Origin of the sequence: Amycolatopsis sp. DSM 110486, from assembly GCF_019468465.1 — a bacterium.
In the GTDB taxonomy this organism is placed as follows: Bacteria; Actinomycetota; Actinomycetes; order Mycobacteriales; family Pseudonocardiaceae; genus Amycolatopsis.
Window position 1 is genome coordinate 10412894 of record NZ_CP080519.1, and the last position, 57671, is coordinate 10470564.

The 57671-nt window shown below is 71.6% G+C and carries 42 protein-coding genes and 1 pseudogene (2 of these 43 running past the window's edge); 13 read left to right on the top strand and 30 right to left on the bottom strand.

All coding sequences use genetic code 11. The features are described from left to right. Positions 1-232: the 5' end (the start) of a class I SAM-dependent methyltransferase gene (locus K1T34_RS50265; protein ID WP_220241815.1), read on the bottom strand. Its footprint begins 584 nt before the window's first position; only the first 232 of its 816 coding nucleotides appear in the window; its start codon is at positions 230-232; its stop codon lies off the left edge, out of view. A gap of 134 nt (positions 233-366) precedes the next feature. Between K1T34_RS50265 and K1T34_RS50270 the strand changes: the two genes are divergently transcribed. After that, positions 367-1026, top strand: a complete 660-nt coding sequence (locus K1T34_RS50270; RefSeq protein WP_220241816.1) for a helix-turn-helix domain-containing protein — start codon at positions 367-369, stop codon at positions 1024-1026. A 1-nt stretch (position 1027) separates the two neighbouring features. Here the strand turns inward: K1T34_RS50270 and K1T34_RS50275 are convergent, their stop codons facing one another. Beyond that, complete coding sequence (locus K1T34_RS50275) at positions 1028-1777, bottom strand: short-chain dehydrogenase/reductase (RefSeq protein ID WP_220241817.1); 750 nt, start codon at positions 1775-1777, stop codon at positions 1028-1030. Between the two features lie 90 nt (positions 1778-1867). Next, on the bottom strand, positions 1868-3640 hold the full coding sequence (locus K1T34_RS50280) for a chitinase (RefSeq protein ID WP_220241818.1): 1773 nt from the start codon (positions 3638-3640) through the stop codon (positions 1868-1870). 141 nt (positions 3641-3781) lie between these two features. Here K1T34_RS50280 and K1T34_RS50285 point away from each other — a divergent pair, with 141 nt between their 5' ends. The 5 genes from K1T34_RS50285 to K1T34_RS50305 all read left to right on the top strand — a co-directional run bounded on the left by K1T34_RS50285 (position 3782) and on the right by K1T34_RS50305 (position 7719). Further along, positions 3782-4114, top strand: coding sequence for a PadR family transcriptional regulator (locus tag K1T34_RS50285; RefSeq protein WP_255638164.1), 333 nt, complete (start codon positions 3782-3784; stop codon positions 4112-4114). Further along, entirely contained in the window at positions 4111-4728 is a 618-nt protein-coding gene (locus K1T34_RS50290; RefSeq protein ID WP_220241819.1) for a hypothetical protein, read from the top strand. The genes K1T34_RS50285 and K1T34_RS50290 overlap by 4 nt, the downstream gene beginning before the upstream one ends. Before the next feature lie 86 nt (positions 4729-4814). Then, a complete protein-coding gene (locus K1T34_RS50295) occupies positions 4815-5129 on the top strand; it encodes a hypothetical protein (RefSeq protein ID WP_220241820.1) in 315 nt (104 codons plus the stop codon). A 257-nt stretch (positions 5130-5386) separates the two neighbouring features. Next, entirely contained in the window at positions 5387-6583 is a 1197-nt protein-coding gene (locus K1T34_RS50300; protein WP_370643862.1) for a glycoside hydrolase family 18 protein, read from the top strand. Positions 6584-6669: 86 nt separating this feature from the next. Next, the gene (locus K1T34_RS50305; RefSeq protein ID WP_220241821.1) at positions 6670-7719 is read left to right on the top strand and encodes a methyltransferase domain-containing protein; all 1050 of its coding nucleotides are present in this window, start codon (positions 6670-6672) and stop codon (positions 7717-7719) included. 5 nt (positions 7720-7724) lie between these two features. On the opposite strand, the gene K1T34_RS50310 is transcribed toward K1T34_RS50305, so the two are convergent. The 3 genes from K1T34_RS50310 to K1T34_RS50320 all read right to left on the bottom strand — a co-directional run bounded on the left by K1T34_RS50310 (position 7725) and on the right by K1T34_RS50320 (position 11902). Further along, positions 7725-9281 carry an AMP-binding protein gene (locus K1T34_RS50310; RefSeq protein ID WP_220247843.1) on the bottom strand — a complete coding sequence of 519 codons (1557 nt, stop codon included), beginning with the start codon at positions 9279-9281 and terminating at the stop codon, positions 7725-7727. A gap of 61 nt (positions 9282-9342) precedes the next feature. Beyond that, complete coding sequence (locus K1T34_RS50315) at positions 9343-9834, bottom strand: hypothetical protein (RefSeq protein ID WP_220241822.1); 492 nt, start codon at positions 9832-9834, stop codon at positions 9343-9345. A gap of 418 nt (positions 9835-10252) precedes the next feature. Then, positions 10253-11902, bottom strand: a complete 1650-nt coding sequence (locus K1T34_RS50320) for a trypsin-like peptidase domain-containing protein (protein ID WP_220241823.1) — start codon at positions 11900-11902, stop codon at positions 10253-10255. A gap of 199 nt (positions 11903-12101) precedes the next feature. Between K1T34_RS50320 and K1T34_RS50325 the strand changes: the two genes are divergently transcribed. Further along, positions 12102-12830 (top strand): M24 family metallopeptidase, encoded by a 729-nt coding sequence (locus tag K1T34_RS50325; protein ID WP_220241824.1) that lies wholly within the window; start codon positions 12102-12104, stop codon positions 12828-12830. Here K1T34_RS50325 and K1T34_RS50330 read toward each other — a convergent pair. The 3 genes from K1T34_RS50330 to K1T34_RS50340 all read right to left on the bottom strand — a co-directional run bounded on the left by K1T34_RS50330 (position 12827) and on the right by K1T34_RS50340 (position 19075). Then, positions 12827-13387, bottom strand: coding sequence for a hypothetical protein (locus K1T34_RS50330; protein ID WP_220241825.1), 561 nt, complete (start codon positions 13385-13387; stop codon positions 12827-12829). The genes K1T34_RS50325 and K1T34_RS50330 overlap by 4 nt on opposite strands. A 508-nt stretch (positions 13388-13895) precedes the next feature. Further along, positions 13896-14750: an SDR family NAD(P)-dependent oxidoreductase gene (locus K1T34_RS50335; RefSeq protein WP_220241826.1), complete on the bottom strand. Its 855-nt coding sequence runs from the start codon at positions 14748-14750 to the stop codon at positions 13896-13898. 239 nt (positions 14751-14989) lie between these two features. Beyond that, complete coding sequence (locus K1T34_RS50340) at positions 14990-19075, bottom strand: S8 family serine peptidase (RefSeq protein ID WP_220241827.1); 4086 nt, start codon at positions 19073-19075, stop codon at positions 14990-14992. A gap of 181 nt (positions 19076-19256) precedes the next feature. Between K1T34_RS50340 and K1T34_RS50345 the strand changes: the two genes are divergently transcribed. Continuing rightward, positions 19257-20267, top strand: a complete 1011-nt coding sequence (locus K1T34_RS50345) for a helix-turn-helix domain-containing protein (RefSeq protein WP_220241828.1) — start codon at positions 19257-19259, stop codon at positions 20265-20267. Positions 20268-20523: 256 nt separating this feature from the next. On the opposite strand, the pseudogene K1T34_RS50350 reads toward K1T34_RS50345, so the two are convergent. The 15 genes and pseudogenes from K1T34_RS50350 to K1T34_RS50420 form a co-directional block, all read right to left on the bottom strand. Further along, positions 20524-21348: pseudogene (locus K1T34_RS50350) on the bottom strand (family 16 glycosylhydrolase); the annotation flags it as partial. A gap of 131 nt (positions 21349-21479) precedes the next feature. Beyond that, a complete protein-coding gene (gene glgB / locus K1T34_RS50355; protein ID WP_220241830.1) occupies positions 21480-23705 on the bottom strand; it encodes a 1,4-alpha-glucan branching protein GlgB in 2226 nt (741 codons plus the stop codon). 4 nt (positions 23706-23709) lie between these two features. Continuing rightward, positions 23710-25098, bottom strand: coding sequence for an aminoglycoside phosphotransferase (locus K1T34_RS50360; RefSeq protein WP_220241831.1), 1389 nt, complete (start codon positions 25096-25098; stop codon positions 23710-23712). Positions 25099-25103: 5 nt separating this feature from the next. After that, a complete protein-coding gene (treS, locus tag K1T34_RS50365) occupies positions 25104-26912 on the bottom strand; it encodes a maltose alpha-D-glucosyltransferase (protein WP_220241832.1) in 1809 nt (602 codons plus the stop codon). A 199-nt stretch (positions 26913-27111) separates the two neighbouring features. Then, positions 27112-29091 carry a maltotransferase domain-containing protein gene (locus K1T34_RS50370; protein WP_220241833.1) on the bottom strand — a complete coding sequence of 660 codons (1980 nt, stop codon included), beginning with the start codon at positions 29089-29091 and terminating at the stop codon, positions 27112-27114. Positions 29092-29467: 376 nt separating this feature from the next. Beyond that, entirely contained in the window at positions 29468-30886 is a 1419-nt protein-coding gene (gene pntB, locus K1T34_RS50375; RefSeq protein WP_220241834.1) for a Re/Si-specific NAD(P)(+) transhydrogenase subunit beta, read from the bottom strand. A 7-nt stretch (positions 30887-30893) separates the two neighbouring features. After that, the gene (locus K1T34_RS50380; RefSeq protein WP_220241835.1) at positions 30894-32450 is read right to left on the bottom strand and encodes a Re/Si-specific NAD(P)(+) transhydrogenase subunit alpha; all 1557 of its coding nucleotides are present in this window, start codon (positions 32448-32450) and stop codon (positions 30894-30896) included. Between the two features lie 153 nt (positions 32451-32603). Beyond that, positions 32604-34751 (bottom strand): glycogen debranching protein GlgX, encoded by a 2148-nt coding sequence (gene glgX / locus K1T34_RS50385; RefSeq protein ID WP_220241836.1) that lies wholly within the window; start codon positions 34749-34751, stop codon positions 32604-32606. A 92-nt stretch (positions 34752-34843) separates the two neighbouring features. Next, entirely contained in the window at positions 34844-36565 is a 1722-nt protein-coding gene (gene treZ, locus K1T34_RS50390) for a malto-oligosyltrehalose trehalohydrolase (protein WP_220241837.1), read from the bottom strand. Further along, positions 36566-38860, bottom strand: coding sequence for a malto-oligosyltrehalose synthase (treY, locus tag K1T34_RS50395; protein ID WP_220241838.1), 2295 nt, complete (start codon positions 38858-38860; stop codon positions 36566-36568). After that, on the bottom strand, positions 38857-40986 hold the full coding sequence (gene glgX, locus K1T34_RS50400) for a glycogen debranching protein GlgX (RefSeq protein WP_220241839.1): 2130 nt from the start codon (positions 40984-40986) through the stop codon (positions 38857-38859). The genes treY and glgX (K1T34_RS50400) overlap by 4 nt, the downstream gene beginning before the upstream one ends. A gap of 98 nt (positions 40987-41084) precedes the next feature. Then, positions 41085-43064, bottom strand: coding sequence for a 4-alpha-glucanotransferase (gene malQ / locus K1T34_RS50405; RefSeq protein ID WP_220241840.1), 1980 nt, complete (start codon positions 43062-43064; stop codon positions 41085-41087). A gap of 197 nt (positions 43065-43261) precedes the next feature. Continuing rightward, the gene (locus K1T34_RS50410; protein ID WP_220241841.1) at positions 43262-44650 is read right to left on the bottom strand and encodes a M1 family metallopeptidase; all 1389 of its coding nucleotides are present in this window, start codon (positions 44648-44650) and stop codon (positions 43262-43264) included. Further along, positions 44647-46050, bottom strand: a complete 1404-nt coding sequence (locus K1T34_RS50415) for a M1 family metallopeptidase (RefSeq protein WP_220241842.1) — start codon at positions 46048-46050, stop codon at positions 44647-44649. Before K1T34_RS50415 ends, K1T34_RS50410 begins: the two co-directional genes overlap by 4 nt. A 45-nt stretch (positions 46051-46095) precedes the next feature. Continuing rightward, entirely contained in the window at positions 46096-46956 is an 861-nt protein-coding gene (locus K1T34_RS50420) for an LLM class F420-dependent oxidoreductase (protein WP_220241843.1), read from the bottom strand. Between the two features lie 220 nt (positions 46957-47176). Between K1T34_RS50420 and K1T34_RS50425 the strand changes: the two genes are divergently transcribed. Continuing rightward, positions 47177-47473, top strand: coding sequence for a DUF3040 domain-containing protein (locus K1T34_RS50425; protein ID WP_220241844.1), 297 nt, complete (start codon positions 47177-47179; stop codon positions 47471-47473). A gap of 7 nt (positions 47474-47480) precedes the next feature. Here the strand turns inward: K1T34_RS50425 and K1T34_RS50430 are convergent, their stop codons facing one another. After that, positions 47481-48596: an acyl-CoA dehydrogenase family protein gene (locus tag K1T34_RS50430; protein WP_220241845.1), complete on the bottom strand. Its 1116-nt coding sequence runs from the start codon at positions 48594-48596 to the stop codon at positions 47481-47483. 22 nt (positions 48597-48618) lie between these two features. After that, on the bottom strand, positions 48619-49101 hold the full coding sequence (locus K1T34_RS50435; RefSeq protein WP_220241846.1) for an Lrp/AsnC family transcriptional regulator: 483 nt from the start codon (positions 49099-49101) through the stop codon (positions 48619-48621). Positions 49102-49244: 143 nt separating this feature from the next. Between K1T34_RS50435 and K1T34_RS50440 the strand changes: the two genes are divergently transcribed. Continuing rightward, positions 49245-51563 carry a transketolase C-terminal domain-containing protein gene (locus tag K1T34_RS50440; RefSeq protein WP_220241847.1) on the top strand — a complete coding sequence of 773 codons (2319 nt, stop codon included), beginning with the start codon at positions 49245-49247 and terminating at the stop codon, positions 51561-51563. A 22-nt stretch (positions 51564-51585) separates the two neighbouring features. Here K1T34_RS50440 and K1T34_RS50445 read toward each other — a convergent pair whose 3' ends face one another. The 4 genes from K1T34_RS50445 to K1T34_RS50460 form a co-directional block, all read right to left on the bottom strand. Next, positions 51586-52737 (bottom strand): acyl-CoA dehydrogenase family protein, encoded by a 1152-nt coding sequence (locus K1T34_RS50445; protein WP_220241848.1) that lies wholly within the window; start codon positions 52735-52737, stop codon positions 51586-51588. After that, positions 52737-53825: a Zn-dependent alcohol dehydrogenase gene (locus tag K1T34_RS50450; protein ID WP_220241849.1), complete on the bottom strand. Its 1089-nt coding sequence runs from the start codon at positions 53823-53825 to the stop codon at positions 52737-52739. The genes K1T34_RS50445 and K1T34_RS50450 overlap by 1 nt, the downstream gene beginning before the upstream one ends. A gap of 34 nt (positions 53826-53859) precedes the next feature. Next, positions 53860-55278: an aldehyde dehydrogenase family protein gene (locus tag K1T34_RS50455; RefSeq protein WP_220241850.1), complete on the bottom strand. Its 1419-nt coding sequence runs from the start codon at positions 55276-55278 to the stop codon at positions 53860-53862. Positions 55279-55355: 77 nt separating this feature from the next. Continuing rightward, a complete protein-coding gene (locus K1T34_RS50460; RefSeq protein WP_220241851.1) occupies positions 55356-56036 on the bottom strand; it encodes a GntR family transcriptional regulator in 681 nt (226 codons plus the stop codon). A gap of 109 nt (positions 56037-56145) precedes the next feature. Here K1T34_RS50460 and K1T34_RS50465 point away from each other — a divergent pair, with 109 nt between their 5' ends. From K1T34_RS50465 to K1T34_RS50475, 3 genes are all read left to right on the top strand, one after another. After that, on the top strand, positions 56146-56955 hold the full coding sequence (locus K1T34_RS50465; protein ID WP_220241852.1) for an alpha/beta fold hydrolase: 810 nt from the start codon (positions 56146-56148) through the stop codon (positions 56953-56955). Positions 56956-57069: 114 nt separating this feature from the next. Next, entirely contained in the window at positions 57070-57456 is a 387-nt protein-coding gene (locus K1T34_RS50470) for a hypothetical protein (protein ID WP_220241853.1), read from the top strand. A gap of 127 nt (positions 57457-57583) precedes the next feature. After that, positions 57584-57671: the beginning of a serine protease gene (locus K1T34_RS50475; protein WP_220241854.1), read on the top strand. It continues 701 nt past the right edge of the window; 88 of the gene's 789 nt are visible here — the first part of the coding sequence; it begins with the start codon at positions 57584-57586; its stop codon lies beyond the right edge, outside the window.

The following is a 57671-nucleotide window of genomic DNA, read 5'->3' on the forward strand; positions in this document are numbered from 1 at the left end:
GGCGGCCGACGAACGAGCGCACCACGTCGTCGAGCATGCGCGAGCGCACGGCGATGTCGAACACCTGGCTCTTCACCAGCGGCCCCGCCGCGGGGTCGTGCCCGAGTGCCGCCACGACGCCCGCGGCCGTGGGGTCGCCGAGCACCGGGCGGGGTGCGCGGGCGTCGAGCGCGCGGCCGTCGAGCGTGAGGTACAGGCTGTTCTCCACCGCGGTGAACGCCGTCGTGTCCATGGTGACCCCCTTTTCCCGATCCGGAAACTACGACTGATCACCGGGTCCGTCAACTCGGGTTTTCCTTGTATTGCAATGGCTGTCACGAGTGCAACGGGGCGCCCTTGTTGCAATGACGGGGTACGCTCGGGCGCATGCCGGGAAGCCGTCTGACCCACGAGGACCGTCAAGGCGTCGCCGAGGGGCTGAAAGCCGGGCTCGCCTACGCCGAGATCGCGCGGCTGCTCGGGCGGCCGACGTCGACTGTGAGCCGGGAAGTCCAGCGCAACGGCGGCCCGCGCGGCTACCGGGCCGACCACGCCCAGGAGGCCACGCACGAGCGGGGCCGGCGCGTGCCCGCGGGCGCCCCGGCGGTGAGCGGGTTCGAGGAGCGGTTCACGGAGATGATGGTCCACACCGGACTCCCGCGCATGCCGGCCCGCGTGCTCGCCACGCTCCTCACCAGCGACCGGCGCACGCTCTCCGCGACGGACCTCGTGGCGCGCGTGCGCGTGAGCCCGGCGTCGGTGTCCAAGGCGATCGCGTACCTGGAGCAGCTGGAGCTCGTCCGCCGCGTCAGCGAGCCCGGCAGCCGCGAGCACTACCGGGTCGACGACGACGCGTGGTACCGCTCGTGCCGCCGCGAAGCCGACGTCTGCACCGCGTGGGCCACCTCTGCCCGCGAGGGCGCCGGCCTGCTGGCCGGCTCCCCCGCCGCCGCGCGGCTGGCCGCGATGGGCGACTACTTCGACCACGTCGGCCGCGACCTCGCCGACTCGGCCGAACGGTGGCGGCACGTCTTCGCCGCCGGGTGAATCAGGACGCGGCGGACATCCCGCCATCGATGGTCACGATGGTGCCGCTGATGTAGTCGGCGCGGGCCGAAGCAAGGAACGCCACCAGGTCAGCGACCTCGCCCGGCTCGGCGACGCGGCGCGAGGGCAGCGCGGCGAAGCTCGCGTCGACGTCGTCGTTGGCCGCGCGCATGGTGGTGATCCGCTCGGTCGCGACCGGGCCGGGGTTCACGCCGACCACGCGCACGCCGTCGCGCGGACCTTCGGCGCCGAGCGCCCGGGTGAAGGCCATCAGCGCCGCGTTGCCCGTGCCGCCGGCGATGTACTCCGGCTTCGGCCGCTCACCGCCGGCACCGATCACGTTGACGATCACACCGCGGCCCTGCTCGCGAAGCCGCGAGTAGACGAGCCGGGTGAGGTCGACGTAGCCGAAGACCTTGAGGTCCCACGCGTGCCGCCACCGGTCGGGGCCGACCTGGTCGAGCGTGCCGGCCGGGATGTCGCCGGCGTTGTTCACGAGGATGTCGGCGTCGGCCGTGGCCTCGGCGAGCCGTTCGAGATCGGCCGTTTCGCGCAGGTCGACGACGTGCACGGTCACCTCGACCCCGTGCGCTTCCCGCAGCTTCCGGGCGAGGGCTTCGAGCGCCTCGCCGCTGCGTGCGGCCAGGTGCAGGTGGCTGCCCTCGGCGGCGAGCACCTCGGCCACGGCCGCGCCGATGCCCTTCGACGCGCCGGTCACCAGGGCGCGCCTGCCGCGGAGTTTCAGGTCCATCGGTTGTCCTCACGATCTTCGCCGGTGGTTCCCAGTCTGCCGAAGATCGCCCACGTCCCGCCATGTCTCGTGGGTCTCAGGCAGGCTGTCTCAGGGCAGCGTGTCCAGGAACGGCGCGTGCGCGTTCTGGAACGCCCAGCCCGAGAAGTGGTCCCAGTTGATCGACCACGTCATGAGCCCCCGCAGGCCCGGCACGGTGCCGCCGCGCAGGGTGTAGCCGCCGCAGCCGGTGCCCTTCGCCAGGCAGGTCAGGGCGGTCTGCACGTCGGCGGGGGCGGTGTAGCCGTTGCCCGCGTTGACGGTCGCCGGGACGCCGAGCGCGATCTGGTCGTCGCGCAGGCCGGGGAAGAACGCACCGCCGGCGACGGGGAAGCCGGCCTTGAGCATGTCGGTCATCGCGATGTGGAAGTCGGCGCCGCCCATGGTGTGGTACTGGTTGTCCAGCCCCATGACCGGCCCGGAGTTGTAGTCCTGGACGTGCAGCACGGTCAGCGAGTCGCGCAGGGCGTTGATCACCGGCAGGTACGCGCCGGTGCGCTGGTCGCCGGCCGACGAGCCGCCGTAGAACTGGTAGCCGACCTGCACGAAGAACGTCTCGGGCGCCATCGTGAGCACGAACCCGCTGCCGTAGCGGGCTTTCAGCGTTTTGAGGGCGGAGATCAGGTTGACCACGACGGGGGTGGTCGGGTTGCGGAAGTCGGTGTCGCCCGCGTTCAGTGACAGCGAGTGGCCCTCGAAGTCGACGTCGAGCCCGTCGAGGCCGTACTTGTCGATGATCGCGGAGACGGAGCTGACGAACGCGTCCCGCGCGGCCGCGGTGGTGAGCTGCACCTGGCCCTTCTCGCCGCCGATGGAGATGAGCACCTTCTTGCCCTGCGCCTGCTTCGCGCGGATCGCCGCGATGAAGTCCGCGTCGCTCTCCACGCCGGCGCATTCAGTCGCCGGGCAGCGGTTGAAGCGGATGTCGCCGGACGTCGGCGTGGTCGGCTCGCCGAACGCGAGGTCGATGATGTCCCACGCGTCGGGCACGTCGGCCATGCGGACGTAGCCGGAGCCGTTGGCGAAGCTGGCGTGCAGGTAGCCGATGAGGGCGTGCTTCGGCAGGCCGGCGTTGGTGCAGCCGCCGGTGCTGCCCGAAACGGTGGCGCTGCGCGGCGACTCCCCCGCCGTGTTGTACGCGGCGACGGTGTAGCTGTGCGAGGTGCACGGCGACAGCCCGGTCAACGTCGCCGAAGTGCCGGTGACGGCCGTGCGCAGCGTGCCGTCCTCGTAGACGCGGTAGCCGGTCACGGTGCCCGCCGGCGCGGTCCACGTCAGGCCGATCGACGTGCTGGTGACCGCGCCGAGCTTGGGCGCTGCCGGCGCGGCGGGTGCGCCGGGGGTCCCGCCGCCCGGGCCGTCGAGGCTGACGTCGTCGGCGTAGTAGGTGCCGCCGCCGTACCAGCCGTGCAGGTAGAGCTGCGCGGACGTCTGGCTCGCGCCCGTGGTGAACGACAGCGCCAGGCGCGTGTAGTCACCTGAGCCCGTCCACGTCGAAGGCCCTCCGGCGACCCCCAGGTACACCGGATTGCCCCGCACCCACGCCTCGACGGCGTAGGTCGTGTTCGGCCGCACAGACACTGTCTGGCTGCACTGCCCGGTGTCCGCCGCGGACGCCGTCACGGCCAGCGCCCCCGCCCCCGAACGCACCGGCGAGGCCACGGTGGCCGCCCCGCCCGCACACTCCCACCCGGCCGTCGACCCGCCGTCGAACCCGGGGTTGACCAGCAGGTTCGCGGCCCCGGCACTGCCGGGCACGGCCACGAGCCCACCCAGGGCCACGGCGAACGCGGCCAGGAACACGGACAGTCGGGAACGCCTCATCGCGTACCTCCGGCTTCGGCGGGGAGGTGCCTATTGTCTGGACCAATGCGTGAAATGTCCAGACCACTTCCCGAAGCCCACCCGGACGCCGAGCCGCGGCCGGGGCTTCCCCCGGGTACGGGGGCTAGGTAGAGTTCTTGCATGGCCGGTCCCCGGATGACCCTCCCGACCCAGCTGGTGCTCCACGCGCTGCTGCGGGAACCCGCCCAGGAGCTGTACGGGCTCGAGATCTGCGCTGTCGCCGGGCTGCCCAGCGGCACGATCCACCCGATCCTCGCGCGCCTCGAGAAGGCGGGCTGGCTGCGGTCGCGGTGGGAGGAAGCGGATCCGTCGGAGGCGGGCCGGCCGCGGCGGCGCTACTACCGGCTCGACCCCGACGGCCTCGAGGCAGCTCGGGAAGCGTTGCACAGCGCGGAAACCTCGGCGCGCGCGTTGACGCGGCTGCGCCCGGGCCTGGCGGGGGACGCGCGGTGAACCCGCCGCTCGACTTGCTGCTCGGGCTGGACCGGCTGCTCGGCCGGACCCATGATCGCGTCGCAGCGAAGCTGCTTCCCTACCTGAGCAGCTCGCACCGCGTGATCGACCTGCCGCTCGTCGGCGGGCGGCTCGACGACCTGTGCCGCGAGCTCGACGTGACGGGCGACCTCGCGGGCGCCGCCGAGCTGGGACCCGCGCTCGGCAACGCCCGCGCCTACGCGTGGCGCGCGCTGGCGCTGGTCGGCGAGGGCACCGGGCGCGACGACCACGACCTCGCGCGCCGCTGCGTGATCGAGGTGGTGGACCAGCTCTGCGCGGCGCGCACGGACGTGGCCGCCGTGCTCTCCGACCACGGGTTCGGCTCGCGGCGTCCCCGCTGGCGCGGGTGGGCGGGACCGGCGGCGAGCCCGGCGCAGGTGATCGCGTTCTCCCGCGTGACGGCCACGTGCGCGGCGGCGCTGCTGCCGGCCGGGAGCCGGGCCGAGTACGCCGAGCTGTTCCTCTCGGAGCTGCACGACCTCGCCCGGACCAGGAGCGGCCACTGGGCGCAGATCCGGTACGCGTGCCGGGTCCTGGTGCGCGCACCCCGGCTGCGGCGCGCGCTGGGCTGAGCCCCGGCGGGTCGCCGGTGACACCGGTGAGCGGGCGAAATAGGCTGAGCCCCGTCCGAAGGTCCACGAACGGAGAGTGCCGGCTGATGTCCGACAGCTACATCGCAGCGATCGTCCCCTCGCCCGAGGCCGGGGTGCGGCTGCGCCCCGAGGGAGGCGAGCTGCCGACCGACGCGAACGACGTCAACCTGCTCGGGATGGCCATCGCGCTGGCGCTCGGGCGGGCCGGGTACGAGCACCACCCCGAGCCGCGCGACCCGCAGCTGCAGACGCTCGACGCGCTCATCGCCGGCGACACCGTGATGCCGTGGCTCCGGCCCGGTGGCGCGACCGACGAGCAGCAGCTCACGTGCACCCGCGGCGCCGGCGGCGCGTGGCGCTGCGAGGTCAAGCCCGCCTGATCCAAGCCGGGGACTCGTCCGCGGCACGTTCGAGCGGCGGCCTGTTCCCGAGCGGGGCCAGAACCACCCGAGCGGGGCCAGAACCAGGAGCCCCGCCCGTGCCCGCGCGTCGACCTGGTCAAAACGGGCCGCGTTGCTGCCCGCTCTCACGGCGAACCCTGTCCCCATTGGTCTGGACCTGTTAGCGTCCGGCGGTCTTCTTCCCCCGTCGAAGGGAAACGATCGTGCTGAGACGTCTGGTCACGGCCGGGGCCGGGGTGGCCCTGGTGCTCGCCTCGCTCGCGGCGCCGAGCTCGGCGACCACACTGGCACCTACCCCAGCGGCAGCGAACCACCAGCAGGACCACAAGGTCATGGCCTACTTCGCCGACTGGGACGTGTACGCCCGCAATTACCACGTCAAGGACATCGAGACCTCCGGCTCCGCCGCGAAGCTCACCCACATCAACTACGCGTTCGGCACCGTCTCCGCGGGCCAGTGCGCGTTCGGCGACGAGTGGGCCGACGCCGACCAGCCCTACGACGCCGCGACGAGCGTCGACGGGCAGGCCGACAGCGCGGAACCCGGCGCGTTGCACGGCAGCTTCAACCAGCTCCTGCAGCTCAAGAAGCTGCACCCGAACTTGAAGATCCTGTGGTCGTTCGGCGGCTGGACGTTCTCCCCCGGCTTCACCGAGGCGGCGAAAGACCCCGCGAAGTTCGCGGACTCCTGCTACGCCCTCGTGAACGACCCGCGCTGGGCCGGGCTCTTCGACGGCATCGACGTCGACTGGGAGTACCCCAACGCGTGCGGCCTCGAGTGCGACGCCAGCGGCCCGGACGCCTTCACCAAGGTCGTCCAGGCGCTGCGCGCCAAGTTCGGGAAGCAGCTCGTGACCGCGGCGATCACCGCGGACGGCACGCCCGGCGGCAAGATCGACGCCACCGACTACGCGGGCGCGAGCCGCTACCTCGACTGGTACAACGTGATGACCTACGACTACTTCGTCGCCGGCGCCACCCCGACCGGTCCCACCGCGCCGCATTCGCCGCTGCGCTCGTACTACGGCATTCCCACCGCGGGGTTCTACGCCGACGCCGCCGTCCAGAAGCTGCGCCGTGACGGCGTGCCGTCGGCGAAGCTGTTGCTGGGCCTCGGGTTCTACGGCCGCGGCTGGGACGGCGTCACGCAGAAGCAGCCCGGCGGCACCGCGACCGGCCCGGTGAAGGGCACCACCACGGGTGAGGACGGCGTGGAGGACTACAAGGTCCTCAAGACCACGTGCCCGTCCAACGGCCTCATCGCCGGCACCGCTTACGCGAAGTGCGGCTCGCAGTGGTGGAGCTACGACACCCCCGCGACGGCGTCGGCCAAGGCCGGCTACGCGAAGTCGCAGGGGCTCGGTGGCGTCTTCGCGTGGGAGCTCTCCGGCGACACCACGAACGCCGAACTGCTCAGCGCGATCGCCCGCTGATCACCGCCGGGGCCCGGGCCACGAGCCCGGGCCCCGGTGAAAAGCCCGTCGTTGTCCGGTTCGGACCGCTCTGCGAATACTGGGTGATGCCCGAAGACCCCGCTGAAGCCATGGCCGCGCGCGTGTTCGACGCCGCCGTCGCGACTTCCGACGTCATCGCCATCGCGCTCGGCGACCGCCTCGGCTACTACCGCTCCCTCGCCGGCGGCGACCGCACGCCCGCCCAGCTCGCGGAGACGACCGGCACCGACGAGCGATGCGCCCGCGAATGGCTCGAACAGCAGGCAGTGTCGGGGTTCCTGGAGGTCACGGGCACCGACACCGAACGGCACTACCGCTTCGCCCCCGGCGCCGAGACGGTGCTCGCCGACCAGGACTCACTCGCCTACCTCAGCCCGCTCGCGCGCCAGCTCGTGAGCGCCGCCGGGCACGTGCCCGAGGTCGCGGAGGCGTTCCGCACCGGCCACGGCTTCCCGTGGGCAGGCTACGGCGCCGACATGCGCGAATCTCAGGCGGCGCTCAACCGTCCGGGTTTCCTGCACCTGCTGGCGCCCCAGTGGTTGCCCGCGATGCCCGACGTGCTCGCGCGCCTGGCCGACGGACCGTCGCGCGTCGCCGACATCGGCTGCGGTGGCGGCTGGGCGGCGATCGCCCTGGCGCGCGCGTTCCCCCAGACCCACGTCGACGCGTACGACCTCGACCAAGCCTCAGTGGATCTCGCCCGGACCAACGTCGCCGAAGCCGGCCTCGCCGACCGGATCACCGTGCACCGCCAGGACATCGGCACGGTCGAGGCCGAGCCGTACGACCTCGTGATGGCCTTCGAATGCCTCCACGACCTGCCCTACCCCGTCCGCGCGCTCGCGGCGATGCGCGGCCTCGGCGGGACGGTGCTCGTGGCCGACATGAAGGTCGCCGACGAGTTCACCGCACCCGGCGACGCCGTCGAGCGGCTGATGTACGGCTTCAGCGTGTCGATCTGCCTGCCCGACAGCATGAGCAGCCCGAGCTCGGCCGCCACCGGCACCGCGATCCGCCGCTCGACCGTCGAGGCGTATGCGCGCGAAGCCGGGTTCGACCGCGTCGAGACCCTGCCGATCGACCACGACATGTGGCGCTTCTACCGGCTGGGCTGAGGTGTTCACTGGATGCGTCGCTCCACGCCGGCCCAGGCCTTTTCGCGCAGCACGTACTTCTGGATCTTCCCGGTCGACGTCTTCGGCAGGTCCCCGAACGTCACCGACTTCGGCGCCTTGAACCGCGCCAGCCGCTCGCGCACGAACTCGACGATTTCCGCCTCCGTGGCGCTCTCGCCGTCGCGCAAGGTCACGTACGCGGCGGGCACCTCGCCCCAGCGCTCGTCCGGCACGGCGACCACGGCCACCTCCAGCACGGCCGGATGCTCGGCGATCGCCTGTTCCACCTCCACCGACGCGATGTTCTCACCGCCGGAGATGATCACGTCCTTGCTGCGGTCGCGCAGTTCGACGTAGCCGTCCGGGTGCACGACGCCGAGGTCGCCGGTGCGGAACCAGCCGTCGGGAACGGCGGCGCGCGTCGCTTCGGGATCGTCGAGGTAGCCGAGCATGACGTTGTTGCCGCGCAAGGCGATCTGGCCGACGGTGGCGCCGTCGGCGGGCACGTCGGTGCCGTCGTCGGCGATCACGCGGGCGGTGCAGGAGATCATGTTGCCCACGCCCTGGCGTGCCTTGAGCCGCGCCTGTTCCTGCTCGTCGAGCGCGTTCCACTCCGGGCGCCAGTCGCAGATCATCGCCGGGCCGTAGGTTTCGGTCAGGCCGTAGAGGTGCGTCACGTCGAAGCCGAGCTCGCTCATGCGCCGCAGGATCGCGGGCGACGGCGGCGCTCCCCCGGTGGCGACGCGCACCGTCGTCTCGACCGGTGCCGCTTCCGGGGCGTAGGCGAGCATCGACAGCACCGTCGGCGCGCCGTTGAGGTGCGTCACGCCCTGTTCGCGGATGAGCTGCCACACCCGGGCGGGCTCGACCTTCGGCAGGCACACGTGCGTGGCCGCGGCCGCCGTGACCGCCCACGGGAAGCACCAGCCGTTGCAGTGGAACATCGGCAGCGTCCACAGGTGCACGGCCGAGGGCGACAGGCCGGTGTGCCCGACCATCGCCAGCGCCTGCAGGTACGCGCCGCGATGGCTGTAGAGCACGCCTTTCGGCCGGCCGGTGGTGCCGGAGGTGTAGTTGATCGACAGCACGGACCGCTCGTCCTCGGGCGTGATCGCCAGCGGCTCGGCGGCCGCGAGCAGCCGTTCGTACTCCTCACCCGTGCGGATCCGGCGCGGCGCGGTTTCGGACAGCAGCCCGACGGCGTCCTCGACGAGCTCGTCGAACACCGGGTCGTGCACCAGCACCGCCGCCCCCGAGTGCTCCAGGATGTAGGCGATCTCCCGCGCCGCGAGCCGCGTGTTCACCGCGACGAGCGGCACGCCCGCCCACGGCACCCCGAAGTTGGCCTCGAGGAGAACGTGGGTGTTGGGCGCCAGCACGGCCACCGGCCGCCCGTCCGCGAGCGGCGCCAATGCCCCGGCCAGCCGGCGGCATCGCTCGTGCAGCTCCGTGTAGGTCCAGCGGTCTTCACCGTCGACCACGGCGATCCGCTCCCCGTGCGCGGCCGCTGCGCGGTCGAGGTAGGCGGTCGGGGTGAGCGGCTCGTACGACAGGGTGCTGATGGAGTCCACGGATTCCTCTCCCGGCTTCGGCGACGGTGCCGCAGAAGAGAATAGGCCGCGCTCAGCCTCCGAAACCGGGAATGTGAGGCACGAGTGACTCCGGCGGCGGCCCGGGCGGCCCCGAAACCAGCTGCACCACGGCCCCGACCGCCGACGCCCCCGTCAGCCGCACCGCGAGCACCCCGGTCTGCGCATCCGGCTGCGGCACGTCACCGGAGTAGCACGCCGACCCGCCCCCACCCTCGTAGAACGTCGAGACACAGCCGGTGGTCAGGTTCCCGGAGCCGCTGCCGTGCGCGCCCTTGAGCTCGTAGTCCACACCGCCGGGCCCGATGCGGGTGATCGCCAGCGTGTCGACGTTGCCGCGCCCACCGGCCGGAAGGTCGACCGGCTTCGTCACGAGCACTTCGCAGTTGCCGTCGGCGCAGGCGGCGTAGTTCCGCCCGTCGGCCGCGTTCGGCAGTGCCCCACCGGCGGGGTGTGCCTGGCCGGTTGTGCTGGTACTGCAGCCGGCGACCGCCAGCAGCAACGGGGTGAGCCATTTGCGGTTCATGGGGGCTTCTTCCCTCCCTCGCGCGCTCGCTCGCGTCGGGAGGAAGGTAATGCCGCGACGGCGGGAGGGGTCCCGGTTCGCGATGGCCGGAGCCCCTCCTGGTGTGCTTACGCTCAGCCGCCCGGACCGACCGGCGTCACCAACATGCCGTCCTGCACCTGGCGACTGCCACGGGGTGGATCATTCCGCGGTCCATGACACCCCTCCCTCGTTCCGAGAGGAATTAGTTGCTGCACGGCGGAGGGATCCCGGTCCGCGGTCGTGAGCCCCGCCTGGCGTGCTTGCGCCCAGCCGACCCGACCTGCCGGTGTCACCGACATGCCGTGCGCGCCGGGCGACCGCCAGCGAAGTTGCCGCCGAAACGACGAGAGGGGTCCCGGTCCGTGATGGACCGGAACCCCTCCTGATGTGCTCGAGGTCAGCCGACCGGGCCGTTGACCGGGGTCACGGAGACGTCGTGCTGCTGGCCGGTCTGATCCACCACGGTGATGGTGAGCTTGTCGCCCGGGTGGTGAGTGTCCATGAGGGTGGTGAGTGCGGTCGCCGAGTCGACGGCCTTGCCGTCGACCGCGGTGATCACGTCGCCGCCCGCGAGGCCGGCCGAGGCGGCGGGGCCGCCCGCGACGACGTCCTGGATCTGAGCGCCGGTCGAGCCGCCCTGGGCCTGGCCGCCCTGCGCCTGTCCCTGACCTTGGCCGAGCCCGCCCGGGGACTGCTGCGCCTGGCCGGCGTCGCTCACCGACACGCCGAGGAAGGCGCTCTGTCCGATGTGGACGGAGTCGGACGACTTGCCGCCGATGATCTGGTGGGCGAGGTCGATCGCCTGGTTGATCGGGACCGCGAAGCCCTGGTGCCCGCCCGAGGTGCCCTGCTGGCCGTCGCCTTCGCCGAGACCGCCGTCGCCCTGGCCCTGCCCCTGGCCCAGACCGCCGTCGCCCTGGCCGAGGCCGCCGAGACCGCCTTGGCCCTGCCCGAGACCGCCTTGCCCGAGACCTCCCTGCCCGAGTCCGCCCTGCCCCTGGCCAAGCCCGCCGCGGCCGCGGCCGAGCCCGCCCTGGCCCTGGCCGCCGTTGAACTGGAATCCCTGCGACGCGGCGGTGTCGACGCCGATCACCTGCCCGTTGGCGTTGACCAGCGGGCCGCCGGAGTCGCCGGACTGGATGTCGGCGTCGACCTGGATCAGGTCGGTGAGCTGCTCCGACGAGCTGGCGGACTCGTCCGACGCGGTGATCGACTGGTTCAGCGCGGTGACCTTGCCGGCCGCCACGGCCGGGGTGCCGCCGGCGCCGCCCGCGTTGCCGATCCCGACCACGGCGTCGCCGACCGCGACCGCGGACGAGTTGCCGAGCGTCGCGGTCTTCAGGCCGGAGGCGCCGTTGAGCTTGATCACCGCGATGTCGTGGCTGCGGTCGTAGCCGAGCACGGAGGCGGTGTAGGTCTTGCCGTCGCCGATGTCGGTCACCTTGATGCTGGTGGCGCCTTCGACGACGTGGTTGTTGGTGAGGATCTCGCCGTCGGAGGTCAGCACGATGCCGGTGCCCGCCGCGGCGGCGCTCTGGTAGCCGAGCTCGGTGTTCACGTCGACCAGGCCCGGGTCGACCTTCGTCGCGATCCCGTTGGGGTCGATCGACGTGCTCGACGTGCCCCCGGGAGGAGCCACGGACCCGAAGCTCTGGTTGCCCCCGGCGGATTCCGAGCCGGGCGTCCACACGAAGTGCCCGATGCCCAGGCCGAGCACCACCGAAAGCCCGATGGCGCCGACAGCGATCGCCGCGCTGCGCATCGGCCGCGGCGGCCGGTGGTACGGGGTCTGCGGGAACTGCTGGGTGCCCGGGTGCTGGCCCCACGCACCCTGCGGTGCCCAGCCTTGGTTGTAGCCGGCGTAGGGGCCGTAGTGACCCTGCTGACCCGGCGTGCCCGGTTGACCCGCCGCGCCCGGCGTGCCCGGCTGACCCGCTGCACCCGGCTGTCCGTACTGCCCGTACGCGCCCGGCTGGGTCTGGTCACCGTGTCCGTACGGCCAACCGCCGGTCTGCTCACCGGTCGACCCCGGCTCCTGTTCGCTCATGTTCCCGCTCCAGCCTCGTCCCGCTCCTGGCTACCGCCTCGACCAGAACACACCCCGTACCTGAGATTTTCCTTGCCGGGCTCCGTGGGAAACCTGTGGAGTTCTCCCAGGTTCGGCCACGGATCGGGTGATTCCTCCCGCAGGCGCCCAAATCGGACTCGCCTGGTGGCCGCGCGCGGCGGTGGTTACCGTCAGGGGCATGGGTGAGCTGATCGAGGACGAGGCACGACGCGCGGCGCGTTTGCTGGACGCGCAGGCCAAGGCCGTCGAGCTGTTCGAAGAGGTCGAGCGGCGCGGGCTGCTCGCGCCCGGCGTGCGCGAGACCGAGGCGAGCAACGCGGTGCGCGACCTCGCGGCCGAACTGTTCGGCGTGGACCGCTACTGGCACAAGCGAATCGTGCGAGCGGGCGAGAACACGCTGCGGCCGTACCGGGAGAACCCGCCCGACCGCGCGATCGCCGAGGACGACATCGTGTTCGTCGACTTCGGGCCGATCTTCGAGGAGTTCGAGGCGGACTTCGGGCGGACGTTCGTGCTCGGCGACGACCCTGTGAAGCTGCGGCTGCGCGACAGCCTGCCCGTGGTGTGGCAGGCCGGGCGCGAGTACTTCGAGGCCCACCCGGACGTGACCGGCGCCGAGCTGTACGACCACGTCACCAAGCTCGCCGCCGAGGCCGGCTGGGAGTTCGGCGGCGCGCACTCCGGGCATCTCGTCGGCCAGTTTCCCCACGAGACGATCGACGGCGAGCGGATCGAGTCCTACATCGCGCCGGGCAGCGACCGGCCGATGCGCCGGCCGGACCGCAACGGGCAGACGTCGCACTGGATCCTCGAGGTCCACCTCGTCGACCGCGAACGGCGGATCGGGGGGTTCTTCGAGGAGCTGCTCGACCTCGGCCACGAGCGGTCCGGCGGCGGCTCGGACTAGACGGTGGCCGGTTTGGCGGCCAGCCAGGAGAGCTTGCCGAGCTTCGGCCGCAGGACCGTGTCCACGCTCCACACGGAGCCGGCGGCCGCGTAGTACAGGCCGAGCGAGGCGAAGATGTAGCCGACGGACGGGCCGAGGTCCGTCATGCCCGGCGCGTCCCACGGCAGGTGGAAGCCTTCGGCCGCCGACCAGATGCCGAACGAGAACACCGCGCTCCCGATGAACACGAGGTTCGAGAACGCCCCGAAGATCAGCCCGAGCGCGATCAGCGTCTCGATCACCGCGGTACCCACGGCGAACGCCGCCGGGCTCCAGCTCGCGACGGTGTGCCACAGCTCCAGCCACTGGTGCACCACAGGGATGGTGATCTTGTCGGCCTTGCCCAGCTCCTTGCCGAGCGTCTGGCCGTGCACGAAGCCCGGCAGCCACTTGAACGTGGCGTCGATCGCCCACACCACGCCGAACACGATCCGGGCTACGGCAGCGGCGTGCAGCCGCCGGAAGGTGGGGGACACGGAACCCGCGACAGGTGCGGCTTGAGTGACAGGGGTACTCACGGCGAAGGTCCTTTCCGGACTCAAGAGGACTGCCCGGCAGGTCGGGCAGAGTGAGCTTAGGCAAACCTAAGCAAATGTCGAGAGTGGTGTTCCTCTCGGCCCGTGCGGTGAACCTGCGGGGATCTGTCGCCGTATGTCGGGGATTTTTCGGTCAAACCAGCTCAATGAGGGTTATTTCGCCCGGCCCTTTTCGGCCGTGAGGCGGCGTTTGCTGGAGGTCGGCCCTCGGATCGGCGGGTGACAAACGGCCACCGTCCCTGGAAAGTTCCCGGGGACGGTGGCTTCGGCGAGCCCGGCGACCCGTCTCGGCTGCGGTCCAGAGCACGCGCCCCGCGGACCCCTCACGAGCGAGGCCGAGCTGTTTCGCCCGGCGCACGTGGCCGATGCGGCGAACTGTGCCCGACGAACCGGCGCGGCCGAGCCGACGAGTGCCCGCCAAGACGCGACAGCCCACCCCGCACCTCGCGCGACGGCACACCAAAGCAACCGCCCCAACGCCGACGTCGGGTCAGGACGCGGCGACCTCACCCGGCAGCGTGCCGTCGAGGTCGGTGAAGGCGTAGTGCGTGGCGAGGTCCGTGGTGGTGTGGACGCGGCCCGAGCGGGTGAGCACGGTGGGGTCCGCCGCGAGGGCCGCGACGCCGCGGCCGACGAAGCGCGGGGACTCAGCCGCGGCGAGGTCGAACTCGCCGGCGCCCGGGATGTCCAGGACGGTGCGGCCGTCGGGGGTGGCGCGGCCGGCGAAGGCGAGCAGTTCGGTGCGCACGAGGCCCGGCCAGATCGAGACGGCCGCGACGCCGCGGTCGCGCAGTTCCAGCGCCATGTCGGCGGTCATCTTGTCGACCGCGGCTTTGCCGACGCCGTAGACGGTGTTCTGCTGGTACGCCGCCGCGCCCGAGGACGAGATGTTGGCGATCAGGCCGCCGCCCGCGGTGAAGAGGAGCGGGGCGGCGAATACGCTCGCCACGTAGTGCGAGCGTGCGCCGATGCCGAGGACCTCGTCCCACGCGGTCAGCGGCAGGTCCCAGAACGGCCGGTTCAGCCAGGCTGCCATGTCGGGCGCGGAAAAGACGTTGTTCACAAGCACATCGAGCCGCCCGGCTTCCTCGGCGACGCGCGCGAAGACCGCCTCCACCTGGGCGTCGTCGTGGTGGTCGCACCGCACGGCGATGCCGGTGCCGCCCAGGGCGGTCACCTCGGCGGCCGTCTCGGCGAGCGTGCCGGGCAACGGCCCGGGTTCGGCGGTGCGGCCCGTGACGTACACCGTCGCCCCCGCCGCACCCAGCTCGAGGGCGATGCCCTTGCCCACGCCCCGGGTCGCGCCCGTGACCACCGCGATCTTGCCCGCCAAAGCTCCGTTCATGATCCCGATCTAACCCGCGTCGCCGGATCACGGCGAACGGCTGGTCCACGAAGGCACGCGTCCGGCGCGCCCACACCGAGCGAGCACGAACCGCGCGGCCTTCGGGTCCGGGCCACACCGATCCGCGGCCAACCGCCGGCCGACCCTGAAGCCACCCGTTCTGTCCACCCGCACCACGGCGGGGCCGGTCCATTTCGGACCGGCCCCGCCGCAATCACCAAACCGCAATCACCAAACCCTCAGTACCGGAACTGCTGCAGCTGCCTCCCGTCGTACGAAGGCACCCAGCCCGTGCGCGTCGCCGGGTCGAGTTGGACCGAGCGTTCGGTGAGCGAGTTGTATTCGCCGCCGAAGGGGCCCGATACGAAGTTCAGCCCGGACACCACCGACAGCTGCTTGCCGGTCGCCAGGTCGATCACCGCAAGCTGGCTCGTCGCGTTGTTGTCCGTGATCACGCCGCCCACCTTGCCGAACTGCGAGATCACCGGTGGCGTGCGGAACGCGACGAGGCCGAGGTGGTGCACCCCGTCCACGGCGAGGAACGCCGCCTGCTGCTGGCGCACGGTGTACGAGTCCCCCGCCGTCAGCGTGTCGCCCGCGATCGAGCCCAGCGAGGTGGTGCCGACGATGTTGAGGCTCACCGAGCGGTACACCAGCTGGTACAGCTTGTTCGCGCCGTCGTCGTAGGCCATCGCGTTCGCGCAGATGCTGCCCGCGCCCGACAAGGTCGTCGCGCCCGAGTCGAGGTCGACGCTCGCCATCGAGGCCGCGCCGCCGCCGAAGCAGATCGGGCCGCCGCCGGTGCGGGCGAGGTAGACCAGCCCGGTGGCCTGGTCGAGCTCGATCATCTTGAACGCGCCCGCCACGGCACCCGGCGGGTCCGCGAGCAGCGGCGTGCCGAGCGCGCCGTCGGCCAGCGTCAGCGGCAGGACGAAGTCGGTGTTGTCCGCCGTCCGCTTGGCGAGGATCGCCACGCGGTGCCGGGTCGCGTCCACCCGGCCGCCCTGCACCGAGTAGCCGTCCGCGGTCACGGAAGCCACCCGCTGCAACGACGTGGTGTCGTACGTTTCCAGCGTCCACCCGGCGTTCGTGAAGTGCAGCAACGCCAGCCGGTGCGCCGAAGCGTCCGCGCCGAGCACCTGGTAGCCGCCGTCGCCGGACGCGTCGGACGTGAGAACCCGCCCGTACGTGCCCTTCACGGCGTCGTACTCCTGCACCGACTCACCACCGCCCGGCGTGCGCAGCGCGGCGTACGACATTCCCTGGGCCGCCGCGGCGAAACTCGTCACCACGGTGTTGCCGGGTGCGTAGCCGTCGTCGACCGCGAGGAACGACGTCGGCGACGCCTGGCCGAGCACCTTGCCGTGGCTATCGGTGGCGAGCACGCGCACGTCGTACGCCACCGAACCACCCAGCCCGAGCTTCACCGCGTCCAGCTTCGCGACGCCGTTGCGCGCCGGGAGCTGTTGATAAGCAACGGATCCCGCGCTCGGGCCACCCTGGTCGCGCCGGTCGCCGTTGGCGTTGGTCACGGTGTTGAGCGAGTTGTACAACGTCGGCGCGGGAGCCGACACCTCCACCGCCGCACCGGTCGCACCCGGCACGCCGCGCACGTCGTAGCCGAGCGAGAACGCCGGCGCGGCCCGGGTGATCTCCGCGAAGTGCCCGGAAGTCCCTCCCGCCGTGAGGATCGGCGCGTCGGGCCGCTGCGCCGCGCCACCGACGCGGATCGCGGCGAACTCGCCGTACGTCGGGTCACCGGCGGTGCCGGTCACCGAACGCTGCACGATCCCGATGCCGTAGATCCCGGCGCCGCCGGCGAAAGCCGAAGCCGGCACGACCACGTCACCGGAGGTCGCGGTGATCGGCGCGACGAACCCCGTGCCGAACAGCGGCGCGCTGACCGGGTTCCAGTGCCCCAGCGTGGACACGACCACCTGCGGGTTCGACAGGTTCCGCACGCCGGTGAGGTCGTAGTGCACCCGCACGTCCTTGCCCACGGCCACGGTCGCCGGCGCCACCGGGGCGAGCGCCTCGGCGTAGGTGCCGTCGGTCGGGCCGAGGGTGAGCGTCTGCGCTGCCGACGCCACCACGCGGTGCCCCGAGCGGACCTCGAAGGTGACGGGCACCGAGCGGTCCTCTGTGGACACTACGGGAAGTCCCGCTGCCGCCAGGATTTCCTTCGGGCTCAGCCGCACGGCGGGCACGGCCGAGGTGAACTCGTGGCCGTGGATCTTCACCGCGTAGGTCGCGTTCGCCGGAGCACCCACCACGTCGGCGCCGACGGTGACCGGGCCGACCAGCCCCTCCCCCGTGCCACCGGTGTCGAGGTCGATGCGGCCGCCGTCGGCGTTCTCGGTGAAGGAACCGCCGAGCCCGCCCACCGTCACGCGGTGCGCTACGGAAACCCTCGTGATCGCCGGGTCACCACGACGATCACCGAGCACCGACTGCACGGCCGCGGTCACGTCGATCTGCGGACCGACCGTCACCGGGCGGTCCATCTGCGGCGGTGACGCGACCGGCCGCGCCGTGTGCTGCAGGACCGACCGGACGTCGGCCGGGCTCAGTGACCGGCCGGCCAGCTTCGCCGCCTGCAGCACCACCGCCGCCGCGGCCGCGGTCATCGGCGCGGACGCCGACGTGCCGCCGTTGAGCACCGGCGTCACGTCCTGCGCGCCGCCGCGCTGCGTGTGCTCCACGACGAGGATGCCGTCGCTGGGCGCGGAAACGTCCACGCGCGTGCCGAAGCCCGAGGAGAAGTTCCCGGCCCCGTCGGTGCGGGTGGTGGCGAAGGTCGGGTTGTGCGCGGCCGCGCCACCGGCTTGCTGCGGCACGGCGAGCGTGTCGTCCAGCGTGGTGCCACCGACCGCGATCGCGCCGCTGTCGACCACCTTCGTCGGTGTGGTGGAGAACTGGTCGTCCGCGATGTCCGTGGTGTCGCGGGCGTCCTTGGTCACGTCGGTGGGCGTGCTGCCGCCGTCCGGGCCGACCGCGGCCGGGGTGTAGAGGCGCGTGCCGTCGTTGGAGGAGATCGTGACGACGATGTGGTACTGCTTCACGATCGTCGAGATCACGGCCTGCGCCACCGGGTCGTCTTCGAGGTAGCGGCCAGGGAAGCCCGCGCTGTCGGTGCCGACGCCGAGGCTCGCGGTGATCACGTCCGGCCGCGGCGTCTGGCGCGCGGCGGCCAGCAGCGCCACGGAGATCTGGTCGAGCGTCGGCTCCTGCGGCACCACCAGCCGGTACTGCGCGCCGGGCGCGATGCCGAGCAGGTCGGTGAAGCCGTCGCCCTGGGCGCCGGCGCGCTGCGCGTCGTGCGGCAGCGGGGCCATCACGCCGAAGTCGAGCAGCACCTCGCCGAGCGCGGGATCCTCGTTCTCCACAGACCCGAGCGGGTCGAGCCGGCCCGAGGAGTCGGCGGTGTAGGTGGGGATCAGCGGCATCGACGGCACGTCGAGGTAGCGCTGGCCGCCCTGCACGACCGTGGTCGGGCCGTAGTTGCGGACGTAGGTGTCGCCCGCGTCGGCCATGCCCTGGTCGGTGAGGTCACCGAGGGAGACGTTGGTGATGATCTCGCCGCTGCCCGGGAGCTTCCCGTGCAGCAGGCTGTACGCGCCGAGGGCGTTGGTGCCGCCCGCGTTGAGGTAGCTCTGCGCCGACGACGTCACGCCGTAGTTCGAGGGCAGGCCGGTCGGCGGCTTTTGGTGCGCCTGCGGCAGTTTCGCCGCTTTGACTGCCGGCTGGGGCAAGGGCACGGGGCCGGTGGACATCGCCGAAACGCGACGGTCGGGCTGCGCGCTCACCACACCGGGCGTGGCGGCGAGCTTCTGCACGGCGGCATCGGTGTGCAAGCTGTCGGCCAGGTGCACGAGCACGGTCGTGGCCAGCGCGGGCACGTCGGTGGCGTCGGGGAAGACCGGTTCGACGGAGGTCGCGCCGACCGCGGACAGGGCCGCGTTGACGCCGTTGTCCGACGTCTTGGCCGCGCGGCGACCGGCCGCGAGCGGGGCGCCGGTCACGGCGGTGGACGCGGCGAGCTGCACGAGGACGTCACTCGGCTGCTCGGGCGTGGCGCCCTGGGTGAAGGCGGCGCGCACGGCGTCGTCGGTCGGGGCCAGCGAGCCGAGGGCGGAAGTGCCCTGCGGCAGCGCGAGCACGGTCTTGCCGAGCGTTTTGCCGTGGGCGTCGGCGCGGGTCGCGGTGCCGTCGGGGGCGACGGTGATGGCGCCGCCGTCGGGCATCGCGACGTGTCTCGACGGTGGTGGCTGATCGGGCTCGGGTGCGGCGGTGGCCGGTGCGACGGCGAGACCGGTGAGGGTCACGGCTGCGGTGACAGCGGTCAGGACACGGCGAAACGGGATCGTTCGGGCGCGGGGCACCTGGCTCCCTTTCGGGTCGGGGGGACGGGGAGTTCACAGGGTCGTTGGCGGGGAAACACTGTGCGGTCGGCCAGTGATCGGATCAATTTCCCAGCCGTGGCAGCGGTGGCGCAAGATAGCCACCATGACCAATAGTCGCCAGGTGGCGGGTTCCCGCCAGCAGCTGCGGGACCTCGACGCGCTCGGCGTCCCGGCCACCGACGCGCGTGTCTACACGGCACTGCTCGGCCATCCGCGCACTCGGGCCGTGGACCTGGTGGAACAATGCGGACTTTCCGCCCAGCAGGTGGCGCGGGCGCTCTCGCGGCTCACCGCGAGCGGCATGGCGAGCCGGGTGCCCGGGCGCCCCCCGCGCTACCTCGCCGCGGCCCCCGACATCGCACTGGGTGCGCTCGCGGCCGAACGCGCGGCCGAGCTGCGCAGCGCCCGCGCGGCCATCGAGGACCTCATGGCCGTGCACCGCGAAGCCAGCCGGTTCACCCACCCCGCCGAGCTCGTCGAGGTCGTGACCGGCGCGGAGAACATCGACGTCCGCGTGCGACGGCTGCAGGACGAGGCCCGCACGCAGATCCGCGGGTTCGACCGGCCGCCGTACGTCAGCGTGCCCGGGGAGAACCTCGACCTGGAACGGCAGCGGCTCAAGGCCGGCATCGTCTTCCGCGTGATCTACGACCGCGAGGCGATCGCCTTCCCCGGCCGGCTGCAGAACGACATCCTCGTCAGCGGCACCCACGGCGAACGCTCGCGCGTGCGCCCGCAGCTGCCGATCAAGATGGTGATGGCGGACGAGGAGGTCGCGGTGATCCCGATCAGCTCGTCACCGCACGTCGTGGACGCGGCCTACATCATCCACGCCTCGGCCCTGCTCGACGCGCTCGTCACGCTGTTCGAAGCGGAGTGGGACCGCGCCGTGCCGATGGGCGAGGCCTTCACCGACCCGGCCCCGGATCGCGATCCCGAAACGACGACACTGCTCACCTTGCTCGCCGCCGGTCAGACCGACGCCGGCATCGGCCGCGCCCTCGGCTGGAGCCCCCGCACCACGCAGCGGCGGGTGCAGCGGCTGATGACCGAGCTCAACGCCACGACCCGGTTCCAGGCCGGCATGAACGCGAAAGCTCGCGGCTGGCTTTAGGTCCAGAGAACCGCGGACGTGGTTCCGGCCCGAGCCGGGGTTTCCTGCCGCCGCAACGGAAAACCCCGGCCCGGGCCAGGTCTGATCACCCCGGGCGGCCGGGTTTCCGGAGCTTCGCCCGGCTCGCCGCAAGTCGAGCCGGGCGAAGCCGCGGAGATCCGCGCCCGCCTGATCTCCGCCCGCCGCCGCGGCCCGAATTCGCGGAGGCGTCCGGTGGCGTGAACCGCCCGGGTGAAACGTCCGAAGTGGACGCTCAGGTCACGTGCACGTAGTCGACCACGAGCTGCTGCGGGAACTGCGTGCCACCGTCCGGGTCACCGGGCCAGTCGCCGCCCACGGCGAGATTGAGGATCAGGAAGAACGGGTGGTCGTAGACCCACTTGTTGCCGTTCAGGTCGGCCGGCGTGCGCGTCTCGTAGGCGTTGCCGTCCACCGACCACACGATCTTGTTCGTGGACCAGTCCACCGCGTAGGTGTGGAAGTCGTCGGAGAAGTTCGGCCCGTTGTAGGCCGCGCCGATGCCGTTGGCGCCGGAGTAGCCCGGGCCGTGGATCGTGCCGTGCACGGTGTTCGGCTCCTTGCCGATGTTCTCCATGACGTCGATCTCGCCGTCCGTCGGCCAGTTGCCGCCGCCGAGCATCCAGAAGGCGGGCCACATGCCCTGCCCGCGCGGGAGCTTCATGCGGACCTCGACGTGGCCGGAGCTCGTGGAGAACTTGCCGGACGTGTTGAGCCGCGCCGAGGTGTACTCGCACGGGCCGTACCAGCAGTTGTTGCCCGAACTCTCCTTCTTCGCCGTGATCACCAGGTGACCCTGACCGTCGAGCGCCGCGTTGGCCGCACCGGAGGTGTACCACTCGCGCTCGTGGTTGTTCACGTTGTCGCCGGTCTCGTAGTTCCACTTCGAGCCGTCGGCCGGGCTGCCCGCGGGCCCGTCGAAGTCGTCGGTGAACGCGGCGGCCGGGCTCGCCGGAGCCGCGTTGCCGGCCGGTGTCGCCGTGAGCGTCACGGCGCCGGCCACCGCCAATGCCGCCGGAATCGCCAGCAGCCGCCACCGGGCAGACGTCTTCAGAGACTTCATCGTCGTCATCCCTCGTCACTCGAGGGGCGGCCTGGCGGCGCCACCCCGGGTTTGTTGTGGATCACAACAAAGCTAACCCGACCGGTTGTTCACCGGCAAGGATTAACGTGAGGAATTTTCCGACAGCATCACTAGGCGGTAACCGTGGCCTCCTCCAACAGCCACAGGACACCGTTCGGCGGCAGCTGCAGCACCGCCGACGCCGGCAGGCCGTGCCACGGCTTGGCGACCGCCTCGACCGCGCCCAGGTTGCCGACCCCGGACCCGCCGTAGACCTCGGCGTCGGTGTTCAGCAGCTCGGTCCAGCGCCCGGCGGCGGGCAGGCCCACGCGGTAGTCGTGGTGCGGCACTCCCGCGAAGTTCGCGATGCACGCCAGCCGCGAGCCGTCGGAGCCGATGCGCAGGTAGCTCAGAACGTTGCCGGCCGAGTCGTTGGCGTCGATCCACTGGAAACCCTCCGGCCGCACGTCACCGCTGAAGAGCGCGGCCGTGGACCGGTAGATGTCGTTGAGCCGGCGCAGCAGGTCCTGCACCCCGCGGTGCAGCGGCTGCTCCAGCAGGTGCCAGTCGAGCGAGCGCGACTCCGACCACTCCCGCGGCTGCCCGAACTCGCCGCCCATGAACAGCAGCTGCTTGCCCGGGTGGGCCCACATGAAGGCCAGCAGCGAACGCAGGCCCGCCGCCTTGTTCCAGTCGTCGCCCGGCATGCGCTGCCACAGGGAACCCTTGCCGTGCACCACTTCGTCGTGCGAGAGCGGCAGCACGAAGTTCTCGCTCCACGCGTAGACGAGTGAGAACGTCATCTCGTTGTGGTGGTACGCGCGGTGGATCGGCTCGTGGCCGAGGTAGCGCAGCGTGTCGTGCATCCAGCCCATGTTCCACTTGAAGCCGAAGCCGAGCCCGCCGAGGTGCGTCGGCCGCGTGACGCCCGGCCACGCCGTGGACTCCTCGGCCACCATCACCACACCCGGGTGTCGCCTGTAGACGGTCGCGTTCAGCTCCTGCAGGAACCGCACGGCGTCGAGGTTTTCGCGGCCGCCGTACTCGTTGGGCAGCCACTCGCCGTCCTTGCGCGAGTAGTCGAGGTAGAGCATCGACGCGACGGCGTCCACGCGCAGGCCGTCGAGGTGGAACTCCTCCAGCCAGTACAGCGCGTTGGCCACGAGGAAGTTGCGCACCTCGTTGCGGCCGAAGTTGAACACGAGCGTGCCCCAGTCGGGCTGCTCGCCTCGGCGCGGGTCCTCGTGCTCGTAGAGCGGGCTGCCGTCGAAGCGCGCGAGCGCCCAGATGTCGCGCGGGAAGTGTGCGGGCACCCAGTCCACGAGCACGCCGATCCCCCGCTGGTGCAGGTGGTCCACGAGGTAGCGGAAGTCGTCGGGCGAGCCGAACCGCGAGGTCGGCGCGTAGTACGAGGTGACCTGGTAGCCCCACGAACCGCCGAAGGGGTGCTCCGCCACGGGCAGGAACTCGACGTGGGTGAAGCCGGTGTCGCTCACGTAGTCGGCGAGCTGGTCGGCCAGCTCGCGGTAGTTCAGCCCGGGCCGCCACGAGCCGAGGTGGACCTCGTAGACGCTCATCGGGGCGTCGGCCCAGTTCGTCGCCTCGCGCCGCGCGGTCCACTCGTCGTCGGCCCAGGTGTAGGCCGACTTCGTGACCTTCGACGCGGTCGCGGGCGGCACCTCGGTGGCGAACGCCATCGGGTCGGCCTTCTCGTGCCAGTGCCCGTCGGCGCTGAGGATCCGGAACTTGTAGCAGGAGCCGACCGGCACGTCGGGCACGAACAGCTCCCACACGCCCGACGAGCCGAGCGAGCGCATCGCGTGCCCGCGGCCCTCCCAGCCGTTGAAGTCGCCGATCACCCGCACGCCACGCGCGGTCGGCGCCCACACCGCGAACGACACGCCTCCGACCGCGCCGTGGGGCGTGTCGTAGTCGCGCACGTGAGCGCCGAGGACGTCCCACAGCCGTTCGTGCCGGCCTTCGCCGATGAGGTGCAGGTCGAGCTCGCCGACGGTGGGCAGCCAGCGGTACGGGTCGTCGGTGACCACGGTGTGCCCGTCGTAGTCGACCTCGAGGCGGTAGTCGCCCGGGTGCTCGGGCAGCGGGGCCGCGAACAACGCGTCGGCCACGCGCTCCAGCGGGAACCGCCGGTCTCCCGCCAGCACGGAGACGGACTTCGCCCCCGGCACCAAGGCGCGCGCCACGACGGTGCCGGGGCTCGTGCTGCCGATGCCCACCGTGCCTTGGGCGTGCACGCCGAGCACCGAGTGCGGGTCGTGGTGCGAGCCGGCCAGCAGCCGGTCGATGTCCTGCGGGGACGGAGCCGCCGCGGGCAGATCCCTGGAAACCGCGTTCACGTCTTCACACACCTCCGTGGGCGATGCGGGCGATCGCCGCCATGGGCACGGCCAGCCAGTCGGGCCGGTTCGCGTGCTCGTAGGCCACTTCGTACACCGCTTTGTCGAGTTCGAACGCACGAAGCAGCTCTCCGTGCTCGCGCGGGTCGCCGATCGGGCCCGCGGCCCCGGCGTACCCGTCGCAAAAAGCCGTGCGGTTGCGGAGCGCCCACTCGAGCGCGCGCTCCGTCGTGGCCGGGTCTTCCGGCTGCCCGACCAGCAGCTGCCGGGCCGCGTAGTCGAACGAGCGCAGCATGCCCGCGACGTCGCGCAGCGGCGAGCGCAGCGCGTGCCGCTCCTCCAGCGGCGCGGCCGGCTCGCCCTCGAAGTCGAGCAGCAGCCAGCCGCCGACCGTGCGCAGCACCTGGCCCAGGTGCAGGTCGCCGTGGATGTACTGCATCGAGATCTCCGGCCGGCCCGGTGGCAGCTCGTGCAGCGCGGCGAACACCTTGTGCAGTGCGGGTGCGTGCTCGGCCAGCTCCGGGACGTCGCGCGCGACGCGGTCGAGCCGCTCGGTCATGCCCGCCACCGTGCGGGCGAGCTCGGACTCGTCCACCGGGTGCGCGCCCAGCGCCGCCGCGAGGTCGGTGTGCACGTGCGCCACCGCCGCGCCGAGGCGCTCGGCTTCGCCGGCGAAGTCGCCGCCGACCTCGTCCGGGCGCAGCTCCGGCTCGGCCATCAGGTCGCGCACGCTCGTGGTGGCCATGGCCCAGCCGTCGACGGCGTCGGGCAGGAACACCTGCAGCATCGCGATCGTCGCCGGCTCACCGGCGAGCTCGCCGGTGATCGAGCCGACGACCTCGGCGATGTGCTCGCAGCCCGCCTTCTGCAGCGCGCGGTGCAGCAGCAGGTCCTTGTTCGTCCCGGGGCTGAGCTTGCGGAACAGCTTGAGGATGTACTGCCCGCCGTACACCAGCGACGTGTTGCTCTGCTCGGAGGTGATGGGCCGCGCGCGCAGCCCGCCGGTCAGCTGCGCGCCGGGCTCGTGCTCGAACACCAGTGGGCCGACGCGGTCGCCGGCAACGATGTGGTCGAGCAGCACCGCGGTGAGGTCCGCGTCGCCGCTCGCCTCGTAGAAGTTGAGGCCGCCATCGGCGCCGAGCCACGCCGACGACGAGATCTCCGGCGGGTGCGAGCGGCGCCCGACCAGCAGCTGGTAGGGCTCGGACCGCTCGCCCTGCACCACCTCGACGACCACGTGCAGCAGCTGCGGGTCGCCTTCGACCAACTCGGTGGACGCGAGCGCGCGGACGGCCGTGATCGGCCGGTCCTTGCCCGCGAACCACCGCTGCGCCGGAAGCCAGGCCGGCAGCTCGGCGACGAGCTGCTCCACCAGGTGCCCGTGGTCGGTCAAGGCACTCACCTCATTTCGCCTTCGGCTTCCCGCTCGAGGAGCTGGAACCAGTAGAACCCGTGACCGGGCAGCGTGAGCAGGTACGGCAGTTCACCGACCTCCGGGAATCGCACCCCGCCGGTGAGCTCCACCGGCACGGACCCGCGGTGACCGGACAGGTCGAGCTCCACCGGCTGCGGGAACCGCGACAGGTTGTTCACGCACAACACCACGTCCATGCACCCGTCGGGGCGACGCCACTCGCGCTTGTACGCCAGCACGCTCGGGTTGGACCCGCCGAGGTCCACGAAGTCGCCCTCGGCGAACGCGTGGTGCTGCTTGCGCACCTCGATCATCCGCCGTGTCCAGTTCAGCAGCGAGGACGCGTTGTTCGACTGGGCCTCGACATTGACGGCCTGATGGCCGTAGACCGGGTCCATGATCACCGGCAGGTAGATGCGGCCGGGGTCGCACGAGGAGAAGCCGGCGTTGCGGTCCGGGGTCCACTGCATCGGCGTGCGGACCGCGTCGCGGTCGCCGAGCCAGATGTTGTCTCCCATACCGATCTCGTCACCGTAGTACAGAACGGGCGAGCCCGGCAGCGACAGCAGCATCGCCGTGAACAGCTCCTGCTGGTTGCGGTCGTTGTCCAGCAGCGGCGCCAGGCGCCTGCGGATGCCGATGTTGGCCTTCATCCGCGGGTCCTTGGCGTACTCGGAGTACATGTAGTCGCGCTCTTCGTCCGACACCATCTCGAGCGTGAGCTCGTCGTGGTTGCGCAGGAAGATGCCCCACTGCGTGCCGCTCGGGATCTGCGGGGTCTGCAGCAGGATCTCCGAGATCGGGAACCGCGACTCGCGCCGCACGGCCATGAAGATGCGCGGCATCAGCGGGAAGTGGAACGCCATGTGGCACTCGTCGCCACCGACCGCCTGGTCGCCGAAGTACTCGACCACGTCCGAGGGCCACTGGTTCGCCTCGGCCAGCAGGATCCGGCCGGGGAACTCGTCGTCGACGACCTTGCGGCAGTGCTTGAGGAACTCGTGCGTGCGCGGCAGGTTCTCGCAGTTGGTGCCCTCCTGCTCGAACAGGTACGGCACGGCGTCGAGCCGGAACCCGTCGATGCCGAGGTCGAGCCAGAACCGCAGCACGTCGATCATCGCTTCCTGCACGGCCGGGTTCTCGTAGTTGAGATCCGGCTGGTGGCTGAAGAAGCGGTGCCAGTAGAACTGGCCGCGCACCGGGTCGTAGGTCCAGTTCGACGTCTCGGTGTCGACGAAGATGATGCGCGCGTCGGCGTAGCGCGAGTCGTCGTCGCTCCACACGTAGTAGTCGCCGTACGGGCCGTCCGGGTCCGAACGCGACTGCTGGAACCACGGGTGCGCGTCGGAGGTGTGGTTCAGCACCAGGTCGGTGATGACCCGGATGCCGCGCTTGTGCGCTTCGCCGAGCAGGTACACGAAGTCCTCGACGGTGCCGAACTCCGGCAGCACCGAGCGGAAGTCGCTGATGTCGTAACCGCCGTCGCGCAGCGGCGAAGCGTAGAACGGCGGCAGCCACAGGCAGTCGACGCCGAGCCACTCCAGGTAGTCCAGCCGGCTCGCGAGGCCGCGCAGGTCGCCCGTGCCGTCCCCGTTCGAGTCGGTGAAGGCGCGCACGAGCACCTCGTAGAACACGGCGCCCTTGAACCAGTGCGGGTCGCGCGGCGCCGCTTCGGCGTGTGCGAACTCGTCGGCCTGCGGTTCCACGAGCAGGCCCTCGGCGGTCATCGCCTCACCCGTGTGCGGAACACCGTCCAGGCCCAGAGCTGCGTCGGGCCGGCTCTCGTCGTCCATCAAACTCCACCTCGTCCCGCGTTCCGGCGGTACGTTCGATCGTCCCTGCCGCGTGCCGTGCGTGCAGGGTGGCTGCAAAAAATCGTTCAGGGCCCCGTTCCCGATCCGACCAAAAGTAGGCGGGCACCCAACTGAGCGTTACTGCGTGTGGCAACCGTTCCCGCCGTGGCTGTGGTCGGATCGGGAACCAGAAGCACGGCTATGCCGCGAGCCGGCGTCGGACCGCGACCACGTGCGCGACCGCACGCCACGGTTCGAGCCGGACGAAGTTCGCCTGGCCCCAGTCCCAGGTCTCCCCGGTGACCTCGTCGTGGGCGATGAGCCGCTCGTGCCAGTCGAAGCCGAGCGACTCCAGGTCGAGCCACAGGGTGCCTTCCTGCGCACCGTGCGGATCGAGGTTCACCACTGTGACGACGGTGTCGCCGGTCGCCGGGTCCTGTTTGGAGTAGGCGAGCAGCGCGCCGTTGTCGACGTGGTGGAACCGCAGGGTCCGCATGCCCTGCAACGCCGGATGGGTCTTGCGGATGGTGTTGAGCTTCGTGATCCACGGCTCCAGCGAGCGGCCTTCGGCCAGCGCCCGCTCGAAGTCGCGCGGACGCAATTGGTACTTCTCCGAGTCGAGGTACTCCTCGCTGCCCTCGCGCACCGGCTTGTGCTCGTAGAGCTCGTACCCGGAGTAGACGCCCCACGTCGGCGACAGCGTGGCGGCCAGCGCCGCCCGCAGCGCGAACATTCCCGGGCCGCCGTGCTGCAGCGACTCGTGGAGGATGTCCGGGGTGTTCACGAACAGGTTGGGGCGGCCCTCGTTCCAGTGTTCGACCAGGTCGGTCCCGAACTCGGTCAGCTCCTCCTTGCTCGTACGCCAGGTGAAGTAGGTGTAGCTCTGGGTGAAGCCGAGCTTCGCCAGGCCCCACAGCCGCGCCGGGCGCGTGAACGCCTCGGCCAGGAACAGCACGTCCGGGTGCGCGTCCTTGACCGACTGGATGAGCCACGCCCAGAAGTCCGGCGGCTTGGTGTGCGGGTTGTCGACCCGGAAGATGCGCACCCCGTGCGACACCCAGTGGAGCACGACGCGGAGCACCTCGTCGTAGACGCCGCGCGGGTCGTTGTCGAAGTTGACCGGGTAGATGTCCTGGTACTTCTTCGGCGGGTTCTCGGCGTAGGCGATCGTGCCGTCCGGGCGGGTGGTGAAGAACTCCGGGTGCTTGAGCACCCACGGGTGGTCGGGCGCGGCCTGCAGCGCGAGGTCGAGCGCCACCTCCATGCCGAGCTCGTCGGCGCGGGCGACGAAGGCGTCGAAGTCCTCGAACGTGCCGAGGTCCGGGTGGATCGCGTCGTGCCCGCCCTCGTCGGCGCCGATGGCCCACGGCGAGCCGACGTCCTCGGGCGTGGCGACGAGCGTGTTGTTGGGGCCCTTGCGGTTCACTCGCCCGATCGGGTGGATCGGCGGCAGGTACACCACGTCGAAGCCCATGTCCGCAACCCGGTCGAGTGAACGCGCGGCGGTGGCGAAGGTGCCGTGGACGGCGTTGCCGTACTCGTCGACCCCGCCGGTGGAACGCGGGAAGACCTCGTACCAGGAACCGAAGGCCGCGCGCTTGCGGTCGACCCACAGCTTCAGCGGTTTGCCCTTGGTGATCAGTTCCCGCACGGGGAATTCGTGCATCAAGTGACGCACTTCGGGCGAAAGCGCGGCGCCCACGCGCTCGGCGAGGTCGCGGCCGGCGTCGCGCAGATCGGTGGCTGCGCCGGCGAGCAACGCGCGCTCGGCCCTGCGCTCGGGCCGGCGGGACACGCGCTCGAGCAGGCGCGCGCCGTTCTCGAGGTCGTTGGCGAGGTCCTCGGGCCCTTGCCCCGCCGCGATCTTGACCTCCACGGCGTGTTCCCACGTGGCCCACGGGTCGCTCCACGCGTCGACGCGGTAGGTCCACAGGCCCTCGGTGTCGGGCACGATCACCGCGGCGAAGAGGTCCAGTCCCTTGCCGCGCTCGGCCATCCGCGTCTGCCGCGACACGCGGTCGCCAGGACCGCGCCACGCGACGGTGGCCGACACGGCGTCGTGACCTTCACGCCACACCGTCGCGGACACCGGAAAGTGTTCCCCCACAACGGCTTTGGCCGGGTACCGGCCGCAGCTGACCGTGGGGCTGACGTCGTCGATACCGAGCCGGCCGGTCATGGCAACGCCCCTCTTTTGACTGCGCTGATCCCCCGCGAACGCGAGCACGGTCAGTGTGCCTGAGTCCCTCAAAGCCCTTGACAGCGGGGCCTTTTACGGTTGTACCCGCCACCCGGTCGGGCGAAACGGCTCCGGCCGGACGAAGTTTTCGCCGTTCCCACACGTTCGGTTCGATCGCAACTCGAACGCCGGAACAATCACCCGCGCCTGGTTTTCGCGGTTTCCCCGTAACACGGAAGTCGAGCGCCGTTCACAATCAGGCGCGAGTCGCCGCGCGGTGGTTCGCGCCCGACTGTCCACAATGGGCTCCGCACACGACCGCGCCGCCGGCTCCGGGAGCCGGCGGCGCAGGTGTCGGGTGGGACTGCTCGGGGTGCTACCCGACGCGGGCCGGGAGCGCGGCGAGGATGTCCTGCACGCGCTCCTTGGCGTCGCCGAAGAGCATCTGGCTGTTGTCGCGGAAGAACAACGGGTTCTGCACGCCCGCGTAGCCCGGTGCCATGGACCGCTTGAACACCACGACGTTGCCGGCTTCCCAGACCCGCAGCACCGGCATGCCGGCGATCGGGCTGCCCGGGTCCTCCGCGGCCGACGGGTTCACCGTGTCGTTGGCCCCGATCACGAGCACGACGTCGGTGTCGGCGAGGTCGTCGTTGATCTCGTCCATCTCCAGGACGATGTCGTAGGGCACCTTCGCCTCGGCGAGCAGCACGTTCATGTGCCCGGGCAGCCGGCCGGCGACGGGGTGCACCCCGAACCGGACGTTCACACCCTGCTCGCGCAGCCGCCGCGTCAGCTCGGCCACCGGCGACTGCGCCTGCGCGACCGCCATGCCGTAACCCGGCGTGATGACCACCGAGCTCGCGTTCGACAGCAGCTCGGCCACCCCGGCGGCGTCGATCTCGCGGTGCTCGCCCGTGACCTCCGCCGGGCCGCTGGTCGCCGGCGCGCCGAAGCCACCCGCGATGACGGAGATGAACGAACGGTTCATCGCCTTGCACATCACGTAGGACAGGTAGGCACCGGAAGAGCCGACGAGCGCGCCGGTGATGATCAGCAAGTCGTTGCCCAGCAGGAAGCCCGACGCGGCCGCGGCCCAGCCCGAGTACGAGTTGAGCATCGACACGACCACCGGCATGTCGCCGCCGCCGATCGAGGCGACCAAGTGGACGCCCAGCGCCAGCGCGAGCACCGTGACCACCACGAGCAGCCACGTGGCGGGGGTGATCACGAAGAACACGGTGAGCACCGCGAACGCGACCAGCGCGCCGAGGTTGAGCACGTTCTTGCCCGGCAGCTGCAGCGGCTTGGACGGGATCCGCGCCGACAGTTTGAGGAAGGCGATGATCGAGCCGGTGAACGTCACGGCGCCGATGAACACGCCGATCACGACCTCGGCGTGGTGGATGCCCAGCAGCGACCCCACGAGCTCCGTCTGTGCGTCGTTCCCCTCGACCTCGAGGAACCCGTTCCAGCCGACCAGCACCGCGGCCAGGCCGACGAAGCTGTGCATCAGCGCGATCAGCTCGGGCATGCCGGTCATCTCGACCACGCGCGCCCGCCACACTCCGATCGCCGCGCCGATCACGAGCGCGATGAGCAGCAGCGTGATGCCGAGGCCTGAGGCCAGGCCCAGCGCGGTGGCCGCGGTCGCGACCAGTGCGATCGCCATGCCGGCGATCCCGAACCAGACCCCGCGGCGCGAGGTCTCGTGCTTGGCGAGCCCCGCGAGGCTGGCCACGAACAACAGGGCGGCGATCAGGTACGCCGCCGACTTCCACGTTTCAGCGTGCACTGGTCACTCAGCTCCTCGAGAACATCGACAGCATCCGGCGGGTCACCATGAACCCACCGACGACGTTGATGGCGGCCAGCAGCACGGCGGCGGCGGCCAGGATGGTGGTGGCGATCCCGCCGCCGGAGATCTGCAGGATCGCGCCGACGACGATGATCCCCGAGATCGCGTTGGTCACCGACATCAACGGCGTGTGCAGCGCGTGGTGCACGTTGCCGATCACGTAGAAGCCGATCACGATGGCGAGCACGAACACCGTCAGGTGCCCGGCCAGCTCCGGCGGGGCGAACGCCGACGCCAGGAACAGGACCACCGCGCCGATCACCGCGACCACCGCCCGGGCCCACGGCGACTTGGGCTTCTCCGGCTGTGCCGCAGCCTGCGGGGCGGGTGCGGGCGGCGGTGCCGCGCTCACCGACACCTTCGGCGGCGGCCACAACACCTCACCGTCGCGGACCACGGTCAGCCCGCGCTGCACCACGTCCTCGAAGTCGAGGGCGAGCCGGCCGTCCTTCTCGGGCGTGAGCAGCTTCAGCAGGTTGACCACGTTGGTGCCGTAGAGCTGTGAGGCCTGCGTGGGCAGCCGTCCCGGCAGGTCCGTGTAGCCGATGAGCGTGACCCCGTTGTCGGTCGTCACGACCTCGCCGGCCTCGGTGCCGGCGACGTTGCCGCCCTGCGCGGCGGCCATGTCGACGACGACGCTGCCCGGCTTCATCGACGCGACCTGCTCGGCCGTGAGCAGCTTCGGCGCGGGCCGGCCAGGGATGAGCGCGGTCGTGATGACGATGTCCACGTCCGCGGCCTGCTCGGAGTAGATCTCCGCCGCCCGCCGGTCGTAGGCCTCCGAGGTCGCCTTCGCATACCCGTCGGTACTGGCCTCCTGCTCGACCTCGACGGCGAGGTACTCGCCACCGAGCGAACGGACCTGGTCGGCCACCTCCGGCCGCGGGTCGGTCGCGCGGACCACGGCACCCAGGCTGTTGGCCGCGGCGATCGCCGCGAGCCCGGCGACCCCGGCTCCCGCCACCAGCACCTTCGCCGGCGGCACCTTCCCGGCCGCGGTGACCTGGCCCGTGAAAAACCGGCCGAACACGTGCGCGGCCTCGATCACGGCGCGGTAGCCGGCGATGTTCGCCATCGAGCTGAGCACGTCCAGAGACTGCGCCCGCGAAATCCGCGGAACCGCGTCCATCGCGAGCGCCGTGACGCCGCGGGCGGCCAGCGCCGCCAGCCGGTCCGGCTCCAGCGCCGGAGCCAGCATCGACACCAGGGTCGTGCCCGGGCGCAAGTTCTCGATTTCGCCCGGGTCGGGCGCGTTGATGGTGACGACGACGTCCGCGTCCCACACCGGATCGGCCGACACCTCGGCGCCCGCGGACAGGTAGGCCTCGTCGTCGAACCCCGATCGCACGCCGGCCCCGGACTCCACCAGCACGCGGTAACCCAGGCCGATGGCCTTGCGCACGGTGTCCGGCGTCAGCGCGACGCGGGTCTCGGTTTTCGTCGACTCCGCGACCAGTCCGATACGCAGACCGGGCTCGGATCCGGTGCCGTCGTCGCTCATGCACTTCTCCTCGGGGATAGCCACGCTGGATTTCAACATCCAACGATCCGGATGACGAGGGGGATTCCGGCGATCCGAGGTGAGAGTGATCTCTTGACCGATTTCTGCGAAACCTCTTGATCGATGCACCTCGGGGACCGCCGGGTCCCCGCGCTAAAGCGGCTGGGGGCCCGACACGAAGTCCCGCGGCGCTCGGAGCAGCTGCAACGACCGGGCCGCCACGACGATGCGGCTCTTCGGTTCCAGCACCCCGACGTACGCGGGGCTGCCGTCGGCCGTGCCCGTGTCGAGCGTGGGTTTGTAGGTGGCACCGTACTCGGGTCCGGGCAGCACCACCTCCACATCGTCCTCGCCGGCGTGCAGGATCAGCAGCCACGAGTGGTCGGTGACGAGCTCGCCCTCGCGGTTGCGGGCCTGGGAGTTGGACCCGTCGATCCACATGCACAGCGTGCGGCGGCTCTCGTCGAACCAGTCGATCTCGTCGAACTCCTCGCCGTCGGGCCGGAACCAGATGAGGTCCGGTTTGCCGGTCGGCGTGGTGCGGCCTTCGAAGAACTCCGGCTGGCGCAGCGCGGGGCTGCTCGCGCGCAGGCGCACCACGCGCCGGGCGAAGGCGAGCATCGGCTCTGACGCGGCCGAGGGCGTCCAGTCGACCCACGACGTCTCGTCGTCGAGGCAGTAGGCGTTGTTGTTGCCGCCCTGGGTCCGCCACATCTCGTCGCCCGCGACGAACATCGGCGTGCCGGTGGACAGCAGCAACGTGGCGAAGAGGTTGCGCGCCTGGCGGGTGCGCAGCGCGACGATGGACTGGTCGGCGGTCTCGCCCTCCACGCCGTGGTTCCACGAGCGGTTGTCGGTGGTGCCGTCGCGGTTGTCCTCGCCGTTGTCCTCGTTGTGCTTTTCGTTGTAGGACACCAGATCCCGCAACGTGAAGCCGTCGTGGGCGGTCACGAAGTTGACCGACTGCCACGGCCGGCGCAGGTTGTGGTCGTAGAGGTCCGACGAACCCGAGAGCCGGAACGCGAGGTCGCGCACACCCGTGACCCCACGCCAGAAGTCGCGCAAGGTGTCGCGATAGCGGCCGTTCCATTCGGCCCACTGGGCGCCGAAGTCGCCGACGCGGTAGCCCTCCCCCGTCGCGTCCCAGGGTTCGGCGATGAGCTTGCACCGCGAGAGGACCGGGTCGGTGGTGATGGCCGTGAGCATGGTGGAGTCGCGGTCGAACATGCCGCCGCGCGGGCGGCCCAGCGTGCTCGCGAGGTCGAACCGGAAGCCGTCCACGCCGAGCTCCTGCGTCCAGTACCGCAGCGAGTCGGTGACGAGCCGGACCACGGTCGGCGAGCCCGAGTCGAGGGTGTTGCCGCAGCCGGTGATGTCGGCCATCTGCCCGCGCTTGGTGTGCAGGTAGTACGCCGGCGCGTCGAGCCCGCGCAGGAACAGCGTGGGCCCGTCGGGGCCGCCCTCGCAGGTGTGGTTGAACACGACGTCGACGATCACCTCGATGTTGGCCGCGTGCAGCGCCGCCACCATCGTCCGGAACTCCTCGATCTCGCGGCCGGGTTCGCTCGCGTACCCCGGGTGCGGGGCGAAGTAGCCCAGCGGCGAGTAGCCCCAGTAGTTGTGCCGGCCCGCGCTCACCAGCGACGGTTCGTCGGCGAACGCGTGCACCGGCAGCAGCTCCACTGTGGTCACGCCGAGCCGGGTGAGGTGCTCGATCGCCACCGGGTGCGCGAGACCCAGGTAGGTGCCACGCAGCGCTTCCGGGATGAACGGGTGCAGCTCGGTGAACCCCTTCACGTGGAGCTCGTAGATCACCGACTCCTCGAACGGCACCTCGGGCCTCACGCCCGTGTCCGGCCCGCCGGGCGAGGTGACCACCGACAGCGGCACGTTGCCGAGTGAGTCCACAGTGGACGCGGGACCGCGGTCCGGGTCGCCCACGAACCCCTGCGCGGCCGCGAGGTCGGTCAGCCGGCCGCTGATCCGGTGCGCGTATGGGTCCACGAGCAGCTTCGCCGGGTTGCAGCGCAGCCCTCGTCCCGGGTCGTACGGGCCGTGCACGCGGTAGCCGTAGCGCTGCCCCGGCGTGACGCCCGGGACCAGCCCGTGCCACACACCGAACGTCCGCTCGGTCAGCTCGATGCGGCGCTCGGTGCCGTCGTCACCGAGGAGGCAGACCTCCACTGCGTCGGCCACCGCCGAGGTGACGGCGAACCGCACCCCTCCGGCTTCCGGGTGAGCGCCGAGCGGAAAGGGGCGGCCGGCCAGGACCTGGGTGTCGGAAGCGGGTCGTGTTGCCATGGGGAGATCCTCCCAAACCGGCCCGTCCCGCGGGTCCGGCTACCCGGCTGAACTTTCCGGGGAAAGTGCCGGATTTCCCGCGTAAACGCCGGTCAGGAGGTCGCCACCAGCACGAAAGACGCGGGAGGCAACCGCACGGATTCACCGGCATGGTCGAACTCCGGCGTGTCCCAGGACGCCAGGACCTCCCCCGGCGTCCCGGCCAGTGGGACGGTCGCCGTGGTTTCGCCGAAGTTGCAGACGAGCCTCAGTGCGCCGCGGTGCAGCACGAGCCACGAATCGTCCGGTGCCGCCCGCACGACGAATCCGTCGAGGCTCGGGTTGGCCAGCTCGGGCCGTTCGCGCCGGAGCCGGATCAGCATGCGGTAGGTCCGCAGCATCTCCTGGTGCGCCGGCTGCTCCGGCTCGGACCAGTCGAGCCGCGAGCGCGCGACGGTCGCCGGGTCCATCGGGTCCGGCACGTCGGCCTCGCCCCAGCCGTGGCGGCCGAACTCGCGCCGCCGGCCCGTGCGCACGGCCTCGGCCAGCTCCGGGTCGGGGAAGGAAGCGAAGAACTGCCACGGCGTGCTCGCCGCCCACTCCTCGCCCATGAACACCATCGGCGTGTACGGCGAGCAGAACACCACCGCGGCCGCGGCCGCGATCAGGCCCGGCGCGACGGTGGCCGAGAGCCGGTCGCCGGTGGCGCGGTTGCCGATCTGGTCGTGGTTCTGCAGGTACGCGAGGAACCGGTCGCCCGGCACCTTGCGCGTGTCCACCGGACGGCCGTGGGTGCGTTCGCGGAACGACGACCAGGTTCCGGCGTGGAAGAACACCTCGCGCAACGTTTTCGCGAGCGCGCCGGGCGCGGCGAAGTCCGCGTAGTAACCGGAGGTCTCGCCGGTGATGCGGACGTGCAGCGTGTGGTGCAGGTCGTCGGACCACTGCGCGTGCACGCCGTAGCCGCCCCCTTCACGCGGGGTGACGAGCCGCGGGTCGTTCTGGTCCGACTCGGCGATCAGGGTGAGCGGGCGTCGCACGGCCGCGGACAGCTCGCCGACCTCGGCGGCCAGCTCCTCCAGCAGGTGCGTGGCGCGCTTGTCCACCAGCGCGTGCACGGCGTCGAGTCGCAGCGCGTCCACGTGGAAGTCGCGTAGCCAGCCCAGCGCGTTGTCGAGCACGTAGCGGCGCACCTCGTCGGAGCCCGGGCCGTCGAGGTTGAGGCCCGCACCCCAGTCCGTGTGGCCGGCGAAGTACGGGCCGAAGCGGTCGAGGTAGGCGCCAGAGGGACCCAGGTGGTTGTAGACGACGTCCAGCACCACGGCGAGGCCGCGGGAGTGGCACGCGTCGACGAACCGCTTGAGGCCGTCCGGTCCGCCGTAGGGCTCGTGCACCGCGCCCCACAGCACGCCGTCGTAGCCCCAGCCGGCCGTGCCGTCGAACGAGTTCACCGGCAGCAGCTCGACGTGCGTGATGCCGAGGTCCACGAGGTGGCCGAGCCGCTCGATCGCCGAGTCGAACGTGCCGCCCTCGGTGAAGGTGCCCAGGTGCAGCTCGTACACGACGCCGCCGGGCAGCCGACGACCCGTCCACGCGCCGTCGGTCCACTCGAACTCGGCGTGGTCGTACACGCGCGAAGCCTCGTGGACGCCGGCCGGCTGGCGCAGCGAACGCGGGTCCGGCAGCGGCTTGTCGTCGTCGCCGAGGAGGAAGGCGTAGTCGGTACCGGTGACTTTGGCCTGCCACCAGCCGCCGGCGGTTTGGCGCATCTCGTGGTCAGAGCCGTCGACCCGCACCCGCACGCGCTCCGCGGCGGGCGCCCACACGGTGAACATTCAGGAATCCCCTCGCACCAGAAGAGCCACCGGGTACTTGTCGAACAGCGTCGCGGCCATGGGCGCGTCGCCGACCGCGCGGCCGGTGAGCACGTCGGTCCAGAAGCCGTCGGTCAGCGGCAGCACGGTGTCGCGCCAGCCGCCGGACTTCTCGAGCCCGACGGGCAGCCGCGTCACGGCCACCGCCAGGTCCTCGCCGCGCTGGAACGCCAGCAGGTGCTCGGCGACCGCGCCCTCGGCCTTCAGCGGCCGGTAGCCGGTGAACAGCTCGGGCCGTTCGCGCCGCAGCGTCAGCGTCCGGTGGACCAGGAGCAGCTTCGCGGCACCGGATTCGTCGACCTCCGGCTGCTCGCCGGCCAGCACGCGCTCGAGGATCTCGCGGCGCGCGCCGTAGTCGACCTCGCGCCGGTTGTCCGGGTCCACGAGCGAGAAGTCCCACAACTCGGTGCCCTGGTAGACATCCGGCACGCCCGGCCCGGCCAGCTGCACCAGTTTCTGGCCCAGCGAGGTCACCCAGCCCGGACCGCGCAGCTTCCCGACGAACTCCTCGACCTCGGCCACCAGCTCGGCGTCGCCGAGCACCTGCTCGGGCCACGCGGCGACGGCCTGCTCGAACGCCTCGTCGTGGTCGGTCCAGGTGGTGCGGAGCTTCGACTCCTTCGCCGCCTTGTCGAGGTAGTCGCGCAGGCGCTCGGGCGCGATCGGCCACGCGCCCACGAGCGTCTGCCAGGCCAGCAGGTTCAACGCCGGCTCGTCGATGCCGCGGCGCTTCGTCCAGCGGCGCACGGCGGCGCCGAACTCCTCGGCCAGCTCGGACAACGCCGCCTGCCGCGCCCGCGTGTCCTCGGAGCGCTTGGTGTCGTGCGTGGTCAGCGTGGTCATGCTCGCCGGACGTCCGGCGGCGCGCCCCGCGGCCAGCTCGTGGAACTCGGCCACGCCGCGCCCGAAGCGGTCGGGGTCGCCGCCGACCTCGTTGAGCGCGGCGAAGCGGGTGAAGCGGTAGAAGGTCGTGTCCTCGGTGCCCTTGGCCACGACCATGCCCGACGTCTGCTGGACGCGCGTCGCCAGCTCGCCGCCGGGTTCCGCGCGGACCTGCGTGTCCAGCGCGGTCAGGGCTTCGCCCAGGTCGGGCCGGCGCGAGCGTGCGCGCTCGACGGCGCCCGTCCACTCGGCGGTGCCCTCCGGCAGGTAGGAGCGGTAGACGCCGAAGGCGATCATCACCTCGGCCACCGCGGCGCGCGCGGCGTCCGGCTCGATCCCCTCGACCAGGCCCGCGATGCGGTGCACCTCGGCCACGAGGATCCGGTCGGTGACCAGGCGCCGCGCTTCCTCTTCCACGGCGAGGTAATCGGTACGTCCGCCCAGCTCACCCACGAGCCGCGTGAACACCGGTTTCGCGGCCGGGTCCACGAAGACGCCGGTGATCTCGTTGAGCGCGTCGTAGCCGGTGGTGCCGTCGACCGGCCAGCTCTGCGGCAGGGCCTCGCCCGGGTGCAGGATCTTCTCCACGACCAGCCACGCGTCGGGCGCGCCCGCGCGCAGGCGGCGCAGGTAGCCGCCCGGGTCGGCCAGGCCGTCCGGGTGGTCCACGCGCAGGCCGGCGACGTCGCCGTCGGCCACCCAGCGCAGCACCTCGCCGTGGGTCTCGGCGAACACCTCGGCCTTCTCGACCGTGACGGCCGCGAGGTTGGTGATGTCGAAGAAGCGGCGGTAGTTCAGCTCGGCGTTGCCGCGGCGCCAGCCGACGAGCTCGTAGTGCTGGCGCGCGTGCACCTCCTGCGGCGTGCCCTCGCCGGTGCCGGGCGCGATCGGGAAGCGGTGGTCGTAGTAGACCAGTTCGTCGTCGTCACCGGAGCGGTCCACGGTCAGCTCGGCGACGGCCGCGTCCTCGCCGAGCACGGGCAGCAGCACCTTGCCGTGGCTCCAGTCGATGTCGAAGAACCCCGCGTACTCCGACGCCTGCCCGTGGCGGAGCACGTCCCACCACCAGCGGTTGAGCTTCGGGACCTCCACGGACATGTGGTTCGGCACGATGTCGACCACGAGCTTGAGCCCGGCGGACCTCAGCCGCGCCACCAGCACCTGGCGGGCTTCCTCACCGCCCAGCTCCGGCCGCGCGCGGGTCGGGTCGACCACGTCGTAGCCGTGCGCGGAGCCGGTGGTCGCGTCGAGCACCGGCGACGCGTAGAGCGCACCCGCGCCCAGGGCCCGCAGGTAGTCGACGATCCCGGCGGCGTCGGTGAAGGTGAACTCCGGGCGCAGCTGCACCCGGTACGTCGAGGACGGCGCGTTCACGCCTGCTCCTCCCGGCCGGTGCGCTGCAGCACCACGAGCGACCGCGCGGAGAGCGTGTGCTTGCCGCCACCGGGCACCGGGTCCACATCGGACTGTCCGACCTGGCCGGTGGCCGTGTCGACGACGACCGTCCACTCGGTGCCGTACCCGTTGGCGGGCAAGGTCATCGCGATGTCCTCGTAGTGCGCGTTGAACGCGAGCAGGAACGACTCGTCGACCACCGCCATGCCGCGCGGGTCGAGGTCGGAGATGCCCTCGCCGTTGAGGAAGATGACCACGGACTTGCCGAAGCCGTCGTCCCAGTTCTGCTCGGTCATCTCCTCGCCGGCCGGGGTGAACCAGGCGATGTCGCCGAGCTCCTCGCCCTTGCGCACCGGCTTGCCCTGGAAGAACCGGCGGCGGCGGAACACCGGGTGGCGTTTGCGGAACGCGGTGAGCGCCGCGGTGAAGTCGACGAGGTCGGCGTTCTCCTTGGCGAGCGCCCAGTCCATCCAGGACAGTTCGGAGTCCTGGCAGTAGGCGTTGTTGTTGCCCCGTTGCGTGCGGCCCAGCTCGTCGCCGTGCAGCAGCATCGGCACGCCCTGGGACAGCAGCACGGTGGCGAGCAGGTTGCGGCGCTGACGGGCGCGCAACGCGAGGACCTCCTCGTCCTCGGTCGGGCCCTCCACGCCGCAGTTCCACGACCGGTTGTCGTCGGCGCCGTCGCGGTTGTCCTCGCCGTTGGCTTCGTTGTGCTTCTCGTTGTAGGACACCAGGTCCTCGAGGGTGAAGCCGTCGTGGGCGGTGACGAAGTTGATCGACGCGAACGGCCGCCGGCCGTCGTCCTGGTAGAGGTCCGACGAGCCCGTGATGCGGGAGGCGAACTCCCCCAGCGTCGAGGGTTCGCCGCGCCAGAAGTCGCGCACGGTGTCGCGGTACTGCCCGTTCCACTCCGTCCACAGTGGCGGGAAGTTGCCCACCTGGTAGCCACCGGGGCCGACGTCCCACGGCTCGGCGATGAGCTTGACCTGGCTCACGATCGGGTCCTGCTGCACGAGCTCGAAGAACGTGGACAGGCGGTCGACGTCGTAGAACTCGCGCGCCAGCGCGGAGGCGAGGTCGAAGCGGAACCCGTCCACGTGCATCTCGGTGACCCAGTAGCGCAGCGAGTCCATGATCAGCTGCAACGTGTGGGGGTTGCGGACGTTGAGCGAGTTGCCCGTGCCCGTGTAGTCCATGTAGTACTTCGGCTCGTCCTCGACCAGCCGATAGTAGGCCTCGTTGTCGATGCCGCGCATGGACAGCGTCGGCCCGAGGTGGTTGCCCTCGGCGGTGTGGTTGTAGACGACGTCGAGGATCACCTCGATGTTGGCTTCGTGCAGGGCACGGACCATGCCCTTGAACTCCTGCACCTGCCCGCCCTGCCCCGGCATCGCCGCGTAGGCGTCGTGGGGCGCGAAGAAGCCGATGGTGTTGTAGCCCCAGTAGTTGCGCAGGCCCTTCTGGTCCAGGCCGTGGTCGGTCACGAACTGGTGCACCGGCATGAGCTCCACCGCCGTGACGCCGAGCTTCTTCAGGTGCTCGATCACGGCGGGGTGCGCGAGGCCGGCATACGTGCCGCGCAGGCGGTCGGGCACGAACGGGTGCGTCATCGTCATGCCGCGCACGTGCGCTTCGTAGATCACAGTCTCGTGGTAGGGCGTGCGCGGTGCGCGGTCGTTGGCCCAGTCGAAGAACGGGCTCACCACCAGCGAGTACGGCACGTGCCCGGCCGAGTCCTGGTCGTTGCGCGTCTCCGGGTTGTCGAACTCGTACCCGAACAGCGCCTCCGACCAGTCGACGCCACGCGAAAGCGCCTTGGCGTACGGGTCGATCAGGACCTTGTTCGGGTTGCAGCGCAGGCCGCGGTCAGGGTCGTACGGGCCGTGCACGCGGAAGCCGTAGCGCTGGCCGGGACCGATGCCGAGCAGGTAGCCGTGGTGGACGAACCCGTCGACCTCCTCCAGGCGCGAACGCGTTTCCGTGCCGTCCTCGTCGAACAGGCAGAGCTCCACGTACTCGGCGACCTCGGAGAACAGGGCGAAGTTCGTGCCCACCCCGTCGTAGGTGGCGCCGAGCGGGTAGGGCCTTCCGGGCCAGGGACGCACGGGACTCTCCTTGGGGGACATCGGTTTGTCGGGTTTCTCGGGGAAGACTGACTTACCCGCGCGGGCGGGTCTCGAACCACGAAGGCCGGCCCGGGCGGTTACGGGAGCGGGCGGGCGGCCTTGAGCGGGGCGACCGCCGCACGCACCCGCGCGTCGGCGAAGAACCCGTCGACACTGACGGGGAGCGGGATCCGCCAGTTAGGGTACTGGTCGATCGTCCCGGGCAGGTTGGGCTGGCGCCGTTCGCCAACCACGTCGGCAGGTGAGGTGAGCACCAGGCGTGACGCCGCCGAGGCCAGGAGCGTGTGCAAGGCCACCACCGGGTCGTCGGCGGGGATGCCTTCGCGCGCAACGAGGTCGAGCAGCGCGCTGCGTTCGGCCGCCGCCTCCGTGTACTCCTGCTCCACGGGCCGGTCGAGCAGGCCCAGCTCGGCCCGGACGCGCACGTGCTCCGCTTCGAGCCAGCCGGACACGGTGGGCAGGTCGTGGGTCGAGATGCTCGCCATCGCGTGCGGGTCCCAGTCCGCAGGGCGGACGAACGGTTTGCCCGGTGCGTCCCAGTCGCGCTGGAACCACAGCACGGCGGAGCTGAGCACGCCGCGTTCGTGCATGGTCTCGGTGACGGTCTCCTCGACCGTGCCGAGGTCCTCACCGACCACCACGGCGCCGGCGCGGTGGGCCTCCAGCGCGAGCACGCCGAGCATCGCCTCGGCGTCGTAGTGCACGTAGGTGCCGCGGCCGGCGGGCTCGCCCGGCGGGATCCACCACAGGCGCCACAGTCCGGCGATGTGGTCCACGCGGATGCCGTCGGCGTGCTGCAACACGCCGCGGATGACGTCGCGGAACGGCGCGTACCCGGCCTCGGCGAGGCGGTCGGGCCGCCACGGCGGGAGGTTCCAGTCCTGGCCCTGCTGGTTGAACGCGTCGGGCGGCGCGCCCACGCGCACACGCGCCGCAAACACGTCGCGCAGCGCCCACGTGTCGGCGCCGCCGGGGTGCACGCCGACGGGCAGGTCGTGCACGACACCCACCGTCATCCCGGCCTCACGCGCCGCGAGACGGACCTCGTCGAGCTGCTCGTGGCACAGCTGCTGGAGCCAGCCGTGGAACTCGACGCGGTCGGCCAGCTTCTCGCGGGCCGCGGCCACCTCGGTGCTCGCCGGGTCGCGCAGGGCCTCGGGCCACTCGCGCCAGTCGGCGCCGTGCACCTCGGCCAGCGCGCCGAACGTCGCGAAGTCGCGCAGATCGCCGCGGAGCTCGACGGGCCGCGGGTGGTGCGGGCGCAGCAGCTCGAGCGCGGTGCGCTTGGCGTCCCACACGGCGTCGTAGTCGATCAGGTCCGGAACCGCGTCCGGGGCCAGGGCCAGCACCTTCGTGCGCGTGGCCTCGTCGGCCTTGGCGAACGCCTCGGTGTCGGTGACCCGCAGGTACACGGGGTTCGCGAAGCGCCTGCTCGACGGCGAGTACGGCGAGCGCTCCACGGGGTGCGCGGGGCTGAACGCCTGCACCGGGTTGACCAGCAGCACACCCGCGCCGAGCTCGGCGGCCGAGCGCGTGGCCGTGGTCCGGAGGTCGCCGAAGTCGCCCATCCCCCACGACCCGGCCGAGTGCAGGGCGTAGAGCTGCAGCATCCAGCCCCACGCGGCGGGCACCTCGGGCAGCTTCGCCGGGACCACGGCCAGCGGCACCCGGCGCTCGCCGGCGACGACGTGGTGCCAGCCCAGCGGCAGGTCGGCCGGCAGCGTGGTGCCGACGTCGCGAGTCGTGCCGTCCTCCAGCTCGACGGTGACCTCGCGGCCCAGCTCGCGCCTGTCACCGGCGCGTACGACGATCGTGGGCGGCAGGTCGGCCGACGCCCGGGACTCCCGGACGCGCTCCAGTGCCCGGCGGATCGACTCCGCGCTCGAGGCGTCCACGTCGAACTGTGCGAGGACGGCGACGACCACCTCGGCCTCGACCCGGACTTCCACGCGGTCGGAGTTCTCGTAGTGGGTCGCCACGCCGTAGGCGGCGGCCAGCTCGGCCAGCTCGGGCGAAACGTCGGGGCTCGGTGATCCGGAGGCGGTCGGGCTCTGCACCGGCCCAGTGTCGCGGCCCGCGCCGGGGCGCGCCAATCGCCTCGCCGGGCGGCACCCGAATGCCGGATGCGTACAGCGGTGACCGGCCAGTCGGGGGGCGTGCCGGCCGGTCACCGCCACACCCACCGAGAGGCCATCCGGTGAACAGAATGACGCGTGGGGACGCACGTCACCTTTTCGAGTGAAGTTCTCCCCGCTCAGCGCGCGAGCGAGCCCGGGTACAGGTATTGGGCCGGCGGGATCACGGAGCTGTGCGCCCACGCGGTGAAGAAGCCCGACAGGTCCTGCCCCGCCTGCGCCGACGCGAAGTGCTCGAAGTCGGGCCAGGACGCGTTGCCGTCGCGGTGCGCGGCGATCCAGTGCTTCAGCAGGCCGAAGAACTTGTCGTCGCCCATCGTGCGGCGCAGCGCGTGAAGCATGAGCGAGCCGCGGTCGTACAGGGCGTAGTCGAGCGGCCGGTCCTTGCCCGGGTCGTAGATCGGCACCTGCCAGTAGGCCGCGTCGCCCGCGTTCTGCTCGACGATCGAGCGGTAGCTCTCGTCGAGGTCGGCCCCGTTCTCGGCTTCGTCCCACAGCTGCCCCGCGTACTGGGCGAAGCATTCGGCCAGGCAGCCGTCGCGCCAGTCCGAAAAGGACACCGCGTCGCCGAACCACTGGTGCGCCAGCTCGTGCACGGCCGACGCGTCGAAGAACGCGCCGTCGTAGGTCGGGCGGGTCTGCGTCTCCAGCGCGAGGCTGCCCTCGGTGGCCTCCGGCTCGACGACGATCGCGCCGGTCGAGTCGAACGGGTACGGGCCGAACGTGTCGGTCAGGAAGCCCATGATCTTCGGCAGGAGCGCCTCGGAGTCGGGGAGGATGCTCGTGTTCTGCCCATACGCGGTGATCACGGGAGTGCCGTCGGCGAGCTTCGAGGTGTGCACGGTGAACTTGTCGATCGCCATTGTCGTGGCGTAGGAGACGATCGGGTGGTCCTCGTGCCAGCGGAACGTCGTGTGGCCGGCGTTCGTGGTCGTCGGGCCGGGCAGCCCGTTGCCCACCACCGTCCACCCGGTCGGCACGGTCGCCTCCAGGTGCAGCGCCGCCTTGTCCGAGGGGTGGTCGTTCAAGGGGAACCACGCCGTGGCCGAGTGCGGCTCGCCGCTCACGTCGATGCCGCCGCCCACGAGCCGGTGCCAGCTCGCGCCCACCGGCGGGCCCGAGTACACGACGCGCACGGCGAAGGTGCTGCCGCGCCGCACCCGCGTGCGCGGCGTGATCACCAGCTCGTGCGCGCCCGACCGGGCGATCGCCTTGGCCGGCACGCCGTTCACGGTCACCGCCGAGACCGTGAAGCCCTCCAGATCGAGGTCGAACCGGTCGAGGTCCTGGCGCGCGGCCGCGTGGACCGTGGTGTCGCCGGTGAAGGAACCGGGGTTCGCGGGATCGTAGGACACCTTCACGTCGTAGCGCGAGACGTCGTAACCGCCGTTGCCGTCCTGCGGGAAGTACGGGTCGCCGACGCCGTCCGCGCCGATCGCCGACGGCTGCGCCATGCCGAGCGCCGCCGCTCCGCTCGCGACGAGTGCGAGCGCCTTGCACCAGCTCATGCTTGGTCCTTCAGGGTTCCGGGGTGGAGGTAGGGCTCGGGCGGGATCACGGTGCTGTGGGCCCACGCGGTGAAGAAACCGGTGAGGTCGTGGCCGTACTCGTGGGCCGCGAGGTGTTCGAAGTCGGCCCAGGAGGCGTTGGCGTCGCGGTGCCGGCCGAGGAAATCGCGCAGGGTCCGGAAGAACACGGGGTCGCCGACGGTGCGGCGCAACGCGTGCAGCATGAGCGGGCCGACGGTGTAGGAGCCGCCGTAGAACCCGTCGCCCGGGTCCGCGAGGGGGATCTTCCAGAAGTCCGGGTCGGCGGCGGCGCCGGTGAGCGCGGCGCGGTAGTCGGCGTCGAGGTCGTGGCCCTCCTTCGCCTCCCGCCACAGCCATTCCGCGTAGGTGGCGAAGCACTCCTTGAGGCAGATGTCGGACCAGCGCGCCACCGAGACGCTGTCGCCGAACCACTGGTGCGCCTGCTCGTGCACGATGTCGGTGAACCGCTCCGGTGGGACTCCGCCCGGGTATACCGGCCGGTCCTGCAGTTCGAACCCGCCACCGGTGTCGCCGGGGTAGAAGATCCCGCCCGCCGAGGACAACGGGTACTCGCCGAAGCGGCTGGAAAGAAAGCCGAGCACCTCGGGCAGCCGGTCCTCGAACGGCTTCGCGGCCTCCGTGCCCGTGGTGTACGCGTCGACGACCGGGGTGCCGTCGGCAAGGTGTCCCGTGTGGACGGTCATCCGGTCGATCACCACGCCCGTCAGGTACGAAGCCACGGGGTGGTCCTCGGTCCACGAGAACGTCTTGCGCCCGCCGCGCACCACCGGCGGCGCGGGCACCCCGTTGCCCACCACGGCCCAGCCAGGCAGGTCCGGCATCGTCACGGCGAGGTGGAACGTCGCCTTGTCCGACGGGTGGTCGTTCACCGGGTACCAGCTCGACGCTGAATGCGGCTCGCCGAACGCGTGCACCGCGCCCGCGTCGTCGGCCGTCATCCAGAAGAAGCCCGGCGTGCCCTGGTAGAGCACCCGCACCCGAAAGGACTGCCCGCGCCGCAGGGGTTCGGCGGGCGTGATCACGAGCTCGTGCTCGCCGGTGCGGGTGAAGGCCGCGGGCGCGCCCGCCACCGTCACGCTCTGCACGGTGAAGCCCTCGAGATCGAGGTCGAAACGGCTCAGGTCCTGGGTGGCGACGGCGTCGGCCGCCGTGTCGCCGGTGAGGAAATCGGGTTTCGCGGGGTCGTAGTCCAGCGCGACGTCGTAGTGGCTCACGCGGTAGCCGCCGTTGCCGTCCTGCGGGAACAGCGGGTCGCCGACGCCGTCGGACCCGGGGCTCGGGGCGGCGACCGCCGTACTCGAGGCGAGCACGAGGATCGAGCCGGTGGCGACCGCGGTCGCCCACACTCTCTTCAGCACCGCGCCAGGCTGGCAGAACGGCGGGCCGAACCGGTCAGGAACTTGTCAGGGCCGGATGAGGGTTCCGTGATCGAGTTTGCCCGCGAGCCGCCCGAGCCAGGCCACGACCTCGCCCGGCTCGCGGTCCGGCAGCCCGAAGACCACCTCCGTGACCCCGGCCGCCTCGAGCCGCGCGAGGCCTTCGGGATCGGGCCGCGGGCCGAGCGCGGCCACCTGCGGCTCGCCGGTGCGACCCTCGGCGCGCCAGATCTCACGCAGCAGCCCGACGTTCTCCTCGACGTCCACTTCGGACGGTGTGGTGAGCCAGCCGTCGGCCGAGCGCGCGATCCAGCGGAACGTGCGCTCGGTTCCGGCCGCGCCCACGAGCACGGGAACCCGCTCCTGCACCGGTTTCGGCCACGCCCAGCTCGGACCGAACGCCACGTGCTCGCCGTCGTGGCTCGCGACCTCGTCGGTCCACAAGGCACGCATCGCGTCGAGGTACTCGCGCAGCACGGCGCGGCGCGTGCCCGCGGGCACGCCGTGGTCGGCCAGCTCGTCGGTGTTCCACCCGAACCCGACGCCGAGCGTGACTCTCCCACCCGAGAGGTGGTCCAGCGTGGCGATCGCCTTGGCGAGCGTGATCGGGTCGCTCTCCACCGGGAGTGCGACCGCCGTGGCCAGGCGGATGCGCGTGGTGACCGAGGCCGCGGTGGCGAGCGAGACCCACGGGTCGAGCGTGCGCAGGTACCGGTCGTCGGGCAGGCTCGCGTCGCCGGTGCGCGGGTGCGCGGCCGTGCGCTTGACCGGGATGTGCGTGTGCTCGGGGACGTAGAAGGTGTCGAACCCGGCCGATTCGGCCGCCTGCGCCGCCGCCGCGGGGGTGATCCCGCGGTCGCTCGTGAAGAGCACAATGCCGTGTCTCACGACTCCCGACAGTATTAGAACGTGTTTCAGTTTGCAACGAAATCCGCCTGGCCGCCGGAAGTGTTCTACAGGGAGCAGGTGGCCTTCGGGCCACGGAGCACCGCACCGCCCGTCCGGTTTGGCGATTATTCCTGGAAAAGCGGCGCTTGACGTGGGGTGGGCCGGAGGACTGAACTGGTAGGGGCGATCACCCGGCCCGATCCGTCCTGAGGAGGGGGTCATGCTTCCCCATCGTGACCGCAGTGCACTGCGGAAGATCGAAGAAGAGCTGGCCGCGAGCGACCCCGACTTCGTCGCGGCCCTGAGCGCCGGCGCCCCGCCCGTGCGGTCACGCGCGTGGCTCACCACCTTGATCCTCGCCGACGTCACCGTGGTGTTGATGATCGTGGTCGGGCTGCTGGCCGGCAGCACCGGCATGTTCCTGTGGGGCCTCGTCACGATCCCGGTGCTCGTCTGGATCCACCGGTCGATCCTCATGCGCAAGCGCGACCACACGGCCGACGACGCCAAGGCCTAGCGCAGACTCAGAGCATCGCGGTGATGTTCGGCCGGACACCGAGCAGCGCCTTGCCGTAGATCTCGTGGTTCACCGCCGGCTGTGCCATCGCGTGGGTCAGTGCGAAGTTCGCATCGCGCCAGATGCGCTGCAACGGGTGCCCGTCGGCGAACCCTCCCGTGCCGTGCGCCGCCACGAGAATCCCGATCGCGTCGACGACGCTCTGCACGGCCAGTCCGATGTCCCCGTGCACCCGCGCCCGCGCCAGTTCGGTCATCGGTTCGCCGCTCGAGAGGGCCGCGTCGACGTCGTCCGCGGCCCGCGCGGAGTGCAGGTGCGCGGTGTCGATTTTCAACGCGGCTTCGGCGAAGCGCACCTGGAACACCGCCGAGTCGGCTTGGCGCGCATAGGCGGTTCCGGTCACACCTTTTGCCGACGCGGCCTCGCGCACCAGGCGCAGCGCGGCCCGGCCGAGCCCCAGCTGCGGCGCCGCCAGCACCACGGTCAGGTACGGCGCGAAGACTGAAACACGTTCCAGAAGCGCGGCCGTGCGCACGACGCGGTGCTCGGGCACGAAGAGCTCGTCCGCGACCACGGTGTCACTGCCCGTGCCGCGCATGCCGGCGACGGCCCACGTGTGCTCGATGCCGTAGTCGCGCGCCGGCACGAGCGCCATCGCGGGTTCGCCGCTGTCCCCCACGGGAATCCCGAGCAGCGCCCAGCCCGCGTGCGCGATCCCCGACGCGTACGGCCAGCGCCCGCCGACGCGGTACCCGCCGGGCACCCGCTCGGCCCGGGCGGTCGGCGCGAGCGCGCCCGCGATCTTCGCCCGCGCGTCCGCCCCGAAAACGTCCTCCTGCGCTCGCTCCGGGAAGAGACTCACCACCCACCCACACGCGTTCACGAGCGTGAGCACCCACGACGTCGCGCCGTCCGCCTCGCCCGCTTCCGCGCCGATGTCGAGGAGCGTCCGCAGGCTCGCCTCGTGGCCGCCGAAGCGCGCCGGCGTGCCGAGCCGGAACAGGCCGGCGTCGTCGAGTGCTCGCACGGATTTGTCGGTGAGCCTGCGGTCGGTCTCCCCCTGCGCGGCCTCGGCGGTGAGCAGGGGCCGCAGCTCCCGCGCCCGCGCGACAAGATCGTTCACGGCTCCAGTGTGCCCTCGCGGCTCACTTCCCGGCCACGGCACGCTCCAGCAGCGGTGTGATCCGGTAGGGCACCATCTCGCGCATCACGAGCGCGTTGTGCGTGCGCTCCACGCCGGGGATCTCGAGCATCTGCCCCGCGATGCGGTAGAGGTCGTCGGCCTCCCGGGCCACGACGTGCACCAGCAGGTCGGACTGCCCGGTCAGCCCGCGCACCTGCAGCACCTCCGGCACGGCGGCCAGCGCGCGGCCGACCTCGTCGAGCAGCCGCTGCGTGACCTGCACGGTCACGAACGCCGTGAGCGGGTAGCCGAGCGCCGCGGGGTCGATCCGGTGCTCGACCGAGCGCAGCGAATCGCCCTGTTCCAGCCGCGCGAGGCGGCTTTGCACGGTGTTGCGCGAGAGCCCGAGCTCGTCGGCCAGCGCGACCGCGGTGGCGCGCGGGTTGCGGTTGAGCGCGAGCAGGATCCGGGCGTCGGTGGCGTCGAGCCGCTGGCCACTGGGCATGATGCGCAGTCCTCTCGGCGCGCTGAGGCGCGATTCTGGGCGTTCTGCTCACTGAATAGACCATCGGTTGTGCAGCATACCCAGCTCTGTTGGACTGAAGACCGCGTTACGCCCAAGAAGATCGCAGAGAGGTCGTTGTCGTCGTGAGCAGTCCAGCCGCCGAGCGCACACCGGGAACCGCAGCGGACACGGAAGTCCTGCGCGAGGTGCAGGACCGCGTGCTCTGGCTTTCGACCGCGATCATCGACCACGCCAACCGCGTGCGCCCGAACCCGACCGGGCTCAAGGTCGGCGGCCACCAGGCCTCCAGCGCGTCGATGGTCTCGATCATGACCGCACTGTGGTTCGCGCGGCTGCGTGCCGAGGACCGGGTGTCGGTGAAGCCGCACGCCTCCCCCTTGCTCCACGCGATCAACTACCTGCTCGACGGTCTCGACGAGAAGTACCTGACGTCGCTGCGCGAGTTCGGCGGCCTGCAGAGCTACCCGTCGCGCTCGAAGGACCCCGACCAGGTCGACTACTCCACGGGCTCGGTCGGCATCGGCGCCACCGCGCCGATCTGGGGCGCGCTGGCGCGGCGTTACGTCGAGTCGACCACGGGCGGCGCGGGCACCGGCCGCCAGTACTCGCTCGTCGGCGACGCGGAGCTCGACGAGGGCGCGGTCTGGGAGTCGATCCTCGACCCGAACGTCCAGGAGCTCGGCGAGGTCGTGTGGATCGTCGACCTCAACCGCCAGTCGCTCGACCGCGTGGTGCCCAACATCGGCGCCACGCGCTTGCAGGGCATGTTCGACGCGGCGGGCTGGCAGGTGCTCACCGTCAAGTACGGCCGCCTGCTGCAGGAGCTGTTCGAGCGCCCGGGCGGCGAGGCCCTGCGCCGGCGCATCGATGACATGCCCAACCCCGAGTACCAGCGCCTGCTGCGCTGCACGCCGGCCCAGCTGCGCGAGCGCCTCGCGTCGGCCGAGCTGGCCCCGCTGCTGGACTCGCTCGACGACGAGACGCTGCACGCGGCGATCCGCAACCTCGGCGGCCACGATCTGTCGGCGCTGCTCGACTCGTTCGACGCCATCGACGACCGCCGCCCCACGGTGATCTTCGCCTACACCGTCAAGGGCTTCGGCCTCGCGAGCGAGGGCCACCCGCAGAACCACTCGTCGCTGCTCACGGCCGAGCAGCTCGGGCAGCTCGCCGAGCGCGTCGGCACGTCGCTCGACGACCCGTGGCACAAGTTCCCCGAAGGCTCGGCCGCGGCTCGGCTGTGCGCCGAAACAGCGACCAGGCTGCACCGCGAACCCGTTGTCGCCCACGAGGTTCCGGCCATTCCCACCGACATCGGCCGGACGCCGTCGGGCCGCACGACCACGCAGGCGGCGCTCGGCCGCGCGCTGCTCGACCTGACGCGGGAAGCACCCGAAGCCGCGAAGCTCGTGGTGACGCTGTGCCCCGACGTCTCGTCGAGCACCAACCTCGGCGGCTGGGTCAACAAGGTCGGCGTGTGGTCGCCGCAGGAGCGCGTGGACTGGTTCGCCGACGACCCCGAGACCATCCTGCACTGGCGCGAGCGGCCCACCGGACAGCACCTGGAGCTGGGCATCGCCGAGGTGAACCTGGTGAGCGCACTGGGCGAGCTGGGCACCACGTGGTCGCGCTGGGGCCGGCCGTTGCTGCCCATCGGCGTGCTCTACGACCCCTTCGTGGAGCGTGCGCTGGAACCGTGGTCGTTCGGCATCTACGGCGGCGGGCAGTCGATCCTCGTCGGCACGCCCTCGGGCGTCACGCTGGCGCCGGAAGGCGGTGCGCACCAGTCGGTGACCACACCGTCGGTCGGGCTCGAGCAGCCGGGCTGCATCACCTACGAGCCGGCGTTCGCGATCGACGTCGAGTGGACGCTGCTGGCTTCGCTGGCGCGCCTCGGCCGGCCCGACGGCACGTCGGCGTACCTGCGGCTCTCGACCCGGCCCGTGGAGCAGAACCTGGCCGCGGTGCCCACCGACCCGGCCGCGCGTGAACGCCGCCGCCGCCAGGTCGTGGCCGGCGCCTACCCGATCCGCACGGCCGCGGTCGCGCGCCCGGACGTGACGATCGTGGCGATGGGCGCGATGGTCACCGAGGCGCTGGCCGCCGCCGACCGCCTCGACGCGCTGGGCAAGCACGCCGACGTCGTGTGCGTGACGAGCGCGGGCCTGCTCTTCCGCGCGCTGCAGGCGCGCTCGGGCCAGGACACCGCCGACACGTGGATCCTCGACTCGGCGCTGCCGTCCGAGCGCTCCGCGCCGATGGTGACGGTGCTCGACGGGCACCCGCACACGCTCGCGTTCCTGGCCAACGTGCACCGCGTGCGGGCCGCGCACCTGGGTGTGACGCGGTTCGGGCAGTCGGGCGACCTGGAGAGCGTGTACCGCCACCACGGCATCGACACCGACAACATCATCCGCGCCGCGCTGGACGTCGCGGACTGACGCGCCGATCGCCCGCGGCCGGTCAGAGACCACCGCGGGCGATCAGCTGGCGCACGATCACGTCCTGCTGGATCTCGTTGGTGCCCTCGCCGACGATCATCAGCGGGGCGTCGCGGAAGTAGCGCTCCACGTCGAACTCGGTGGAGTAGCCGTAGGCGCCGTGCACGCGGATGGCGTCGAGCGCCACCTCCATCGCGGCCTCGGAGCAGAACAGCTTCGCCATGCCGGCCTCGAGGTCGGAGCGCGCGCCGGAGTCGTACTGGCGCGCGGCGTGCAGGATGAGCTGCCGCGCGGCCGTCAGCTTCGTCGCCATGCCGGCGAGGTGGTTGCCCACCGCCTGGTGCTTCCAGATCGGCTTGCCGAACGATTCGCGTTCCTGCGCGTAGCGGAACGCGTCGTCGAACGCGGCCCGGCCCACACCGAGCGCGCGCGAGGCGACCTGGATCCGGCCGATCTCCAGGCCGCGCATCATCTGCGCGAAGCCGCGGCCCTCTTCCCCGCCCAGCAACGCCGACGCGGGCACGTGACAGTCCGAAAAGGACAGTTCACACGTCTCCACGCCCTTGTACCCGAGCTTGCCCAGGTCGCGCGAGACCTCGAAGCCGGGCACCTTCTCCATCAGCAGCACGCTGATGCCCCGATGCCGGGGCTCGGCCTCGGGATCCGTCTTGCACAGCAACGCGACGAGGCCGGCGCGGCGCGCGTTGGTGATCCACGTCTTGGTTCCGTCGACCACGTACCCGTCGTCGACCCGGCGGGCGCGCGTGCGCATCGCCTGCAGGTCGGAGCCGCCACCCGGCTCGGTGAGCGCCATCGCGGCCCGCAGCTCACCGGTCGCCATGCGCGGCAGGTACTTCTGCTTCTGCTCTTCCGTGCCGTACATGAGCAGCAGCTTCGCGACGACGGTGTGGCCGCCCATCGCGCCCGCGAGGCTCATCCAGCCACGCGCGAGCTCCGCCGTGACGAGCGCGTAGCACGGCGTGGACACCTTGACCTCGCCGTAGGGTTCCGGGATGGCCAGCCCGAAGACGCCGAGCTCCTTCATGCGCTCGATCAGCGCCTCGGGGTAGGTGTCCGAGTGCTCGAGGTCGCGCGCCACCGGGCGCACGTCGCGGTCGACGAACTCGGCCACTGTGTCCACAATGGCCTGTTCCTCGGTGTCGAGCTCCCCCATCAGGCCTCCGCCGCGATCCGGATCAGCGAGCGGGCGCCCTGGCCCGCGCGCATCCGGTCGAACGCCTCGGGCACCTCGTCGAGAGAGATGCGGTGCGTCACCAGGCTTTCCAGGTTCAGCTCACCGGCGCGCACCTCTTCGGCGAGCACCGGGATGTCGCGGTCCGGGTCGGACGCCCCGTAGACGGTGCTGGTGAGCGTGCGCGCGAAGTGGAAGATCTCCAACGGGTTGAAGACCACCTCCTGGTCGCGCCGCCCGACGCCGACCACCGTGCAGTGCCCGCCGCGACGCACCGAACTCCACGCCGTGCGGATCGTCGCGGCCGCGCCCACGCACTCGAAGGCGTGGTCGGCACCGCGGCCCTCGGTGAGGCCGCGCACCTGCTTGGCGAGCTTCTCCTCGCTCAGCAGGAAGTGCGTCGCGCCCGCCGCGCGGGCCAGCTCTTCCTTCTCCGGCGAGACGTCCACGGCGATGATCGGCGACGCGCCCGCGAGCTTCGCGCCCAGCACCGCGCACAGCCCGATGCCGCCGAGGCCGATCACGAGCACCGACTGCCCGCTGCGGACCTTCGCGGTGTTGCGCACGGCGCCGACGCCCGTGAGCACCGCGCAGCCCATCAGCGCCGCCAGGTCGAGCGGCACCCCGTCGGGCAGCGGCACCACGGACTTGCCGGGCAGCACCGTCTCCTCGGCGAAGCCGCCGACGCCGAGCACGACGTTGAGCGGCTCGCCGTCGACCTCGCCACGCGGCAAGGTCGTGATGCCTTCGATCGTGGAGCACAGCCACGGTTCCCCGGCCTGGCAGAACCAGCATTCGCGGCACGCCGCGGCCCAGTTGAGCACGACGCGGTCGCCGGGCTTCACGTGCGTGACCTCCGCGCCGGTCTCGGCGACGATGCCCGAAGCTTCGTGCCCGGGCACGAACGGGTACTGCGGTTTCAGCGTGCCGTCGACCATCGAGAGGTCGGAGTGGCAGACGCCGGCGGCGGCGATCCGCACCCGCACGTCGGCCGGTCCGACGGGCGGCAGCACGATGTCGCGGACCTCGGGCACGGCACCCGGCTCGCGCACGACCACGGCTTTGACCACGGTGTCTTCTCCTTCGTCGCGCTTGAGAACTGGTTCAGAGCTGGATGGACTTGATCTCGGTGAACTCGTCGAGCGCGGGGCGGCCCATCTCGCGGCCGACGCCGGAGGCCTTGTAGCCGCCGAAGGGCGCCAGCGGGTTGTAGGCGCCGCCGTTCACGTCGATCTGGCCCGTGCGCACGCGGCGCGCGAACGCCAGCGCGCGGTCCTGGTCCCCGGACCACACCGCGCCGTGCAGGCCGTACTTCGAGTTGTTGGCGATCCGCAGCGCGTCTTCCTCGTCATCGAACGGGATGATCGACAACACGGGGCCGAAGATCTCCTCCTGCGCGATCGTCGAGTCCGGGTCCACGCCCGCGAACACGGTCGGCCGCACGAAGTAGCCGGTGTCGAGCCCTTCGGGGGTCTCGGCGCCGCCGGTCACCAGCGTCGCGCCTTCGGAGACGCCCTTCGCGATGAACTCCCGCACGCGCTCGCGTTGCGCGGCCGACACCAGCGGGCCGAGCTTCGTCTTCGCGTCCAGCGGGTCGCCGGGGGTGAAGCCCTCGGCGAACTTCTTCGCCAGCGCAACGGCTTCCTCGTGCTTCTCGCGCGGCACGAGCATGCGCGTCCACGCGGTGCAGGTCTGGCCGGCGTTGAGGAAAGCGTTGGAGACACCCACCTTCACGGCCGTGGCCAGGTCGGCGTCGTCGAGGATCACGTTGGCGGACTTGCCACCCAGCTCCAGCGTCACGCGCTTGACCGAGCGCGCGGCGACCTCGGCCACGCGCGTGCCGGCGCGCACGGAACCGGTGAACGACACGACGTCGACCTCCGGGTGCGTCGCGAGCGCCTCGCCGACCACCGGGCCGAAGCCGGTGACCAGGTTGACCACGCCGGCCGGGAAGCCAGCCTCGTGGATCGCGTCGAACAGCTGGTAGGCGCTCAGCGGCGCGACCTCGCTGGGCTTGACGACCACGGTGCAGCCCGCGGCCAGCGCGGGCGCGATCTTGCAGGTGATCTGGTGCAGCGGGTAGTTCCACGGCGTGATCGCCGCGACGACCCCGGCAGCCTCGCGCACGATCAGCGAGTTGCCGACCTTCTCCTCCGGCGCGTCTTCGCCGAGCAGGTCCACGTACGTCTGCACGTCGGTCTGCGGCAGCGCGGCCTGGATGCGCGTGGCGATGCGCAGCGGCGTGCCGACGTCGCGCGCGATCGTCTCGCCGATCTCCTCGGCGCGCTTGGCGAGTCCTTCGTGGAGCTTGCGCAGCAGCTCCGCGCGCTCGGCCCGCGTGGTGGCCGACCACGCCGGGAAAGCCTCACGCGCCGCCCGCACCGCTCGGTCGACGTCGTCGGCCGAGCCTTCCGGGATCTGCGCCTGCACCTGTTCGGTGGCCGGGTTCTCGACGGCGATCGTGGCGGCTCCCGCCGCCGGGACCCACTCGCCGCCGATGTACAGCACGTTGCGCTCTTGCACCGAGTCTCCTTCGACCGGGAACCGCCTTCGCGGCGGATTCTATAGAAAACTCCGGCGGTGTGCCCAGTGCGGATTCGTCACTCGCCCGCCAGCACGCCCTGCGCCGCGAGGAAGTCGAGGAGCAGATCGCCGGCGAGCCGAATGTGCGCGCTCATCGCGGCGCGCGCCGGCGCGGTGGCCCCTTCGCGCAGCGCGGCGAGGATCGGCTCGTGGCCGTCACGCGCGGCGAGCGGCCAGCCGGGGATGTCGGCGTAGGCGGTGAACGGCACATACCGCAGCGTCAGCGACAGCATCCAGGTGAGCTTCGGTGCGGCGGCGGCGCGGTTCACGCGGCGGTGCAGCTCGAAGTCGGCGCGTTCGGTGGCGTCGAGATCTCCGGCGGCCACGGCGCGTTCCAGCTCGTCCTGCAGCTCGGCCAGGCCGGCGAGGTCCGCGGCGGTGAGCCGCCCCGCCGCGCGGGCCGCGAGCTCGCCGGAGAGGTAGGCCTGCGTGTCGTAGAGGTCGGTCACGTCCTGGCGCGTCACCGGCACCACGCTGAAGCCGCGGCCGGGCCGGAAGTCGACCATGCCCTCGCCGGTGAGCGACATCAGCGCTTCGCGCACCGGAGTGGCGCTCACGCCGAGCTGTTCGGCGAGGTGCTCGGTGCGCAGCCGTTCGCCGCCGCGCACGGCGCCGCTCATGATGAGGTCGCGAACCTGCTTGGCCACTCGCGGGCTCAGGCGCTCCCCGGGCTGCCGCGTCTGTCCGGCTTCTGCCACGAAACGACCACCCTGCGGGGCTCCGGCGATGATTCACGCCATCGTAGCGCCGGACGATCCGCCGTGCGGCCGCTACCGCGCGGACGCCACCCGGCCTAGCGTTCGCCGCATGGAAACCCTCGACGCGGGCAGGCAGCGGATCGCCTATCGCACCAGTCCCGGTTCCGGCCCCGCCGTGGTGTTCGTGCACGGCAACTCCTCGTCCTCGGCGGCGTGGGCGCGGGTGCTCGACGGCCCCTTCGGACGGCGGTTCCGCGTGCTCGCACTCGACCTGCCGGGCCACGGCAAGTCCGCGCGCGCCCAGGACCCGGCCACCTACTCGATCCCCGGTTACGCCCGCGTGGTCGCGGACTTCGCCGAAGCGGCGGGCGGCGGCGACGCCGTGCTCGTCGGCTGGAGCCTCGGCGGGCACATCGCCCTCTCGGCCTCGACGCGGCTGCCCGGTGCGCGCGGGATCGTCGTGCACGGCACACCGCCGGTCGCGTCGCCGACCGACCTCGCCACGGCGTTCCTGCCGAACCCGGCCGTGGCCACCGGGTTCACCGGCGAAGTGTCCCGAGAGGACGCGACGGCGTACGCCCGCAGCCAGCTCGCGCTCGGCTCGTCCCTGCCGGTCGACGCGGCGGTCGCCCACATCCTCGCCACCGACCCCGAGGCGCGCGCGGCGCTCGGCCGCAGCCTGCAGAGCGTCGAGAACGCCGACGAGCGCGCGATCGTCGCCGGCTCCCGCGTGCCGGTGGCGATCCTGCACGGCGCCGAGGAGCAGCTGGTGAACCTCGAGTACCTGCGCACCGTCACCTCGCCCCGGTTGTGGCGCGGCGAAGTGCAGATGCTGCCCGGCGCCGGCCACACCCCGCAGGACGAGACCCCGGAGGCGTACGAGGCCGTGCTCACTGCGTTCCTCGACGATCTTCGGTGATCCGGACCACACGGAGAACCTCCGCCGTCACCCCGGGCGTCTAGCCCGGAAGGTCCCGCGCCGTGGGGCCGTCCGGCCGATGTCCGAAGTGGACACCCGAGGAGGGAGAACGCTGTGGGGAACAGGAAAGCGGTGCTGGTTGCGGCCGTGGCCGTGACGCTGGCGGCGGCGGGCACGATCGGGATCACCACCGCGTCGGCGAGCGGCGACCAGCCGCCGGAGGGCGCGCGGGCCACCGTGCACGTGAGCCCCAACCCGGCCACCGCACGGGGCCAGGAAGTCACGATCACCGGGAACTGCGGCGGCGGCACCGGGCTGAAGTCCGTGCTGGGCGGGCTGCCGGACCATCCGGCGCTCGTCGACATTCGCGTCGCCGACCCGAACCCGGCGCACTACCGGGCCACCGCCCGCGTGTCGGACCTGATCGGCTCGGGGGTCGGGCCGGTCCTGGTCGACTGCGGCGGCGAAGCGGGCGTGACACTGCTGGTGACGCGCTTCTGAGCCGGACCCGGGGGATCCCGGCGGTGGGATCCCCCGGGCCGGCACCACCGTTCGGCACCGCTGTGAGGTTGCTGTGCATCCGGGCGCTCGGCGTGCTTTGCGCCTGAAAGCGTGCTGACCTGGACGGGTGGTGATCAACGTTTCCCGGGCGGCGCTGGCGGTGTCGGCCGCCGCGGTGCTGGTGCTGACGGGCGGCGCGGCGGTGTCCGCCTCGG

What these genes read in the sequence shown, in the direction of transcription:
- K1T34_RS50270 (WP_220241816.1), top strand. Translation starts at nt 367, where the DNA reads ATGCCGGGAAGCCGTCTGACCCACGAGGACCGTCAAGGCGTCGCCGAG.
- K1T34_RS50275 (WP_220241817.1), bottom strand. Translation starts at nt 1,777, where the DNA reads ATGGACCTGAAACTCCGCGGCAGGCGCGCCCTGGTGACCGGCGCGTCG.
- K1T34_RS50280 (WP_220241818.1), bottom strand. Translation starts at nt 3,640, where the DNA reads ATGAGGCGTTCCCGACTGTCCGTGTTCCTGGCCGCGTTCGCCGTGGCC.
- K1T34_RS50285 (WP_255638164.1), top strand. Translation starts at nt 3,782, where the DNA reads ATGGCCGGTCCCCGGATGACCCTCCCGACCCAGCTGGTGCTCCACGCG.
- K1T34_RS50295 (WP_220241820.1), top strand. Translation starts at nt 4,815, where the DNA reads ATGTCCGACAGCTACATCGCAGCGATCGTCCCCTCGCCCGAGGCCGGG.
- K1T34_RS50305 (WP_220241821.1), top strand. Translation starts at nt 6,670, where the DNA reads ATGCCCGAAGACCCCGCTGAAGCCATGGCCGCGCGCGTGTTCGACGCC.
- K1T34_RS50315 (WP_220241822.1), bottom strand. Translation starts at nt 9,834, where the DNA reads ATGAACCGCAAATGGCTCACCCCGTTGCTGCTGGCGGTCGCCGGCTGC.
- K1T34_RS50320 (WP_220241823.1), bottom strand. Translation starts at nt 11,902, where the DNA reads ATGAGCGAACAGGAGCCGGGGTCGACCGGTGAGCAGACCGGCGGTTGG.
- K1T34_RS50325 (WP_220241824.1), top strand. Translation starts at nt 12,102, where the DNA reads ATGGGTGAGCTGATCGAGGACGAGGCACGACGCGCGGCGCGTTTGCTG.
- K1T34_RS50335 (WP_220241826.1), bottom strand. Translation starts at nt 14,750, where the DNA reads ATGAACGGAGCTTTGGCGGGCAAGATCGCGGTGGTCACGGGCGCGACC.
- K1T34_RS50345 (WP_220241828.1), top strand. Translation starts at nt 19,257, where the DNA reads ATGACCAATAGTCGCCAGGTGGCGGGTTCCCGCCAGCAGCTGCGGGAC.
- treS (WP_220241832.1), bottom strand. Translation starts at nt 26,912, where the DNA reads ATGGACGACGAGAGCCGGCCCGACGCAGCTCTGGGCCTGGACGGTGTT.
- K1T34_RS50370 (WP_220241833.1), bottom strand. Translation starts at nt 29,091, where the DNA reads ATGACCGGCCGGCTCGGTATCGACGACGTCAGCCCCACGGTCAGCTGC.
- K1T34_RS50380 (WP_220241835.1), bottom strand. Translation starts at nt 32,450, where the DNA reads ATGAGCGACGACGGCACCGGATCCGAGCCCGGTCTGCGTATCGGACTG.
- glgX (WP_220241836.1), bottom strand. Translation starts at nt 34,751, where the DNA reads ATGGCAACACGACCCGCTTCCGACACCCAGGTCCTGGCCGGCCGCCCC.
- treZ (WP_220241837.1), bottom strand. Translation starts at nt 36,565, where the DNA reads ATGTTCACCGTGTGGGCGCCCGCCGCGGAGCGCGTGCGGGTGCGGGTC.
- K1T34_RS50410 (WP_220241841.1), bottom strand. Translation starts at nt 44,650, where the DNA reads ATGAGCTGGTGCAAGGCGCTCGCACTCGTCGCGAGCGGAGCGGCGGCG.
- K1T34_RS50425 (WP_220241844.1), top strand. Translation starts at nt 47,177, where the DNA reads ATGCTTCCCCATCGTGACCGCAGTGCACTGCGGAAGATCGAAGAAGAG.
- K1T34_RS50435 (WP_220241846.1), bottom strand. Translation starts at nt 49,101, where the DNA reads ATGCCCAGTGGCCAGCGGCTCGACGCCACCGACGCCCGGATCCTGCTC.
- K1T34_RS50445 (WP_220241848.1), bottom strand. Translation starts at nt 52,737, where the DNA reads ATGGGGGAGCTCGACACCGAGGAACAGGCCATTGTGGACACAGTGGCC.
- K1T34_RS50465 (WP_220241852.1), top strand. Translation starts at nt 56,146, where the DNA reads ATGGAAACCCTCGACGCGGGCAGGCAGCGGATCGCCTATCGCACCAGT.